This window comes from Dyella lipolytica, assembly GCF_030160075.1.
Taxonomy (GTDB): domain Bacteria; phylum Pseudomonadota; class Gammaproteobacteria; order Xanthomonadales; family Rhodanobacteraceae; genus Dyella_B; species Dyella_B lipolytica.
This window is the reverse complement of record NZ_BSNQ01000005.1, coordinates 115,168-171,416: the sequence shown is the minus strand read 5'-3', so window position 1 is coordinate 171,416 and position 56,249 is coordinate 115,168. Positions and strand designations below refer to the sequence as shown.

At 61.7% G+C, this 56,249-nt stretch carries 57 protein-coding genes and 1 tRNA gene (2 of these 58 only partly in view); 16 read left to right on the top strand and 42 right to left on the bottom strand.

Features of this window, described 5'->3' with window-relative positions; all coding sequences use genetic code 11:
• Positions 1–555, top strand: the final stretch of a protein-coding gene (locus QQL64_RS12575) for a M56 family metallopeptidase (RefSeq protein WP_284400142.1). It extends 1,326 nt beyond the left edge of the window; the window shows 555 of its 1,881 coding nt (coding positions 1,327–1,881); its start codon lies off the left edge, out of view; the stop codon is at positions 553–555.
• Between the two features lie 16 nt (positions 556–571).
• On the opposite strand, the gene QQL64_RS12570 is transcribed toward QQL64_RS12575, so the two are convergent.
• Complete coding sequence (locus QQL64_RS12570; protein ID WP_284400139.1) at positions 572–1,522, bottom strand: hypothetical protein; 951 nt, start codon at positions 1,520–1,522, stop codon at positions 572–574.
• A 25-nt stretch (positions 1,523–1,547) separates the two neighbouring features.
• On the bottom strand, positions 1,548–3,896 hold the full coding sequence (locus QQL64_RS12565; protein WP_284400136.1) for a S9 family peptidase: 2,349 nt from the start codon (positions 3,894–3,896) through the stop codon (positions 1,548–1,550).
• A gap of 167 nt (positions 3,897–4,063) precedes the next feature.
• Between QQL64_RS12565 and QQL64_RS12560 the strand changes: the two genes are divergently transcribed.
• Together QQL64_RS12560 and QQL64_RS12555 are read left to right on the top strand one after the other, a co-directional pair.
• Positions 4,064–4,450, top strand: coding sequence for an acyl-CoA thioesterase (locus QQL64_RS12560; RefSeq protein WP_284400134.1), 387 nt, complete (start codon positions 4,064–4,066; stop codon positions 4,448–4,450).
• A gap of 16 nt (positions 4,451–4,466) precedes the next feature.
• Entirely contained in the window at positions 4,467–5,216 is a 750-nt protein-coding gene (locus QQL64_RS12555; RefSeq protein ID WP_284400132.1) for a glutathione S-transferase family protein, read from the top strand.
• 106 nt (positions 5,217–5,322) lie between these two features.
• Here QQL64_RS12555 and QQL64_RS12550 read toward each other — a convergent pair whose 3' ends face one another.
• Positions 5,323–6,222, bottom strand: coding sequence for a LysR family transcriptional regulator (locus tag QQL64_RS12550; protein ID WP_284400129.1), 900 nt, complete (start codon positions 6,220–6,222; stop codon positions 5,323–5,325).
• Positions 6,223–6,322: 100 nt separating this feature from the next.
• On the opposite strand from QQL64_RS12550, the gene QQL64_RS12545 reads away from it, so the two are divergent.
• From QQL64_RS12545 to QQL64_RS12520, 6 genes are all read left to right on the top strand, one after another.
• Positions 6,323–7,315, top strand: a complete 993-nt coding sequence (locus QQL64_RS12545; protein ID WP_284400126.1) for an aldo/keto reductase — start codon at positions 6,323–6,325, stop codon at positions 7,313–7,315.
• A 72-nt stretch (positions 7,316–7,387) separates the two neighbouring features.
• Complete coding sequence (gene queF, locus QQL64_RS12540) at positions 7,388–8,212, top strand: NADPH-dependent 7-cyano-7-deazaguanine reductase QueF (RefSeq protein WP_284400124.1); 825 nt, start codon at positions 7,388–7,390, stop codon at positions 8,210–8,212.
• Between the two features lie 122 nt (positions 8,213–8,334).
• A complete protein-coding gene (locus QQL64_RS12535) occupies positions 8,335–8,943 on the top strand; it encodes a hypothetical protein (RefSeq protein WP_284400121.1) in 609 nt (202 codons plus the stop codon).
• 66 nt (positions 8,944–9,009) lie between these two features.
• The gene (mprF, locus tag QQL64_RS12530) at positions 9,010–11,706 is read left to right on the top strand and encodes a bifunctional lysylphosphatidylglycerol flippase/synthetase MprF (RefSeq protein WP_284400120.1); all 2,697 of its coding nucleotides are present in this window, start codon (positions 9,010–9,012) and stop codon (positions 11,704–11,706) included.
• The gene (locus tag QQL64_RS12525; RefSeq protein ID WP_284400118.1) at positions 11,703–12,503 is read left to right on the top strand and encodes an AcvB/VirJ family lysyl-phosphatidylglycerol hydrolase; all 801 of its coding nucleotides are present in this window, start codon (positions 11,703–11,705) and stop codon (positions 12,501–12,503) included. The genes mprF and QQL64_RS12525 overlap by 4 nt, the downstream gene beginning before the upstream one ends.
• A gap of 223 nt (positions 12,504–12,726) precedes the next feature.
• Entirely contained in the window at positions 12,727–12,948 is a 222-nt protein-coding gene (locus QQL64_RS12520; protein ID WP_284400115.1) for a CsbD family protein, read from the top strand.
• Between the two features lie 120 nt (positions 12,949–13,068).
• Here QQL64_RS12520 and QQL64_RS12515 read toward each other — a convergent pair whose 3' ends face one another.
• Positions 13,069–13,932: a class I SAM-dependent RNA methyltransferase gene (locus tag QQL64_RS12515; protein ID WP_284400113.1), complete on the bottom strand. Its 864-nt coding sequence runs from the start codon at positions 13,930–13,932 to the stop codon at positions 13,069–13,071.
• A 122-nt stretch (positions 13,933–14,054) separates the two neighbouring features.
• On the opposite strand from QQL64_RS12515, the gene QQL64_RS12510 reads away from it, so the two are divergent.
• Complete coding sequence (locus QQL64_RS12510; RefSeq protein WP_284400111.1) at positions 14,055–14,516, top strand: GNAT family N-acetyltransferase; 462 nt, start codon at positions 14,055–14,057, stop codon at positions 14,514–14,516.
• 13 nt (positions 14,517–14,529) lie between these two features.
• On the opposite strand, the gene QQL64_RS12505 is transcribed toward QQL64_RS12510, so the two are convergent.
• The 3 genes from QQL64_RS12505 to QQL64_RS12495 form a co-directional block, all read right to left on the bottom strand.
• A complete protein-coding gene (locus tag QQL64_RS12505) occupies positions 14,530–15,417 on the bottom strand; it encodes an alpha/beta hydrolase (RefSeq protein WP_284400108.1) in 888 nt (295 codons plus the stop codon).
• Between the two features lie 134 nt (positions 15,418–15,551).
• Positions 15,552–15,628: transfer RNA gene (locus QQL64_RS12500), tRNA-Arg, on the bottom strand.
• A 157-nt stretch (positions 15,629–15,785) separates the two neighbouring features.
• Positions 15,786–17,690 (bottom strand): M61 family metallopeptidase, encoded by a 1,905-nt coding sequence (locus tag QQL64_RS12495; RefSeq protein ID WP_404600986.1) that lies wholly within the window; start codon positions 17,688–17,690, stop codon positions 15,786–15,788.
• 315 nt (positions 17,691–18,005) lie between these two features.
• On the opposite strand from QQL64_RS12495, the gene QQL64_RS12490 reads away from it, so the two are divergent.
• From QQL64_RS12490 to QQL64_RS12475, 4 genes are all read left to right on the top strand, one after another.
• Positions 18,006–18,620, top strand: a complete 615-nt coding sequence (locus QQL64_RS12490; RefSeq protein WP_284400099.1) for an outer membrane protein — start codon at positions 18,006–18,008, stop codon at positions 18,618–18,620.
• Positions 18,621–18,819: 199 nt separating this feature from the next.
• Positions 18,820–19,182, top strand: coding sequence for a hypothetical protein (locus QQL64_RS12485; RefSeq protein WP_284400097.1), 363 nt, complete (start codon positions 18,820–18,822; stop codon positions 19,180–19,182).
• Positions 19,183–19,383: 201 nt separating this feature from the next.
• Complete coding sequence (locus QQL64_RS12480) at positions 19,384–21,036, top strand: MASE1 domain-containing protein (RefSeq protein WP_284400095.1); 1,653 nt, start codon at positions 19,384–19,386, stop codon at positions 21,034–21,036.
• Positions 21,037–21,311: 275 nt separating this feature from the next.
• On the top strand, positions 21,312–22,994 hold the full coding sequence (locus QQL64_RS12475) for a hypothetical protein (protein ID WP_284400092.1): 1,683 nt from the start codon (positions 21,312–21,314) through the stop codon (positions 22,992–22,994).
• A gap of 94 nt (positions 22,995–23,088) precedes the next feature.
• Here QQL64_RS12475 and QQL64_RS12470 read toward each other — a convergent pair whose 3' ends face one another.
• The 10 genes from QQL64_RS12470 to QQL64_RS12425 form a co-directional block, all read right to left on the bottom strand.
• Positions 23,089–23,394, bottom strand: coding sequence for an STAS domain-containing protein (locus tag QQL64_RS12470; protein WP_284400090.1), 306 nt, complete (start codon positions 23,392–23,394; stop codon positions 23,089–23,091).
• A 12-nt stretch (positions 23,395–23,406) separates the two neighbouring features.
• Positions 23,407–24,591, bottom strand: a complete 1,185-nt coding sequence (locus tag QQL64_RS12465) for a methyl-accepting chemotaxis protein (RefSeq protein WP_284400089.1) — start codon at positions 24,589–24,591, stop codon at positions 23,407–23,409.
• A gap of 16 nt (positions 24,592–24,607) precedes the next feature.
• Positions 24,608–25,705: a protein-glutamate methylesterase/protein-glutamine glutaminase gene (locus QQL64_RS12460; RefSeq protein WP_284400086.1), complete on the bottom strand. Its 1,098-nt coding sequence runs from the start codon at positions 25,703–25,705 to the stop codon at positions 24,608–24,610.
• Positions 25,706–25,800: 95 nt separating this feature from the next.
• Positions 25,801–26,457: a chemoreceptor glutamine deamidase CheD gene (cheD, locus tag QQL64_RS12455; RefSeq protein ID WP_284400084.1), complete on the bottom strand. Its 657-nt coding sequence runs from the start codon at positions 26,455–26,457 to the stop codon at positions 25,801–25,803.
• Positions 26,454–27,335, bottom strand: a complete 882-nt coding sequence (locus QQL64_RS12450; RefSeq protein WP_284400081.1) for a CheR family methyltransferase — start codon at positions 27,333–27,335, stop codon at positions 26,454–26,456. Before QQL64_RS12450 ends, cheD begins: the two co-directional genes overlap by 4 nt.
• Positions 27,336–27,339: 4 nt before the next feature.
• Positions 27,340–29,061, bottom strand: coding sequence for a methyl-accepting chemotaxis protein (locus QQL64_RS12445; protein ID WP_284400079.1), 1,722 nt, complete (start codon positions 29,059–29,061; stop codon positions 27,340–27,342).
• Positions 29,062–29,073: 12 nt separating this feature from the next.
• Complete coding sequence (locus QQL64_RS12440) at positions 29,074–29,580, bottom strand: chemotaxis protein CheW (RefSeq protein WP_404600985.1); 507 nt, start codon at positions 29,578–29,580, stop codon at positions 29,074–29,076.
• An 89-nt stretch (positions 29,581–29,669) separates the two neighbouring features.
• Positions 29,670–31,649, bottom strand: a complete 1,980-nt coding sequence (locus tag QQL64_RS12435) for a chemotaxis protein CheA (RefSeq protein ID WP_284400074.1) — start codon at positions 31,647–31,649, stop codon at positions 29,670–29,672.
• A gap of 23 nt (positions 31,650–31,672) precedes the next feature.
• A complete protein-coding gene (locus QQL64_RS12430; protein ID WP_284400072.1) occupies positions 31,673–32,035 on the bottom strand; it encodes a response regulator in 363 nt (120 codons plus the stop codon).
• Positions 32,036–32,049: 14 nt separating this feature from the next.
• Positions 32,050–32,316 (bottom strand): STAS domain-containing protein, encoded by a 267-nt coding sequence (locus QQL64_RS12425; RefSeq protein WP_284400069.1) that lies wholly within the window; start codon positions 32,314–32,316, stop codon positions 32,050–32,052.
• A gap of 427 nt (positions 32,317–32,743) precedes the next feature.
• Here QQL64_RS12425 and fliK point away from each other — a divergent pair, with 427 nt between their 5' ends.
• Both fliK and QQL64_RS12415 read left to right on the top strand, forming a co-directional pair.
• The gene (gene fliK / locus QQL64_RS12420) at positions 32,744–33,874 is read left to right on the top strand and encodes a flagellar hook-length control protein FliK (protein WP_284400067.1); all 1,131 of its coding nucleotides are present in this window, start codon (positions 32,744–32,746) and stop codon (positions 33,872–33,874) included.
• Positions 33,871–34,140 carry a flagellar biosynthesis protein gene (locus QQL64_RS12415; RefSeq protein ID WP_284400065.1) on the top strand — a complete coding sequence of 90 codons (270 nt, stop codon included), beginning with the start codon at positions 33,871–33,873 and terminating at the stop codon, positions 34,138–34,140. The genes fliK and QQL64_RS12415 overlap by 4 nt, the downstream gene beginning before the upstream one ends.
• A gap of 28 nt (positions 34,141–34,168) precedes the next feature.
• Here QQL64_RS12415 and QQL64_RS12410 read toward each other — a convergent pair whose 3' ends face one another.
• From QQL64_RS12410 to fliF, 25 genes are all read right to left on the bottom strand, one after another.
• Positions 34,169–34,582, bottom strand: a complete 414-nt coding sequence (locus tag QQL64_RS12410) for a DUF2802 domain-containing protein (RefSeq protein ID WP_284400063.1) — start codon at positions 34,580–34,582, stop codon at positions 34,169–34,171.
• A complete protein-coding gene (locus QQL64_RS12405) occupies positions 34,572–35,048 on the bottom strand; it encodes a chemotaxis protein CheW (protein ID WP_284400061.1) in 477 nt (158 codons plus the stop codon). Before QQL64_RS12405 ends, QQL64_RS12410 begins: the two co-directional genes overlap by 11 nt.
• A 9-nt stretch (positions 35,049–35,057) precedes the next feature.
• Positions 35,058–36,149 (bottom strand): flagellar motor protein MotD, encoded by a 1,092-nt coding sequence (motD, locus tag QQL64_RS12400; RefSeq protein ID WP_284400060.1) that lies wholly within the window; start codon positions 36,147–36,149, stop codon positions 35,058–35,060.
• Positions 36,146–36,886: a flagellar motor protein gene (locus QQL64_RS12395; protein WP_284400058.1), complete on the bottom strand. Its 741-nt coding sequence runs from the start codon at positions 36,884–36,886 to the stop codon at positions 36,146–36,148. Before QQL64_RS12395 ends, motD begins: the two co-directional genes overlap by 4 nt.
• A 1-nt stretch (position 36,887) precedes the next feature.
• Entirely contained in the window at positions 36,888–38,816 is a 1,929-nt protein-coding gene (locus tag QQL64_RS12390) for a chemotaxis protein CheA (protein WP_284400055.1), read from the bottom strand.
• A 130-nt stretch (positions 38,817–38,946) separates the two neighbouring features.
• Positions 38,947–39,588, bottom strand: a complete 642-nt coding sequence (locus tag QQL64_RS12385) for a protein phosphatase CheZ (RefSeq protein ID WP_284400053.1) — start codon at positions 39,586–39,588, stop codon at positions 38,947–38,949.
• On the bottom strand, positions 39,585–39,992 hold the full coding sequence (gene cheY, locus QQL64_RS12380; RefSeq protein ID WP_284400050.1) for a chemotaxis response regulator CheY: 408 nt from the start codon (positions 39,990–39,992) through the stop codon (positions 39,585–39,587). The genes QQL64_RS12385 and cheY overlap by 4 nt, the downstream gene beginning before the upstream one ends.
• A gap of 227 nt (positions 39,993–40,219) precedes the next feature.
• Positions 40,220–40,957, bottom strand: coding sequence for an RNA polymerase sigma factor FliA (locus QQL64_RS12375; RefSeq protein ID WP_284400047.1), 738 nt, complete (start codon positions 40,955–40,957; stop codon positions 40,220–40,222).
• A gap of 1 nt (position 40,958) precedes the next feature.
• Complete coding sequence (locus QQL64_RS12370; protein ID WP_284400044.1) at positions 40,959–41,900, bottom strand: MinD/ParA family ATP-binding protein; 942 nt, start codon at positions 41,898–41,900, stop codon at positions 40,959–40,961.
• Positions 41,897–43,198 (bottom strand): flagellar biosynthesis GTPase FlhF, encoded by a 1,302-nt coding sequence (gene flhF, locus QQL64_RS12365; RefSeq protein WP_284400040.1) that lies wholly within the window; start codon positions 43,196–43,198, stop codon positions 41,897–41,899. The genes QQL64_RS12370 and flhF overlap by 4 nt, the downstream gene beginning before the upstream one ends.
• Positions 43,199–43,314: 116 nt before the next feature.
• Positions 43,315–45,405: a flagellar biosynthesis protein FlhA gene (gene flhA, locus QQL64_RS12360; RefSeq protein WP_284400038.1), complete on the bottom strand. Its 2,091-nt coding sequence runs from the start codon at positions 45,403–45,405 to the stop codon at positions 43,315–43,317.
• 26 nt (positions 45,406–45,431) lie between these two features.
• A complete protein-coding gene (gene flhB, locus QQL64_RS12355; protein ID WP_284400036.1) occupies positions 45,432–46,571 on the bottom strand; it encodes a flagellar biosynthesis protein FlhB in 1,140 nt (379 codons plus the stop codon).
• Positions 46,572–46,580: 9 nt separating this feature from the next.
• A complete protein-coding gene (gene fliR, locus QQL64_RS12350) occupies positions 46,581–47,348 on the bottom strand; it encodes a flagellar biosynthetic protein FliR (protein WP_284400034.1) in 768 nt (255 codons plus the stop codon).
• Positions 47,345–47,614, bottom strand: coding sequence for a flagellar biosynthesis protein FliQ (fliQ, locus tag QQL64_RS12345; RefSeq protein ID WP_284400031.1), 270 nt, complete (start codon positions 47,612–47,614; stop codon positions 47,345–47,347). The genes fliR and fliQ overlap by 4 nt, the downstream gene beginning before the upstream one ends.
• Positions 47,611–48,426, bottom strand: coding sequence for a flagellar type III secretion system pore protein FliP (gene fliP, locus QQL64_RS12340; protein WP_284400029.1), 816 nt, complete (start codon positions 48,424–48,426; stop codon positions 47,611–47,613). The genes fliQ and fliP overlap by 4 nt, the downstream gene beginning before the upstream one ends.
• Positions 48,423–48,809, bottom strand: a complete 387-nt coding sequence (gene fliO / locus QQL64_RS12335) for a flagellar biosynthetic protein FliO (protein WP_284400027.1) — start codon at positions 48,807–48,809, stop codon at positions 48,423–48,425. Before fliO ends, fliP begins: the two co-directional genes overlap by 4 nt.
• Positions 48,806–49,174 carry a flagellar motor switch protein FliN gene (gene fliN / locus QQL64_RS12330; RefSeq protein ID WP_284400025.1) on the bottom strand — a complete coding sequence of 123 codons (369 nt, stop codon included), beginning with the start codon at positions 49,172–49,174 and terminating at the stop codon, positions 48,806–48,808. Before fliN ends, fliO begins: the two co-directional genes overlap by 4 nt.
• Positions 49,171–50,187: a flagellar motor switch protein FliM gene (gene fliM / locus QQL64_RS12325; protein WP_284400022.1), complete on the bottom strand. Its 1,017-nt coding sequence runs from the start codon at positions 50,185–50,187 to the stop codon at positions 49,171–49,173. Before fliM ends, fliN begins: the two co-directional genes overlap by 4 nt.
• A gap of 13 nt (positions 50,188–50,200) precedes the next feature.
• A complete protein-coding gene (locus QQL64_RS12320) occupies positions 50,201–50,698 on the bottom strand; it encodes a flagellar basal body-associated FliL family protein (RefSeq protein ID WP_284400019.1) in 498 nt (165 codons plus the stop codon).
• 354 nt (positions 50,699–51,052) lie between these two features.
• Positions 51,053–52,420, bottom strand: coding sequence for a flagellar hook-length control protein FliK (locus QQL64_RS12315; protein WP_284400016.1), 1,368 nt, complete (start codon positions 52,418–52,420; stop codon positions 51,053–51,055).
• 86 nt (positions 52,421–52,506) lie between these two features.
• Positions 52,507–52,941 (bottom strand): flagellar export protein FliJ, encoded by a 435-nt coding sequence (gene fliJ, locus QQL64_RS12310; RefSeq protein ID WP_284400014.1) that lies wholly within the window; start codon positions 52,939–52,941, stop codon positions 52,507–52,509.
• Positions 52,938–54,305: a flagellar protein export ATPase FliI gene (fliI, locus tag QQL64_RS12305; RefSeq protein ID WP_284400011.1), complete on the bottom strand. Its 1,368-nt coding sequence runs from the start codon at positions 54,303–54,305 to the stop codon at positions 52,938–52,940. The genes fliJ and fliI overlap by 4 nt, the downstream gene beginning before the upstream one ends.
• Positions 54,302–54,940 (bottom strand): FliH/SctL family protein, encoded by a 639-nt coding sequence (locus QQL64_RS12300; protein WP_284400009.1) that lies wholly within the window; start codon positions 54,938–54,940, stop codon positions 54,302–54,304. The genes fliI and QQL64_RS12300 overlap by 4 nt, the downstream gene beginning before the upstream one ends.
• Positions 54,940–55,950 (bottom strand): flagellar motor switch protein FliG, encoded by a 1,011-nt coding sequence (fliG, locus tag QQL64_RS12295; protein ID WP_284400007.1) that lies wholly within the window; start codon positions 55,948–55,950, stop codon positions 54,940–54,942. Before fliG ends, QQL64_RS12300 begins: the two co-directional genes overlap by 1 nt.
• Positions 55,940–56,249, bottom strand: the end of a protein-coding gene (gene fliF / locus QQL64_RS12290) for a flagellar basal-body MS-ring/collar protein FliF (protein WP_284400003.1). The gene runs 1,394 nt beyond the window's last position; only the last 310 of its 1,704 coding nucleotides appear in the window; its start codon lies beyond the right edge, outside the window; the stop codon is at positions 55,940–55,942. Before fliF ends, fliG begins: the two co-directional genes overlap by 11 nt.

The window sequence follows — 56,249 nt, the reverse complement described above, 5'->3', positions numbered from 1 at the left end:
TCCGACGTACAGCACATGCGTAAGAAGGACGAACCGATGCTGTGGTTCCGGCGCGGCGACAAAGCCTATGTGATTCACGATGCGAACGTCATACGGCAGGCCAAGGATGCTTATGCCCCCTTGTACCAAGTGACGGAGGCGCAAAGCAGTCTCGCTTCAAAACAGGGCGAACTAGCGGGTCAACAAGGCGGTCTGGCCGCGCGCACGGGCGCACTCGCCAGCCGTCAGGCCGAAGTGGAAAGCCGCCGCGCGAGCATCGAAGCGCAACGCGCAGCACTGCAGGCCAATTCGACAGCGCAGGAAGCCGCAACAAACGAGGCGAGCCTCAATGGTCAGCTGCTTGGCTTGAAGGCGGAAGAGGCCGAGATCAGCCGCGAAAACGTGTCGATCGATCGGCACGCTGCGGCACTGTCCAAGCAGGCGGACGAACTTGCAGAGCGTGAAGCGACCATGTCGAAACAACAAGAGATCGCCTCGCAGCAAGTCGATCAGCAGTTGGACAAGATTTTGGACGAGGCCATTGCGAAGGGTCTTGCAGAGCCGACAAGTCGTTAGATTTGCAGGCGACCTTTCACTGCTTGCGGCTGATCCGCTTCAATGCAGACATCACTTGCATGTCCGCCTGCGTCGGCGACCAGGCGGCGATCTGCGCCAAGGTGTAGGTGCGGCGCAGGTAACGAATCAGCTGCAATCCCAACCAGTAGCCGCTGCGATTGGGCAGGCCTTGCTGATAGGGCGTGGCAGCGGCATTGAACCAGCGCTTGAAGACTTCAGGATGCTCCGGATCGATAGCCCTGTGCTGGGCATCCTCGAGAAAGCGCCTGGCGATGTCGGGCAGACGACTGGCCGGGATGTTGCCGAGGTCATTCTGCAGCAGCAGTTCGCCATCCGTATGCCCAGGTGAAAGCTGTCCGCTGACGTATGTGGCCAGACCCTCTTCGAATAACGGCACAGTGAGCGCTACACCGGGCATTACACCATCGTTGCTGATACCTGCGTGCTGAGCGTGATAAAGATGGAAAAGTTCATGCGGCACCACGATGCTGAGATTGGCTTGTTCCAGCAACAGCGAATCCGCAGCAAATGCCAGCACGGGCGTGCCATCGGAAAGCGTGCCGCTTTTGGCGTCGAAATTCGGCGCCAGCAGTATCTCGACCGGCGGATGCGCGCTGGCATCGGGAAACAGCTTCCGAAAGCGAATGGATTGCGTAGCAATCGTGCTCTGCAACGCACGGACTTCATCGGGAATGGAGGCCGCGAGCTTGGGGTATGCCGCAAAGCGCGCCTGAAGCCATCGCTGCCTGCGTATCTGCCAGCGAGGATCGTTCTGCATTTCCCACACCACCGAGTTATAGAGCTCGCGACGCGGCGCCTCGATCCGGTTATCCCATTGTTGCACTTGCTGAGCGAACGGTTGCCCTTGCGCGACGTTCCAGAACGAAGTGAACGAGGCAGCTATCGATGGTTCGCTCGCAACGCAAAGCGCCGGCGCCGCCGCGAGCAGCAGTGCAAGACAAAACATCTTGCTGCTGCTCGCGCGCACTGCGTTATTTCCAGGGCCACGGCTTGAGCGCGTATTCCTTCGGCGGTGTGTCGCCGGCAAGGTTACGCACGAAGTAGTCCCAGCGCCGACGCGTGATATAGGGCGTGTCCGCGGCATAGCCGTGATGCTGGTTGGGCAGCAACAACATGTCGAAATCCTTGTTGGCTTTGATCAACGCATCGACCACCAGCAGGGTGTTATAGGGCGGAACGTTGTCGTCGATCGTGCCGTGCACCAGCATCAGTTTGCCTTTGAGATCCTTGGCAATGAGCTGATTGGCCTGACTGTCGTAGTTGGTGCTGCCATCCTTGTTGGTGACCAGCAGACCCTGCCACTTTTCCGCCCAATCGTCTTCATAGTCGCGGTTGTCGTGGTTGCCGCTTTCGGACCAGCCGACCTTGAAGAAATCGGGGTAGCGGAACATCGCGTCTGCCGTGGCATCGCCGCCGCCGGAATGACCCCAGATACCGACGCGATCGAGATCGATCCACGGATAACGCTGACCGAGCTGCTTGATACCGGCAACCTGGTCGGGCAACGTGTTGTCGCCCATGTTGCCGTACCACGCGTCATGGAAAGCCTTGGAGCGCCACGGCGTACCCATGCCATCGATGGCGACGACGACAAAGCCGAGTTCGGCCAGCGACTGATCGTCCACCTGCGCCGGCGAGAAACCGTAGGTGTAGACCGAGCCTGTCTGCGGACCGGGGTAGATGTAGTCGATCACCGGATATTTTTTAGCCGGATCGAAATGCGTAGGTTTGAACATCAAGCCATACAGATCGGTCTTGCCGTCGCGCGCCTTCACGATGATTTGTTCCGGCGGCTGCCAGCCGGTGGCGAGCAAGCGCGACATATCGGCTTTGGCCACGGTGGTTACGGTGTGGCCATCATTTGCATCGCGCAATACCGTGACCGGCGGTGCAGCGGTGGTGGAGTAGCTGTCGACGAAGTACTTGCCGTCGTCGGACATCGTGATGCTGTGGTCAGCGGGCTCCGGCGAAAGCAGTACGGGCTCACCGCCATCCAGGCTCACTTTCCAGAACTGCTGGTAGTACGGATTCACGCCCGACGTGCGGCCCACGCCGCGGAACCATACCGTGCGCGTCTTCGCATCGACCTTCAGCACTTCGGTGACGTTGCCGTCGCCGGTCGTGATGGCGCGCTTGAGCTTGCCGTCGGTGAGGTCGTACAGATACAGGTTGCCCCAGTTGTTGCGCTCGCTAAACCAGACGGCTTCATTCGTCGCGGGCAGATAGCGCCAATTCACAGCACCGTTGCCGCTTTCGTAATACGTGGGCACTTCTTCATGAAACACGGTGCGCACTTCACCGGTTTTCGTATCGGCGATGCGGAAGGTTTCGTGCTGGTGGTCGCGCGAGGTGGAGACGAAGGCGAGCGTCTTGCCGTCCGGCGCCCACTTCACATCGTCCCAACCGCCGTTTTCGCCGCAGCTGACGTCGTCGCATAGCGTGGAGCGGTGCTGATCCGGCGGCATTTTCAGGCGCAGTACTTTTTGAGCTGACACGTCGATGACGACGCGCTCGATCATGGTGATGTGCGCGTCGCCCGGCAGCGGGTATTTCCACGATTGCAATTCTGGGTGACCCACCTGCGTCGTCACCAGATACATATCGCCGTCCTGGCGCTGATCCTGCTGGAACGTCGCGATCTGCTTGGAATCGGGCGACCATTCCAGAATGGCGTCGTCGGTGTGTTTCCAGCCGGCGTTGTCGGTGGCGTAGCCGAAGTTCTCTACGCCGTCGGTGGTGAGCTGGGTTTCCTTGCCGGTGGCGACGTCGCGTACCCACAGGTTCCAGTGTCGGATGAAGGCTTCCTGCTTGCGATCGGGCGAAAGCACGCCCGGTTCCTTGCCGGTTTTCACCAGCGTGCTCTTGTCCACGCATTGACCGGCGCCCTTGAGGTCGCACAGGTAATGCTTGCCGCCGACTTCGATCTCATCGCGCCCGTCGGCAGCGACGCGGAAATCGGTGATGCCGAGCTTGTCGGCCTTCACCGGCTTGCCGCTCACCTTGCTAAGCGCTGCAGCAAGCTTGGCCTGATCGAGCAAGGGCGATGCCTTGCCGCTGCTTGCATCCATCTGGAGGTAGTGGTCGCCCGACGCGTCATGGTCGAGGTACCAGAAATGCGCGCCGTCGAGCCAATGCACCGTGCTCACCGCATGGTCGACCAGCGGCTTGGTGTTGTACGCCATGTAGCGCTCGGCCTGCGCGTAGTCCTGTGCGGTCAGCGTGCGGCCATCGGCCATCGCGTTGCCCGAAGTCGCCGCGGCCACCAGCAGCCCACACACCAGCGCGCCGTACAGACGCGACGTGCACATTGTCGAATGCATGCTTACTCCCCGATAAAAAAATGCCGCCGCAGCGGTTGCCCCAAAACTGTCATCACCCTACATCCTATCGTCCTCGACGACGGACCACCCCTGCCATAGGTACTTGACGTGGCATCCCATCGGGGAGGGCTTTATTGTGTGCAGTCCCTCCCAACTCCCTAAAACCTATGACCGCCACACCGCCCGAAGCCCGCTTGCTGGAAATGGTCTTTCCGGACCACACCAACCACCTGCGCACCCTGTTCGGCGGCCAGGCGCTGGCCTGGATGGACAAGGCCGCCTTTATCGTCGCCTCGCGCCACGCACGGCGAACCGTAGTCACCGCGCGCTCGGAGGAGGTCAACTTCCGCGTGCCGGTGCGCGAGGGGCAATTGGTCGAATTGGTGGCTCGTCTGGTCGGCACCGGACGAAGTTCGATGCAAGTGGAAGTGGAGATGACCGCAGAGGATCCGCTCACCGGCGACCGCCGCGTGTGCACGACCGGCCGCTTTGTGATGATCGCGCTCGACTCCAACGGCTCGCCGACGCCGATACCGCCGCTGCCTGAGGCCTGACACTCGGAGCACGCATATGTCGCATCCATTGACCATTATTGGCAACTACGTCTCGCCGTACGTCCGCAAGGTGCTGGTGTGCCTGGATCTGAAAGGCATCGACTATGTGATCGATCCCATCGCACCTTTCATCGGCAATGACGACTTCACCCGGTTGAGCCCGCTGCGACGCGTACCGGTACTGATCGACGGGGCGCTTGTGCTCAATGATTCGTCGGTGATCTGCCAGTACCTGGAAGACAAACACCCGACACCGTCGCTCTATCCGGCCGATATCGGTGACCGCGCGAAAGCGCGCTGGCTGGAAGAGTATGCCGATACGCATCTTGCCGATGTGCTGGTATGGCGGCTGTTCTATCAACTGGCGATTCGCCGCCATGTGTTTGGCGAGACGACGGATGAACGTGTGGTGCAGCGGGCGCGCGAGGTGGAGATTCCTGCCGCGCTCGATTATCTGGAGACACAGTTGCCCGCCGACGGTTTTATTTTTGGCGACTTGTCGATTGCCGATATCAGCATCGCTTGCTATTTCCGCACGGCGTCTTTTGTGCGCTATGCGGTGGATGCCGAGCGATGGCCGCGGGTGGCTGCTTTGGTGCAACGTGTGCAAGGTTTGCCTTCGTTTCAGAAGCTGGCGCGGCTGGAGGACAGCATGTTGCGGATTCCGCTTGCGCAGCAGCGCGATGCATTGGCTGCGGCCGGTGCGCCGCTTACGCGTGAGACGATGGGGTGCGATACGCCGCAGCATGGGCTTCCGCGAGGCTGAAACATCGGCTTCGTCGATATGTTGTCGCGATCGAGCTCGCTTGCATGGCGGGCGTTTAGTACGCCTCACCTCGGCCCACTTCCCGAAAGGAAGATGAAGCAAAACCTCAAAGCTGCTTCGCCATCAACTCCACCAGCCAATCCACAAACACCCTCAACCGCGCCGGCATCTGCCGATGCGGCGGATAGAGCACCGTCACCGGTAACGACGGCGGCGGCATCGTCGGCAAAATCTCCCGCAGCCGCCCATTTGCCAGCCCATCCGCCACGCGATAACGCGGAAATTGCGCGATACCCAAACCGGCTTCGCAGCAGCCCATGTACGCTTCGACACCGCTGACGGTGACGTGTCCCGGCAAGATCACTTCGCGCCGCTTGCGGCCCACCATGAACTCCAACGATTCGCTGCGGTGTGTGGTGGGCGATGCCCAGTTCACGGCGTGATGGCCGCCCTGCAGATCCGCCAGCGTCTGCGGCATGCCTTGTTTGCGCACGTAGGTCGCACTGGCCACCGTCACTTGTTCCAACGTGCCGACGCGCCGGCTGACCAATCCGGAATCGGGCAACTCGCCGACGCGCAGCACGCAATCCACACCTTCGCGCAACAGATCGACGAAACGATCGCCGGTGCCTATATCCAGCTCAAGCAAGGGATAGCGCGCGAAAAACGCGGGCAACGTCGGGATCAGCCATAGCCGTGCCATCTGCGCCGGGAGGTCGACGCGCAAGCGGCCGCGCGGCTGCACGGTCGCCTCGCGAAAATCCGCCTCCACCGCATCCATGTCGGCCAGCAATCGCAGGCAATGGTTGTAATACACCTCGCCGTCGCGACTGGTGCGCACGCGCCGCGTGGTCCGCTGCAGAAGCTGCGCGCCCAGCGTTGATTCCAGCCGCTTGATTGCATGCGTGACCGTGGCGCGCGGCAGATTCAGATCGTCCGCCGCCGCAGTGAAGCTGCCCAGTTCGACAATCCGCGTGAATAGGCGCATAGCATCGAGGCGGTCCATGGATTGTTTATCTTAATGGAATAGTGATGCTAATTATTGAGTATTTATCGACTCTCTGCATCGGCGGAAGATGCCCCATCCCCACACCACGAGATGGACCATGCAGACACGCACACTCGGCAAGAACGGCCCCATCGTTTCCGCCCTCGGCCTCGGCTGTATGGGTATGAGCGAGTTCTACGGCCAGGGCGACGAGGCCGAATCGATCGCCACCATCCATCATGCGTTGGATCGAGGCGTCACCCTGCTCGACACCGCCGACGTGTACGGCCCTTTCACCAACGAACAGCTGGTCGGCAAAGCGATCAAAAGTCGTCGCGACCAGGTTTTCCTGGCGACCAAGTTCGGCATCGTGCGCGATGCGGCCGATCCGGCGAAGCGCTCCATCAGCGGGCGCCCGGAATACGTGCGCGCCAGTTGCGAGGACAGCCTGAAGCGACTGGGTGTGGATCACATCGATCTGTATTACCAGCACCGCGTGGATCCGAATGTGCCGATCGAGGAAACGGTGGGCGCGATGGCCGAGCTGGTGAAGGCGGGCAAGGTGCGCTATCTCGGCTTGTCCGAAGCGTCGGCGCAGAGTATCGAGCGCGCCAGCCAGGTGCACACGATCACTGCGTTGCAAAGCGAGCTGTCGCTGTGGACGCGCGATCCGGAAGAAAACGGCGCGCTCGAGACCTGCCGCAAACTGGGCATTGCGTTGGTGGCGTATTCACCGCTGGGCCGCGGTTTTCTGACCGGCGCGATCACCAAGCCGGAAGATTTCGAAGCCGACGATTTCCGCCGGACCAACCCGCGTTTCCAGGGTGAAAACTTCGCACGCAATCTGCAGCTGGTGCAGCAGGTGCAAGCGCTGGCCGAGGAGAAAGGCTGCACGCCAGCGCAGCTTGCGCTCGCCTGGGTGATGGCGCAGGGCCAGGATATCGTGCCGATTCCCGGCACCAAGCGCCGTTCGCGACTGGACGAGAACCTGGGCGCGCTCGATGTGCGCCTGAGCAATAACGAACTCGCGACGATCGAACGGATCTTTCCGGTCTCGGCCGTAGCAGGCGCCCGTTATGCGACGGCCGGCATGGTGCATATCAACAAATGATCCCAACGGTCCGTTTTCGGGGCTGCACTAAGGTAAGCGCCAGGGAAGGCGCTTACCCACTAAAATGGTCGGATGAGCACCCCCGATCACTCCCCGCTCGGCAAGCACACTCTCTACGCCGACCGTTACGACCCCAGCCTGCTGTTTCCGATTCCGCGCCAAGCGAAGCGCGACGAAATCGGCGTGCGCGAGCCGCTGCCGTTCCAGGGCGTAGATATCTGGAACGCCTACGAACTGTCCTGGCTGGATATGCAAGGCAAGCCAGTGGCGGCGCTCGCGGAATTCCACGTGCCGGCCGGCTCGCCGAACATCATCGAATCGAAGTCGTTCAAGCTGTATCTCAACGGCTTCGCGCAGGAGCCGCTGGCCAACGCAGCCGCCTTGCGCGCATTGCTGCAGCAAGACCTGTCCCGTGCGGCGGGTGCGCCGGTGATGGTGCATATTCATGCGCCACGTGCGGCACAGCACACTTTCGCCGATCTGGCCGGCGAACTGATCGACGCACTGCCCGTGAAAATCGACGATTACGGGCCGCCCAAGGCCGACTACCTGCGCACGCACGCCGACCGTGACGTAGTCGAGGAAACGCTGGTTTCGGACCTGTTGCGTTCGAATTGCCCGGTCACCGGCCAGCCGGATTGGGGCAGCGTGCAGATCGCTTATCGCGGTGCACCGATCGATCGCGAAGGCTTGTTGCGCTACCTGGTGTCGTTCCGCACGCACAACGAGTTCCATGAACAATGCGTGGAACGGATCTTCATAGATGTGATGAAGCGCTGCACACCGCGGTCACTTAGCATTTACGCTCGCTACACGCGTCGCGGGGGGCTGGATATCAACCCCTTCCGCAGCACGGACAAGGACCTTCCGGACAATGCTCGCGGAGCAAGGCAATAGCGTAAACTCCGCGCCCCTGGTCATCGGCACTTCAGACCGACGGCGCTAACCTTAATAAATGGTCCGAACCGCCTGCCGACGGTCCGTCTCATGTCTCTACTCTTTAATCTGGAAGCCCGCACATGAAACTCTCTGCACGTTCCGCCGTCCTTTACAGCGTCACGTTTGCCGGCCTGCTGGCGCTCAGCGCCTGCGGCAAGAACGAACAGTCGGCGAACCCACCGGCCGCCTCCAGCACCGCCGCTGCACCTGCGACACCGAGCACTGCTGCCGCGCCGGCGCCGGCCAGCACCGCTGCCGCACCGGCGCATACCGCTACCGCCGCGGCTCCGGCACCAGCCAGTACCGCCGCCCCGGCAGCCGCCGCCGCGACCCCGGCTGCCACCGAGGGTTTCCAGGTCAGCACCATCACGCTGGGTGATACTGTCGGCACCGACCACAAGGTACGCAAGGACATCGCCACCTTCACGCCGAACCAGAAAACCATCTATGTGAGTGTCGATACCAGCGGCAGCACGCCGGGCGCCACGCTCAATGCGAAGTGGAGCTATCTGGAAGGCAACGGACAGCTGGTCACCAGCACCAGCCAGTCGGTGATTGCCGACGGTCCGGCCACCACCACGTTCCGCGTGGTGAATCCGAATCTCTGGCCGGAAGGCAAGTACAAAGTGGATATCTCGCTCGACGGCAAGCAGGTCGCCAGCAAGACCTTCCAGGTGAAGAAGAGCTAAGTCGCACCGACATCGTGTGCAACGGGGCGCCCCGCCAAGGGCGCCTTTTTGTTATGGATCGATAGCTTGCGAATAAGCCATGGCGGCCTCGCAGGTTATTACCTGCAATGCCCGGTGTGGCACCATCGCGGTCCCGGGGAATCAAGAGGCAGTCGCAGCGTGGAGCAACAAGGCGGGGCCGAAGTCCTTAGCCAGGAAGACGCATTGAGCCGGCCAGGCCCGGTCTGGTTGCGTCGATTCGGCGGTCCGGCATTGTCGGTATTGATGTTGTGCCTGGCTTTGTGGGCGCTCTATCGCCTCGCCGGCGAGGTGAGCTATCACCAGGTCGGCGAATACATGCACAGTCTGCGGCGCGGACGTATCGGCCAGGCCATCGTGCTAACTGCGCTCGGTTATGCGGTGATGCCTTTGTACGATCTGTTTGCGCTAAGCGCGATCGGACGCAAGCTGCCGCGACCGCGCGTGGCGCTGATCTCCTTCATCAGTTACGCCTTCAGCAACACGCTGGGCATGGCGATGCTGGTATCGGGATCGATCCGGTACCGCTTCTATATACAAGCCGGTTTGTCGACGATGGAAGTGGCCAAAGTCGTGCTGTTCTGCACGATCAGCTTCTGGCTGGGTTTGTTTACGATTACCGGCGTCACGCTGTTGCTGGTGCCGATACCGCCGGGCTTGCCGTTGGCTCCTGCGCGTGTGCTGCTTGGTGTCATTCTCTGCGCGATTCCATTGCTGTGGTTGCTCGGCGGCGTGCTGTTGCGGCGCCCGATCAAACTGTGGCGCTGGGATGTGCGGCTGCCGCCGATCGCTATCGGCTTGCGCCAGATTTTCGTGGGCGCGCTGGACTGGGGTTTGGCCGCGGCCGTGCTGTATGCGTTGATGCCCAGTGCGATGGCATTGCACTTCGGCTCCTTCCTCGCCATCTTCGCGCTGGCGCAGATCGCGGGATTGATCAGTCATGTGCCGGGCGGTCTGGGCGTGTTCGAGGCGGTGATGCTGGCCGGCTTCGGTGCCACCGGTAATCACGCGCTGTCGGCGCCGATCCTCGGCGCATTGGCGGCTTATCGCGGCGTTTATTACCTTCTGCCGCTTTGTGCGGCCACTGTCGCGGTGGTAGTGCGCGAGGCGCGCGGACTGCGCCAGGCAGCCTTGCTTTCGCCGTGGTTCAACGGGTTGCTGCCGCCGTTCTTTGCCGGTCTCACGTTGGTCTCCGGCGCCGTGCTGCTGTTTTCCGGTGCAACCGCCGCGCTACCCGGGCGCATGGAATTGCTCAGCGATCTGCTGCCGCTGCCGGTGCTGGAGGTATCGCATTTCCTGAGTAGCGTGATCGGCATGTCGCTGCTGATTCTTGCGCGCGGTCTGCAGCGCCGACTCGACGCGGCCTACTGGCTCACACTCGTCTTGCTGATTGCCGGTGCGGTAGCTCAGCTACTCAAAGGTATCGATTACGAGGAAGCGGGCCTGCTGGTCCTGCTCGCCGTGGCCTTGGCGCCGGCGCATCGCTTGTTCTATCGACGCGCCTCGATGTTCGAAGTGACCTTTTCGTTCGGTTGGCTGCTGGCGCTGGCGACGGTGCTGGGTTGCACGGTGTGGCTGGTGTTCTTCAGCTATCAGCACGTGGAATACAGCCGCGACCTGTGGTGGCAATTCAGCTTCTATCACGGCAATGCTCCACGCTCGCTACGCGCCCTGGTCGGCGCAACCGGCGTCGCCTTGCTGTTCGCGCTGACGACGCTGATCCGCTCGGCACGTCTACGCCCGACCTTGCCCGACGAAGCCGAGCTGGCTCGCGCGCTTCCGTTGATCAAGCAGTTTCCTTCCGCACAGGCGCACCTTGCCTTGATGGGTGACAAGAGCCTGCTGTTCGACGCCGATAACAAAGCCTTCATCATGTACGGCATCGAGGGGCGCAGCTGGGTGGCGATGGGCGATCCAGTCGGCCGCGACGATCGCGCGCGACAGGAACTGGTGTGGACGTTCCGCGAACGCTGCGAGCGCGGCGGCGGCTGGCCGGTGTTCTACCAGGTCAATCCTGCCGACCTCGATCTGTATCTCGAAGTGGGTATGAGCTTGCTGAAGGTCGGCGAGGAAGCGCGCGTACAGCTGGAGCATTTCAATCTCGACGGCAAATCGAAGAAGACGCTGCGTGGCACCGTCAACAAACTGACCCGTGAAGGTCTGCGCCTGGAGATCGTGCCGACGGAACAGGTACCTGCGCTGCTGCCGCAACTGAAGCCGGTGTCCGATGCCTGGCTGCGCGACAAACGCGTACGTGAAAAAGGTTTCTCGCTCGGCTCCTTCGAGGAACGTTATCTATCGCGCACGCCGATGGCGGTGGTGTGGCACAACGACAAGCCAGTCGCGTTCGCCAACATGTTTCTCAGCGAAAGCATGGAAGAAGCCTCGGTGGACCTGATGCGCCAGTTGCCGGACGGCCCCGCAGGCCTGATGGACTATCTGTTCGTGGAATTGATGGTGTGGGCGAAGGCGCAAGGCTACCGCTGGTTCAATCTCGGCATGGCACCGCTGTCCGGCTTGCAGAGCCGGCGTCAGGCGCCGCTGTGGAACCGGTTCGGCGCGCTGATCTTCGGCCGTGGCGAACGCTTCTATAATTTCCAGGGCCTGCACCGCTACAAGGACAAGTTCGATCCCGAATGGGAACCGCGCTATCTGGCGGTGCCAGGCGGCATCGCTTTGCCGGTGGTGCTTACCAATGTCGCCAGCCTGATCTCGGGCGGCCTTAGCGGAGTCGTGCGTCGATGAAATTCCGAGCCATCGCTGTCGTGGTTTGCGTGGCGATCGTCGCCGCCCTGATTATCTGGAAACCGCTTCCGCGACCCAGCTTGGAAGATGCCACCGTCAAGCTGGTGTCCGACGTGCAAGCACCCGCTGGGCACGACGATGTATTGGCGATTTTCTATTCCGGCGACGGCGGTTGGCGCGATCTGGACAAAGAGCTCGGCTCTCGGCTCGTCAAGCGCGGCGTTCCGGTGCTTGGCGTCAGTTGCCTGGACTATTACTGGCGCAATCGTTCGCCCGACGAATCGGCACAGGATCTGGATGCGCTGATCAGCAAGTACACCGCGCAATGGCACAAGCAGAAGGTATGGCTGATCGGCTTCTCGTTCGGCGCCGATGTGCTGCCCACCATCGTCGACAAGCTCAGCCCCGCCAACCGCGCACGTATCACGCAAATGGTGCTGCTCTCCCCCAGCCAGGATGTGAACTTCGAGGTGGAGCTGGAGGGTTACATCGTGGTGCGCGAGAACTGGCTCAAGACGCACATCAAGCAAGTCATGCAATCGATTAACCCGGTGCCGCACTATCCCGCTCTGCCGCCGATCGAGGCGCTGCAGAACAAGCCGCCGATGGTCTGCTACTACGGCAAGGATGACAGTGACGACACCGTATGCAACAACCCGCAGCTGCCCAAATGGGTGAAAGTCTATGAAATGCCGGGCGACCATCATTTCGATTACAACTACGATGGCCTCGCCACACGCATGATCGGTGATTTGCCGATCGATCAGCCTGCACAGACTCCAACGAGCACGCCATAGCGACCCATCGCACGGGTTTGCTAATAGAAATACCACGCAAATATCACGCAACCGTCGTTGCGCGCTTGGTGCGCAACGATAGTGCAGATCTTCATTTACATGAACCTCTGCAACTTACGCGCACAAACCATCAACGAATGATTTACGTCGCAGGTGATCGAATCTGCAACTGCACTCAGCGCATAACGCTCAGTGCATACGCCGATCCCAACGAGGTACTGTCATGAACCAAGACATGATACGAGGCCAGTGGAAACAGCTTTCCGGCAACATCAAGCAACACTGGGGAAAACTGACTGACGATGACTTGAAAGTCAGCGAAGGCAGCGTGGAATACCTAACCGGCAAACTGGAACAGCGTTACGGCATGGCCCATGCCGAAGCCGAAAAACAGGTCCGCGAATTCGAGCGCGAGTTAAGCAAACACAGCACCACTCGCCACTGACACATTAACCGCGGCCCCGCACCAGCACGCGCCGCAGCATGTTGACGCGTTCGGGCTGGTGCGGGGGCGACAAGAACCCCCGCACCCGTACCGCGGTTATTGCGCAACGCGAACTCAAATCTACACGCTGTGGAAGATGGCGACCCGATCGATATCCGGGGTATCGACCGCTTTGAGCCATCCTTCCTGGGCGATGACCGGCGTGCAAGGACCCAGCGTGCAAAGGCGGATCTCGCGGTTCGCCGCTTCCAGCTTCAGCATGTCCAGAACGTGACGCAAGATCGCGCCACTAAAAGGCGTGTACAAATAGAACACAGTGCCGCTGGAAAAATCGGCGGACCGCACATCCTGTGCGATAAAGGTCGCGTTGTGCAGATTCAATGATTGCGCACTCTTGTTGGCGCAGTCGGCGTATGCAGCTTCCAGCTCGATGCCGATGCAGCGGGTCCGCGTACAAATGGCGGTCAGCAACGACACGTGACCCAATCCGGACCCAAGGTCGATCACCACATCTTTTTCGCCAAGTTTGGCGCGGCTGATGAAATCGAAAATATCGCGCGCTGGCGTCGGCTGATAGAACAACATGTCCGGGGTCAACTCGGTGACTCGGTCGCCGGGCTCTTCGAACTGCAGAACGCCGCTGACCAGCACATCGAGGAAGTCGTAGCCTATGCCGTTCAGCTGATCGAGCGGACGCGCCGCGTCGCTCCATGCATTCACCCATTCAAACAGCGTGCCCGCTCCGGAACCTTGCTGAATCTTGCGACGAATGGACTGGTAGAGCTCGCGGTTGGTTGCCTCGAGATCGGCGCACATCGCTTGTGCGCGGCGATGGAGCGCGCTGTCCTCGCCTTCCTGATGCTGCCCGTGGATCAGGTACGTTTCAATGCGATCTAACACTTCGATGCGCTGGCGCAATTGTTCCGGTCGGCGCAGCGAATCGTCCTGCTCCAACGTTTCGAGCAGGGTCTGCAACGTACTCATGGTCATCAATGTGGGGATCTCTTTATCCAGTATCGCGCGTGCATTATGGTCGAATACCGGTAGAAAGGTTACCCGCACGATGTGCACACAACCTTGCCTTTACCAGGGAGTGAAGAACGCGCATGACCCATCCAGCCACGATCAGGCCCGTTGAAAAGGCGGATTTTGCCGCCTGGAAACCTCTTTGGGATGGCTACAACGCCTTTTACGGGAGAAAAGGCCCGGCCGCATTGCCTGCAGATGTCACGCAAATGACCTGGTCGCGCTTTTTCGACACCTACGAGCCGGTGTACGCCTTGGTCGCCGAACGCAACGGAAAATTGCTCGGACTTGCGCACTATCTTTTCCACCGAAGCACCATACAGATCCAACCCACGTGCTATCTGCAGGATCTGTTTACCGACGAAACGGCCCGCGGCATGGGGATAGGGAACGCACTTATCGAGGCTGTCTATCGGCGCGCGACGGAGGTGGGCTGCTCTCGAGTCTATTGGCACACCCACGAAACGAATGCGACCGCGATGCGGCTGTACGACAAAGTCGCCGAGAAATCGGGATTCGTTGTCTATCGCAAAGCGCTGTAAAACGCGCGCGATGTCAGGCAGATCCCTGGCGCCGCATCCACTCCGCCAACTGCGCGAGTACCTGATGGCGACCCGTTTCCGTCTCGTTGAACAGCTCGTGGAAGAGCGTGTCGAAAAAGCGGCTGGTGAGTTGCTTCGTGGCCCAGGCGCCAGCGGAGAAATCACGACTGCCGGAAGGATCGACCAGGCGATCGCTACCTGCGACCAACAACAACGTCGGCACACGCAGACGCCAGGCATCGGTGATGCTGGATGCGCCGGCGCGAAAAATGAAATCGGCCATGCGTGGCGTGACGCGGTTGCTGCACAGCGGATCGTTGCGGTAATCCTCGATCACCTTGGTATCGTGGGACAAACCATCCAGCGGCAAGCCGTTGCGCAAGGGTAGGTTCGGCACGACATGCGTGAGCACCCGAGCCAACTGACGCAGCCAGGGCGCCTCATAGCTACGCAAGGCCGGTGATGAAAGCACGAGCGCAGGCGGTTCGATACGGCCGTCGAGCACGGTGCGCAGCGCCACCGTGCCGCCCATGCTATGACCGAGTAGCAACGGAGCACGTCCGAGACTCGCGGCATAGTCCTTGTAAACATGAGCGAGGTCTTGCAGCAAATCGTCGCCATGCCGCAACGCCGCGCGTTGCCCCAGAGTACGGCCGTGACCACGCTGGTCGTAACTGCGCACTGCGTAACCGCGCGCGTGAAACCATTGCGCCAGCTGCTCGTAACGTCCGCTATGTTCGCCCAGCCCGTGCACGATCAGCACCGCATCGTGCGCCGAACGGTTCGGCCAATCGCGCAGGAACAGCGACTGGCCGTCCGGCATGGTCAGCCATCGCTCACCGGCTTGATCGGTTGCGCGACCGTTTCCGGCCGTCGTCTGTGCTCGCCCTTGTCTTTCCATAGGTGCCCCCGCCCCTCAGCTCGCCTACATTAACTCCGCTGCCGTCCGTCTGGAAACGGAATAATCGCGCGCAAGATAGTGCGCCGCGCGATGTGTGCGCAGCCTCTCGTTCGAGCAGTGAAGACGGTGGGGATTGGCGCGCCCGGAGGGATTCGAACCCCCGACCAATGGCTTCGGAAGCCACTACTCTATCCGGCTGAGCTACGGGCGCGTAGATATCTGCGCTGGCAGGGGCGACTCGAGAAGTGCGCGCCAGAGCGAACGGGAAGTATAGCGAAGTTGGAGGAGTCCGCCCACGGAGGCGGTTTGAGGCGAGTGCGTCCCTCGCCCCAACCCTCTCCCCCAACGGGGAGAGGGAGGGTGTCGTATCAGCGAGCCTTGATCAGCTGGCTCAGGGTGTCCGGCTTGCTCGTATCGCGCTCGAGGTGCGGATACTTCAGGCCGCCGTGATAGTCGATGCGCACGGTCTTGTACTCATCGAAGTTCTTCAGCAGCAGTTCGATCGGCTGGCTGGTGTCCTTCGCCGCCGCCGTCACGGCGTCCTTCATGGCGTCGGGGTCGTAGCTGCGGCCGTTGACGGCGACGATCGTCATACCCGGCGACAGACCGGCATTGAAAGCCGGGCCGTCCCACAGCACGTCGCTGATGGCACCCTCTTTACCGACGGACACGCCCAGCGAGTAAGTGAAGTCTGCGGTGTGACGGAAAGCCTCAGCGGCCTTGATCGCGGCAGACGGCTTGTCGTTGTAGACGAGTTTCCAGCCGTGCGATGCCAGACCGCCGATCAACGGGCCATGACCGTCGAGGCGCGTACGCAGATAGCTCTTCCAGTCGTACGGCGCGATGTCATTGAGCGTCTTGACCACGTCTTCGAAGGTGTAGGTGTCGACATCCCATGCACCCGGATTCACACCGAAGAAGGCCTTGCCGAAATCGTCGATGCTCTTCTTGTTGCCGGTGAGTTCGCGCAGCTTGCCGTCCACATCGAGCCAGATCATCTGGCCGGCCGAGTAGTAATCCTCGCTAGCCTGATAGTTGCGATACGGCAGCGGACGACGCTGAGCGATGGTGGGATCGTTGGTGGTGTCCTGCACGTTGCGCCACGTCGCCAGACCCGGACGGCCCTTGTCGTAGTTGGCGGCGACGGCGGCGATCATTTCGTGGAACTGGTCGTTGCTCCACAGGCCAGAGCGTGCGGCCATCACCTGGCCCCAGAACTGCGTCTGGCCTTCGTACACCCACAACAGGGAGTCGCCCATCGGTACGTTGAAGTTGGGTGTGGCGAGATCCGCGCCGCGGCGATATTTACCGTCCCACGAGTGATTGAATTCATGCGACAGCAGGTCGCGCATCACCCAGCTCTTGTCCCACTCGGTGAAATAACCCGTCGGCGTGCCGTCTTCGCTGGAGCGGTGATGCTCCAGACCGTTGCCGCTCATCTTGTCGCTGAGCGAGAACAGGAAGTCGTAATGGTTGTAATGGTGCGCGCCGTAAAGCTTGTACATCTGCTCGATCAGCGCCTTGTGGATTTTCACCTGCTCGGGCGTGATCGCGAGGAACTTCGGATCGTCCGCCACGATGTCCATATGCACCGGTGTGCTGGCGCCCGGATCAAGATCAACGCGCTTGAAGTACTTGCCGGCGTAGATCGGCGAATCGACCAGGTCGTCGTAGTTGATCGACTTGAAGTGCACGGTGTCGCCATCCTGCGAGGCGACATCGAGCGCGGAGCCGAACTGCCAGCCCGCCGGCAGCTTCACGCTAGGATCGGTCTGGATTTGCCGCGCATAGTAACCGGCCGGATACAGCGACACGGTGTTCCACTGCAGGTTGAGCATTTCCGGCGTCATCACCACGCGGCCCTGACGCATGTCCTGCGGCGACAGGTATTGGAATTCCACCTCCACCGCACTGGCGCCCTGCGGCACGTCGACATGGAAGGCATACACGTTGTACTGGTCGCGCGTCCACGGCAGCGTCTGGCCATTGGCCTTCACCACCAGACCCGCGAACTTGTCGATCGGACCGGTCGGCGAATGGTTGCCCGGAATCCACTGCGGATAGAGCAAGGTAAGCGGACCCGGCGCCGCCGGCACGACTTCGTGCACGCGGAACACGCGATGGGCGATATCGGTGGCGTCGACATCGATCTTCAGCGTCCCTGCGCTGTAAGGCACGTTCTGCGGAGCGGGGGTGTCGTCGGCATAAACGGCAAAAGCGGTGCATCCCAGCGCGGTGGCAAGGATGGCGGCGGCAAGCGGGTTGCGATTCAAGGGGATCTCCTGGTGCGTCACATACCGCCAACATGAATGTGAAGACGGCGTAAGACGACGATGCTAGCGACCCGCATGCGTCGCGCTCCCCTGCCAGAGGTCACACGCTGAGCCTTGTTTCGTCCCGCTATCAAACCTGGGCGAGACAGCCGGGCTTCCTCACGAAGCTGAACAACGAACCCCCACGTGAAGGCCTCGGAAAAGCTCTGTTCAGCTCGGTTGTTACAATGTTGTTACGCCGCGTATCCCCGCGCGGCCCCTCGCCGTGACTTCCCCATCACTGCGAGGGTCGATAACAAAGAGATGGAGCCCTCCATGAATAAGCTAGCCCTTTCGGCCGCTGTGGCCGCCCTTGCCTTGTCCCCGGTACTGAGCCAAGCCGCCCACGCGGATGACACCACCGCTCCTACCAGCACTAGCAACAACTGGCAGGACAATTTCTTCGTCGCCGGCCAGCTGGGCCAGACCCAGTACCGCACCGACTCGCTGAGCCACGACAACGGCGTGTTCCAGAACGTGCGTTTCGGCTGGCGTTGGAACGGTCTGGTCGGTCCTGAAATCGGTTACGTGTACCTCGGCCGTCCCAAGGACGCCGCCAACGATGCGCAGCTGTCGGTGAAGCCGCGCGCTGCCACCGTCGGTGTCAACGCGAAGTACAACTTCTATCAAAACTGGTTCGTCACCGGCCACGCGGGTTACATGCGCTCGCAGACCTACCTCACCGCGATCTCCGGTGATACCAGCAGCCGCGCGAAGACCACGAACAACGGCTTGTATGCCGGCCTGGGCGTCGGTTACGACGTGACCAACAACTTCAGCGTGGGCGTCAACTACGACAACTACCGCGTGCAGGTTGGCAACAACACCAGCGTGGCGCACGACCGCACCAACGTCGCTGCGTACTCCGCTTCGGCGGAATACCGCTTCTAAGCAAGTCCCGGATCGTTGTGCTCTTCGGCACAACCGTCAGCGGTACAAAATCCCCCGGGGCAACTCGGGGGATTTTTTATGCGCGGTCCAAAATCCGCCCATCTCCCGTTCCCGCAAGCCTAAAGTTAGTCCCGTCCTCGGCCGATACGTAACCCAAGCCGCTCTCGCGTGGCGCCCCCGGCCTTAAGGACTGATATTCATGAAAACGCTACTCGCCGCGACCGTGCTGATGGTCGCCCCCATCGCCGCCCATGCCGCCTGCGCGGCCACCGACTTCGCAATACAGGACGTCAAGGTAAGCGCCGTCGGCACCGGCATCGCCACCCGCCTGAGCGTGAAAGGCAAACTGATCAACAACTGCGCCTCCGCCGCCGCCGCACAGGTCCGGATCGACGCGAAGGACGGTACCGGCAACGTGCTGGCCTCCAAAGAAGGCTGGCCCGCCGGCACCACCAACCTCGGCCCTGGCCAGTCGGTCGATTTCGACCTTGGGCGCCTGCTGCACTATCAGTCGGACATGCAGAGCTACTCCGTCAGCGTGGTCGATGTGCGCGCCTGGTAAGACTTCACTGCGTTTATAAATGTGCGTGTGAACCTGCCGACGGCCTTACTGCCGTCGGCTTTTTTTCCTCAGCGCAGCCATTCCTGAACCACTGGCGCCTGCTTTTCCGGCCATACTTGGTCGGTCGCGGATTCATTGGATTACCGCATCGCTGAGCCCCGACACTCCAAACAAGTAGAGCATCTTCAGGGGTTCGGGGACATGTGGACGAAACTGTGGGAGAAGGGCTGGGTAAGACAGCTCGTCGTCTTCGTGGGCTATTTGCTCATGTACGCTGCAGCGCGTCCCTTTTCGAGCACACGCTGGGCGCTCATCGCTCCGTTGCGCCTCACCTGTCTGCTGTTTATCCCTTATCGATACTGGTTGGTGCTAGCGATTGCGGACGTCTTCGGACAATCGTATATCGTTCTCTCTCACGCGAGTCAGTTCGGCATTGTCTGGGCGGTTGCTTCTCTGATACCCAACATTGCCGTTGCCATGCCTATTGTGTGGTGGTGTCGCAGCAAGCTAATGATTTTTCCAACAAAGCAGCTGATCAACTTTCAGATATTGCTGCTGTGTTCGGTACTCGTGTCTTTGGCGTGGGCGCTGCTCACCATGCTGGCCGCCCTATATTCCTTTCAATCGCCCGGTCATCGCTTTACGGTGACACCCATCATGCTGCCCGCAGGGTTTATTGGAAAGTACATAACGATCGTAGCCATGATGCCTTGGGTGCTAATGGCCAGAGCCGAATACTTGTCGATCGAGCCGTGGCGCAAGCGGTTGCACAACATAACAAAGCAAGTCTTCGCAGCCGACACCTTGGTCCTCTTACTGTCAGTCGTCATATTCCTGCTTTGGCTCAACCATCTTAGCCTTGAAGACGCAAAGCGCCTCTCCTATCTGGCCGTCTTTATGCCCATTGCATGGTTGACACTGAAACCCGGCTGGCGCGCCGCCGCCCTGGGCGGGACGCCAGCTATCTTCTGCATCGTTTCGCTACTGGAAATCAAACCTTACGAGGCATCGGTAAAGTCGGAAACATTCATAGCTTTTGTCGTCACCTGCATGTTTATGCTTGGCGCACGGATCACCGCACAACGTCAACAGGAAGAACAGGAACGGCTCGATGCGAATCAGGCGATCCTTCTCGCCCGCCAAAACATCCATCTCAGTGAATTACGTCTAAGCAAAACAGCCCAGGCGCTGGAATTAGCCGGCAGCGCCATCTATCTGTCCCATCAGCAACTGCTGGCTCGATTTCGCCATATGCTTCCGGTCAACGAAGCGCAACGCTACTACCGCCAAGCTGCAGCAACTCAGAGCCAAGTCAGCCAGCTGGCCGATAGTATGCATCCTTCCGCCTGGCGCGACCGCGGCCTTCCTGCCGCGTTGCACGAGACCATTGCAAGCGCTCTGCACGGAGCAGGTATTGCCTACCACTGCCAGATCGATGGCCGCAAGCTCAGTGAACTGACACCTGGCTTGCATGGAGCGATTTATCGACTAGCCTGCGAATCGATTGTGCATATCAACGCGCAGATGATTTGCTCGCGCATCAGCTTACGGTTGCGTGATGGCGTAACAAATGGTGTGCATTGGGTTGTGCTTCGCGTGGAAGGCGCCATAGAGCATTCCCGCATCAACGATGCCATCTACGACCTCGGCGAGCGTGACTTTTTGGCATCGAAGCTCGGCGCCCAGGGATTCGGACTGGAATCACTGCAGAATCATGTCCGTCTCTTTGACGGTAAATTACATGTGCGCACGACACATAAAGGCATGCGACTTACATACTTACTCATCGACGAACTCATCCAAAGCCAGCAGCGTCGCTCCACCCTCGCGACTGTCCAACCATGGATTTCTTGATAGGCTTTGCTGTCAGATCACGTCGATGAACATGTTGTCTTCAGTGAAGGGTGAACAGCTTGTCGAAGCCAGCCACCCGTAAAGCTCCACGCAATGTACTACTCGCATTGACCATGCGAATCTCGGCGCGATTTTGATGTTTGCACTAGCGAAGGAGCGTGCTTTTGAACCTCCCCACTAGTGCCCAGGCAACGAATCGCGCATGATCAAAGTCTGCGGATGCGGCGCATTGCCTGTGTTACACCAGGTTTGACGCCGCCGGCCTGGTAACGCGCTTGGCTCACCGCACACGGCAGTTAGGGGTTTGGAACATGGGGAAGGCAATATTGCAACGCGAGTGGTTTAGACAACTCGCCGTTCTCGCTGGCTATTTATCTGTCTATGCCGCGCTACATCCCTTTTCGGACGCACAATGGTCATTGATCGCTCCAGTGCGGCTCGCTTGCCTGCTATTTCTTCCCTATCGCTACTGGCTATCGCTGGCCATCGGCGACTCCATTGCACAAGGGTGCGTCAGCCTTCCCCATGGGAAGGATTTTGGTTGGCTCTGGGCCTATTCCAGCCTGGTTCCCGACGTGCTGTTCGCCATGCCAATCGTGTGGTGGTGCCGCAGGCAATGGGGGCTGTTCCCGGCCAAGCGTCTGGTCAACTTCCAAGTGCTGTGGTTGTGTTCGCTGATGGCATCCGCAGTGTGGGCGTTGGCCAATTTCGGTGAGATCGCACTGGCAAAGCGTGACCCCACCCTTCCGGTCGGATCTTCAATGCTCGCCCTCCTCTTCATCGGGAAGTACATCACCATACTGGCGATATTGCCCTGGGTGCTGATGGCGCGAATGGAATACTTATCTGAGACGCCTTGGAAGCAACGGCTAGGCGAACTGGCAAGAAATATTTTCGCAGCAGACACGCTCGCACTCTCATTGTCAGCTTTGCTATTTCTGTTGTGGGTGAGTCACCACAGCCATGAAGACGCTCGGCAGCTTTCACTACTGGCCATTTCACTACCCGCCGCCTGGCTGACATTTAAGCCGGGCTGGCGTGCAGCTACCCTGGGAGCGACACCCGCCATCCTGTGTGTCGTTTCACTGCTCAGAGACTGGCCCGACCCCAGTGTCTTCCAGTCAGAAACATTTATCGCCGTAACCGTGACATTTCTGTTGGCGTCAGGTGCGCGCATCACGGCACAACGGCACCGAGATGAAAAGGAACGATTCGATGCGGAACAGATCATCCATCTCGCCCGACAAAACATCCATCTAAACGAAACGCGCCTGCGGAAAAGCGCCCAGGCGCTGAAACTGGCCGGTAGTACGCTGCATTTGACACAACACCAGTTGCTGGCTCGTTTCCACAGCCTGCTCCCGGCAAACGAAGCACGGCGCTACTACCGGCAAGCCACCACCGCGCAGGACCAGGTCAATCAACTCGCCGACAGCATGCATCCGTCCGCGTGGCGCGAGCGTGGCTTGCCCGCGGCGCTGCACGAAACCATCAAAGGTTTTCTGAGCGACTTAGGCGTTGCTTACGGCTGCGAAATCAAAGATCGAAGGCTGAGCAGCCTGCCGCCTGTTGTGCATATGGCGATTTATCGACTGGCGTGTGAATCGATCGCACACATCAATACACAGATGACCTGCTCGCGCGTCCAACTATATTTGCGTGATGGGGTGACAAACGACGTGCATTGGGTGGTGCTTCGTGTGGAAGGCATCATGGAAAAAGCACAGATCAACGATGCCGTCTACGACACTAGCGAGCGCCAACTGCTTGCATCGAAACTGGGCTCACACGGCTTCGGGTTGGATACACTGCGGAATCACGCTCGTCTCTTTGACGGCGAATTGCACGAGCGCATTACCCTGAAGGGCATAAGGCATACGTATCTGCTTATCGGCGAATCGAATCGCAGCCTGCAGCGTTCCACCATTTCTGCAACTACACATCCGTGGGTTACTTGAATCTTCCTGGGTTGCCGTATCCCGGTTTTCGCCAGGATGACTGAAAGATGAGGCTTGGCTCGATCTCGACGCTAAATCGGCCGAAACACATGGCTCAGTGCAGCGTAAAGAGCTTATCGAAACCAGCTACCCGCAACGTCCCGCGTAATGCGCTGCTGGCATTGACGATACGTATCTCGGCACGGTCGCCGCCCGCATGCTCGCGTAACAACAGCAGCATGCCCAACGCCGAGCTGTCCATGCTATCGACATTACCAAGATCGATCACATAACTGCGCGATGGTTTGCGTTCGCCCAAGCAGGCTTCGTGAAACTGGCGGTGCACGCTGAAGTCGAACTGGTTGCCGAACTGCAGGGTCAGGCAATCCTGCTCGGTGTCGTGCTGGACATTGAGATTCATGGCAATCACTCCTTAGAACAGTTCAATCTCGCCCGCATCCATCGTGTTCTGCAGGGCCGGCCCGCGCGAACGGATGCGTGCTTTCTCGCGTTGCAAGGCGAGCCGCTCGCGTACGCGGTCGGAATGTTGCCGCAACATCTGCGCGTCGACCGATTCACAAGCGAGTGTCTGGATATCGCGCGTGGTTTCGGCGGCAACGCCCTGGAGCTCGACCAGGCGCGTGCGCGTTTGGTTGAGTAGCTGACTAAGAATGTCTTCGAATTGCAGTGAGCGGATCGTAGTGGATACGTCGGTACCAAGACCGCGATTGATCTCCACTACCTGATCGGCCACGGCGCTGGTACGCGCATCGCTTTCGGTGACATGCGCCATCATCGCGTCGATGCCGCCCTTGGCCGAGAGCGCCACGTTGAGATCCTGCGCGGCCAGTTCGCCGACCAGGCCGCGCACCTGTTCCATCGCGATACGCGCGCGCTCGACGTGGCTGCCGATCTGTTCGTTGAACTGGTTGGAATGACTGGCGAGGTTGCGGATCTCGCCCGCCACCACCGCAAAGCCGCGCCCCGCCTCGCCGGCACGCGCCGCCTCGATCGCCGCGTTGAGCGCCAGAAGGTTGGTTTCCTCAGCGATCGTGTTGACGTTCTTGAGCAATGCGAACACCGCGTCCATTTCCTTGGACATGCCGTCGATGCGATAAACGATGCGCAAACTTTCGCGCGACAGTTGCACGATCAGGCCCACGAAGTGTTCCAGCAGGTCTCCGGTGCGCGCAGCGAAATCCTGCACCGAAACGCCACCGTTCTGTACATCGATGATCTGTTTGAGCAGCGACTGCTGCATGCCGGTCTTGTGCGACAAGCCGTCGAAACCACCGCCCAACTCCGAGACCGCATCACGCAGCAGATCAAGCGCCTGGTGCAGTTCGCGCGAAGCGTGTCCAAGCTCGTCGACCAAGGCGCCTCGCACGTCCTCCAGCGCTTCACGCACCGGCGCGTTATCGGGGTCGGCCGATGTCTCCACCACGATGGCGGGTGTCGCCAGACGGCGGCATTCGAATATCCACACGGCGCAAAGCGCCGTGACCAGTACCGGCGCCATCCAGATCGGATTCCAGGCAAGGCACACCAGCAGGGCCACGAGGCTGGCGCCGATGCCTACGACGGGGCGCGGGGCGGAAGGGAAAGTGAAGGCGGACATAGGATATTCCGGTGCGTCAGGAAGCGGCGCGACGCGCGCCGGCGATAGGTTGTTGCGCCAGCACCAGCAGGCGCGCGGCGATCTGTTCCAGCGGGATCTTTTCGTCGGCGGCACCCAGCTTCCAGGCGGCGCCCGGCATGCCCCACACCACCGAGCTCGCCTCGTCCTGCACCAGCGTGGGCGCGCCGCTCTCGCGCAACTCGAGCAGGCCGCGCGCGCCGTCGTCGCCCATGCCGGTCAGCAGCACGCCGATCGCGGAGGCGCCGACGCTGGCGGCCATCGAACGGAACAGCACATCGACGCTGGGCTTGTGACGATTGACCTGTGGGCCGTCGTGCAAACGGCAAACATGTTTGGCGCCGTCCCACATCACCAACAGATGTTCGCCACCAGGCGCGATGTAAGCGTGACCGGGCTGGATCGGCTGGCCGTCGCGGGCTTCGCACACGCGCATCGCCGAACAGTTGTTCATGCGCGTGGCGAACGGGCCGCTAAACGCCGCGGGGATGTGCTGGGTGATCACCATCGGCGGCGCGTCCGGCGGCATCGCTTCGAGCAGCACGCGAATCGCTTCGGTGCCGCCGGTGGACGCACCGACCGTAATGATGCGGCTGCTGCCGCGCGTACCCGGTGATTGCGAACGAGGCAACACCGCATCGGCGGAAAGCCGCGGCGGCACGTCGAGTTTCTGCACCGTCGTGTAGGCGCGCGGCCGGGTGAGTGCGGCCAGTTTCACCTTGGCGCAGATTTCCTGCGCAGCATCCGCAAAACTGTTCGCCAGATCGCTGGACGGTTTAGTGAAGAAATCCACCGCGCCGATTTCCAGTGCGCGCAAGGTCACCTCGGCACCGCGCTCGGTCAGCGAGGAGACCATCACGACCGGCATCGGTCGCAGGCGCATCAGGTTTTCCAGAAAGGTCAGCCCATCCATGCGCGGCATTTCCACGTCGAGCGTGAGCACGTCGGGATTGAGCTGCTTGATCTTGTCGCGCGCGATCAGCGGATCGGCGGCCACGCCGACGACCTCGATGCCCGGATCGGAATCGAGCATGGCCGACAACAATTTCCGCACCAATGCGGAGTCGTCGACTACCAGGACGCGAACTTTTTCCATTGCCGCTTTCTCGCTTAATGCATGAATCGTTGTGTTTAACCCTCCCCTGCAAGCAGCGGAGGGGGCAGATCCCGCGCAGTCCTGAAGCTGCGCCATCAGAAAAGCTCTACCTCTCCCTTTATCGGATCATTCGCCAAACGCTTGAGGTAGCTGCGCTCGTTAGCGGCCAGCTCGTTATCGCGCGACGTGCGCAACTGCCGCACCCGCACCCGCCCGCTAGCGGGAAAGAACTGCAGCTGCCGCGGATAGATGTCACCGACATCGGACGCAAGGAGCGGCAACTTTTCCGTTTCGAGGTAGCGCTTTACGAACGCGATGTTGCGTTGCCCGACGTCGGTCATCTGCGCCAGCACACGGCCGCCACCGAAGATCTTCACGGTCAGCGCTTCGCGCCTGCCGCCCGCCTTCAGAATCGCATTGATCAGTTGCTCCATCGCATCACTGCCGTACCGCGCCGCGCGCCCTACGGCCGCGGACCAATCGTTGCGCTCCGCGCCCATCGGCTCGGGCAGCATGAAATGATTCATACCTCCGATCCGCCGTTCGCTGTCGCGAATGCAGGCCGACACGCAAGAGCCCAGCACGGTGGAGACCAGTTCCTCCTGCGCGCTGACGTAGAACTCGCCGGGCAGCACCTTGACCGTCATGCACGCATGAGTGGAGTCCCAGAACCGGCGCATATGCTCGAAACCAGGCAATACTGCGGCCGCGGCGGCAGGCGCGATGGCAACGCCGGGCATTGGCGCCGTCATGACACGCACTTCCGATAGACGGTGCGGCCCACCAGTTCGAACGAATCGCTAAGGCCGTACATCGATTCGGAATGGCCCAGAAACAGATAGCCTCCCTGCTCCAGCAAACCGGCATAGCGCTGAAACAAACGCTGCTTGGTCGGCTTGTCGAAATAGATCACCACGTTGCGGCAAAAGATGGCATCGAACGGCCCGCGCATCGGCCAGTCGTGCAACAAATTGAGCGGTTGGATCGTGACCAGTTCGCGCAGCCGCGGATGCACGCATGCGAGCCCCTCATAAGCGCCTTCGCCGCGTAGAAACCAGCGATTGCGACGCTCTTCGCTGATGCCGCCCATGCGCTCCAGCGGATAAGTGCCGGCACGCGCGGCCGCCAGGGCCTGCGGCGACAGGTCGGTCGCCAGAATGCGCGCATCGACTTTGCTTCCGGTGCGCTCAAGCGCTTCGGCCAGCACCATCGCAAGAGCATAAGGTTCCTCGCCAGTAGAACAACCGGCCGACCAGATGCGCAGGCGGCCGGTGTTGCCTTTGGCCTCCAGCCAACGCGGCAGCAACTCGTCGACGAGCAGGTCGTAGTGATGCATCTCGCGAAAGAAGGCCGTGACATTGGTGCTGATCGCACTGGCCAGCTCGCCCAGTTCGCTGTCCGGATCGGTACGCAGCAGATCGACATACGCGTCGAAGCCATCCAGATCCAGCGCGCGCAGGCGACGCAACAACCGCCCTTGCACCAGTTGACGCTTATGTTCGCCAAGCACGATGCCGCAATGCTTGTAGACAAAATCGCTCAGGAATGCGAAATCGGTATCGCCAAGCGACCACCCACCTGCGCTGGCCACCGCGCCGCGCGAATCGTCGAGCATGATGCGCGCGGCCATGCGATCAGAACTCCTTCCAGGCGCCAGCGTCCGCTGTCTCTACCGCACGCGGCGCCACCTTTGGCACACTGCGCTTGCGTACCGCCGCGAATACCGCTTCCGCTTCGGCCACGACTGTATCGCCGGCTTTTGCCTTGGAAGCAGGCCTTTCTTTCGCCATACCATTGATCTGGAAAAACCCGACCTGACTGGTGAGCTCGTTGGCCTGCTCGTGCATCGCACGCGCCGCCGCCGAGGCTTCTTCCACCAGCGCCGCATTCTGCTGCGTCATTTCATCCATTTGCGACACGGCGTTGTTGACCTGATCGATGCCGGCCGACTGTTCCTGACTGGCGGCAGCGATTTCAGCGACGATGTCGGTGACCTTCTTCACGCTGTCGACAATGTCCGCCAACGCCTTGCCGGACTGATCGACCAGCTCCGAACCGGCACGCACCTTGTCCGCGCTGTCGTTGATCAGCAGCTTGATCTCTTTCGCCGCGCCAGCGCTGCGCTGTGCCAGGTTGCGCACCTCGGTAGCGACCACCGCGAAACCGCGGCCTTGTTCGCCGGCGCGTGCCGCTTCCACCGCCGCATTCAAGGCAAGCAGGTTGGTCTGGAACGCGATCTCGTCGATCAGGCTGACGATGTCGGAAATCTTGCGACTGGAGCTGTTGATTTCGCGCATGGCGGTCACGGCCTGCGCCGCCACTTCGCCGCCGCGCTCGGCCTGTTCGCGCGCACCGCGGGCCAGTTGGTTAGCGTGGCTGGCGTTTTCCGCGTTCTGCTTTACGGTGGAGGTCATTTCCTCCATCGAGGATGCGGTTTCCTCCAGGCTCGACGCCTGTTCCTGCGTACGCTGGCTCAAGTCGTCATTGCCGCGCGCAATCTGCTGCGCGGCCGTGCTCACCGCATCGGAACCCTGGCGAACTTCGGCGACGATTTCCACCAGGCGCTGATCCATCGTGCGCAAGGCGGCGAGCAGTTGCGCCAACTCGTCATCGCCCTTCACTTCGATATCGTGCCCGAGCTTGCCGCCGGCAATTTCGTTGGCGACCTTCATCGCATAGCTCAGCGCATGCGAGATCGAACGAATCAACATGATGGAGCGGAGCAGCGCGAACAGCAGGCCGGCGATCAGCGCGATGAAAGTGATCATGCGCACGCGCTGGTAGCTTTTCACCTGATCCTGGAAGATCTGCCCGGCTTCGGCGCTCTGCACCTGCACGAGTTTGGAGAGGGCGTCCTGACGCTGCATCAGCAACGGACGCAGCTCCATTTCAACTAGATCGGAAGCGCCCGTATCGGCTTGCTTGATAGCGTCGAGCACATCCTGCTTGGCCTGCTGGTAGTCCTTGTCGGTGACGTGCCATTCCTTGTTGGCCGCCGCCACTGCCGGACTTAGCGGCAGCTTGGCGAAGCGATCCTTGTAGTCGTTCATTTCCGTCTGATAGCGATCGAACTCCGCCAGCTTCTGTTTCACCTGGTCGGCCTTGCCGACCAGGGCCGCCGCTTCGTTGAGCGTGAGGAATGATTTGAGCGAATCGGCTCGCACCACGTCCAGCAACTGGGTGGGCACCAGCTCCGATTCGTAAATTCGCTGGGTGCCTGCGTTCTGCTGGGCCATCGACATCAGGCCGATGGCGGCACCGGCCAGCAGCATCACGCCCAGCAAACCGACCAGCATGATCAGGCGAGCGCGGATGGAGAACGATTTGAACTTGAATTTCGGGAAGCGCAATTTCATTGTCTTATTCCTTCAGGCCACAGCTTTCACATCGCCAGCCGCGTTCAGCGCGGCCTCGAGCATCTGCGCGTCCTGCGGTTGCAGCAATTTGTCTGCATCGAGCAGCAGCACCATGCGGTCGCCGATCGAGGTCAGTCCCTTCAAATATTCGGTATCCACCGTCGTACCCATGTCAGGCACCGGACGCATGGCATCGTCCGCGACATCCAATACGTCGGAGACGGCATCCACCACCACGCCGAACTGGCGACCCGCCACGGTGATGATCACGGTGACGGTGGTGGCGTTGTATTCCTCGCGGCTCAAGCCGAAGCGCAGGCGAAGATCGATCACCGGCACGATGGCACCGCGCAGATTCAGCACACCCAATACGTAGTGCGGCGATTGCGGAATGCGCGTCACCGGCGTCCAGCCGCGGATTTCGCGCACGGCCAGAATGTCGATGCCGTACTCCTCGTGCGCGAGGTTCACGGTAAGGTATTGCGTTTCGGCGCTGCCGTTTATGGATGGTTGACTCATGTGCATTCCGGATGGCTGGTTTGCTGCCCTTTGAAACGTATCGGCGGGGAACGGGTGGGCTTTAGCTGGGAAACGGGAGATGCGTTCGCTTACGCCGCCTTGCGACGCGACTGCATTCTTATCAAGCCCGCGACATCGACGATCAGCGCCACCGAGCCATCCGCCAGAATCGTGGCGCCGGAGATGCCGTCGACACGGCGGTAATTGGCTTCCAGCGACTTGACCACCGCCTGCTGCTGGCCGATCAGTCCGTCGACGAACAGACCGACCTGACCGCCGTCCGCCTCGACCACGATGAGCAGACCGTCTTCGATGTTCTGGCGCGCACTTGCGCAACCGAATTGCTGATGCAGGCGGACGATCGGCAGGTATTCGCCGCGGAAACGGAACAGCTCGCCACCGCCGGTCACGCTGCGCACCGCGTCGGCGGGCAGCTGGATGGATTCCACGATCGACACCAGCGGCACGATGTAGCACTCGTCGCCTACTGCTGCGCTCAGGCCATCGATGATCGCCAACGTCAGCGGCAAGGTGATGGTGAACGTGGTGCCGGCACCCGCGCGGCTCTTGATGGCGACGTTGCCACCGAGATCCACCACGTTGCGGCGAACCACATCCATGCCCACGCCACGGCCGGATAGATCGGTCGTGACTGCCGCGGTGGAAAAGCCCGGCTGGAAGATCAGATCGCCCACGGCTTCGTCGGTGATCCCCTCGCCGCTCTTGATCAAGCCCTTCTGCAACGCCTTGGCGATGATCGCTTCGCGATTGAGGCCAGCGCCGTCGTCGACGATCTCCACCACAATGGAGCCGCCGCGATGGAAGGCTTCCAGGCGCAGCGTACCCACTTCGTTCTTGCCGGCGGCGCGGCGTTTTTCCGGCGTTTCCAGACCATGATCGATCGCATTGCGCACCAGGTGCACCAGCGGATCGCCGATCTTCTCCAGCACCGTCTTGTCCAGCTCGGTGTGCTCGCCGACCATGTCCAGTTTCACGTGCTTGCCGAGCTTTTGGCTCAGATCGCGCACCAACCGCGGGAAACGGTTGAACACCGATCCGATCGGCAGCATGCGGATACCCATCACGCTTTCCTGCAGCGTTCGGGTATGCCGCGCCAACTGTGCAAGACCTTCCTGCAACAGGCTCAGCCGCGAAGGATCGAATGCTTCGCGGAACTGATCGAGCATGGCCTGCGTAATCACCAGCTCGCCGACCAGGTCGATCAAGCTGTCGATCTTGTCGATACCGACACGCACCGAACCCGCATCGTTACTGCTCGCAGCGTGACGTGATGCCCCTGCCGCTCCGCCTGCACCGGTCGGTGCAGCAACGGCCTCGACGACCGGTGCAGGCGGCGGCGCGGCGGCAACGCGTGGCTCGATGCTCAGATCGCACTCGTCCTCGACCCACTCGAACACTGCCGCGATAGCCTCGCGACTGACCGCGCCGGTCAGTTCGATACGCCAGCCTAGATGGCATTCGGAAGGGTCGAGCGCGTCCAGCGCGGGCACACGATCCAACTGTGCCTCGACGACCAGCTGCCCGAGCGCAGCCAGTTCACGCATCAGACGCAACGGGTCGTTGCCGCCGGCCAACATGCCAGCGTGGGGACGGAACTGAATGATCCAGCCGCCGGGTGCCGCGGACTTGGTAGCGGCTTTCGTTGCAGCTGCCGGTATCTCGCGGCCGACTGCAGCGGCCAATTGCAGTTTCAGACTTTCACTGCCGGCATCGGCCAAGGGCTGGCCGGCCTCGGCACGATCGAACATGCCGCGCAGGCAGTCGACGGTACGCAACATCAATTCGACGATCGGCTTGTCGATCGCGCGTCGACCATCACGCACCTGATCGAGCAGCGATTCTGCCTCATGCGTAAACGCTGCCATCTCCGGAAACCCGAACGTCGCCGCGCCACCCTTGATCGAATGCGCCGCGCGGAAAATGCTGTGCACCAATTCCGCGTCGCCACCCTCATCGAGCGCCAGCAACGCCGCTTCCATGGCATCCAGCCCTTCCAGGCTTTCCTCGAAGAAGACTTTGTGGAATTGCGCGACGTTGATCGTGCTCATAGATAACTCTTGATGATCGATGCTTAGCCGAGAACGCGGCGGACCGTAGCCAGCAGCTGTTCCGGATCGAACGGCTTCACCAACCAGCCGGTTGCACCTGCCGCTTTGCCTTCCATCTTTTTGTCCGTATTGGACTCGGTGGTCAGCATCAGAATCGGCACGCCCTTGTATTCCGGACGCGTGCGCAATTCGCGCACCATGCTGATGCCATCCATCACCGGCATGTTGACGTCGGCCAGCACCAGGTCGAAGCGCGACGCTGCCGCCGAATCCAGCGCCAGCTGACCGTTCTCCGCCTCGCTGACGTCATAGCCGGCGCTGCGCAACGTCAACGCCACCATGCCGCGCATCGAAGCCGAATCGTCTACCGCAAGAATCTTTGCCATCTTCCACCTCAAGTTCAGGCCGACGTTTTCGCCGGCAATGCCAATGTCTGTGCCAGGCCCAGCTGGCTCGCCGCGTCGTACAACGGTGCACTTGCACCGGCCCAAGTCACCGCATGCCCGCGCTTTTGCGCGTCGCGTTGGAAAGCGACCAACAGCTGCAGGGCCGCCGTATCGACACGATCCACCGTGCTTCCATCCAGCACGATCGGCGACACATTCAGCGCGTCGCGCAGCTGCCGATGCATATCCATTACGTCGGCGATCCGAAAGTCGGCAGGCATACCTACACGCCCCGCAACGCTCGTCCCCGCAACACCTTTGCTCTTGCCGCCCATAGCCCTGCCCTCGACGGTGTCTGTTGAAGTTTTATCGGCCAGCACAGAGCCAGCTTTAGAGCCTTTTCACAGGATTTAGACCCGCCCACGGGCGAGCCCAGCTTTTCAGCTCTGGCTCTTCGAAAAGTGCGCGCATGGATGCGCGCGGCTCTACCCGGGGCTCCTTAGGGCGCGGCGGGCGGGTGAAGGAAAGTCCGGAGGATGGCTCGCTGGGAGGAATGAAACGATGTCGCGAGAGTGGCCCCTCACCTCAATCCTCTCCCCAAAGGGGAGAGGAAGAAAGCCGCTAAAGTTCGAACCAACCCCGCCGATACCCTCCCCAAGGTTCGCGAAAACGTGCGAAACAGCGCCATCGCCAACCGGGGAGCGCAGCGTGATCATCCAGCCAACCAGCGTTGCCGCACTGACCTGGCTCGGTGCCGCCGCCGGCGCCAGCTCAGAAGGTTGGCGCATCGGCAGCGTGCTGTCCGCTCGACCGCTCGGCATCACCGAACAAGGCCTGATGGTGTTGCAAGTCGGCGCGCTCACCGTCGAAGCGGAAGCTCCCGGCACCAAGCTCCCCCCACAATTTCAGGTCCGCGTTCTCAGCCTGGGCGCACAGCCGCAACTCGAAATTCTCGGTGCGGCGTCTCCGCTCGACAGCAACGTCAATCAGGCACTGCGCGAACGCTTGCCGCAACAGAATGGCTACGCGCCGCTGTTGGCTACCGTGGGCGCTTTGTCGCAATGGTCCATCGTGCGCCAGTTGCCGCCGTATCTGCGCTCGGCGTTGGCGCTGCTCGAACACAGCATGAGCACGCCGCAAGAGCTGTCCACCGGCGATGGCTTGCGTCAGGCCATCAACCGCAGCGGCCTTTTTCTCGAAGCGCAACTTGCGCAGGCGCCGGCGAGCGACGCAACCACCGCGCACGACGATATGAAGGGCGCCATGCTGCGCCTGCTGGCCATACTGAAAGGCCAGCCTGCCCTCAACGAAAGCAATGACGTCGAAGTGGATCCGCCCCTGTTTTATCGCGGTGTCGTGCCGCAAGGCCGGCTGGCGCTTCCACCCGAATTGGTCCACACCAGCGAAGCCACCGACTTTCTGCCGCGTCTCAACGCGGATGTGCAGGCCGCACTGGCACGGCTCGAGGTGGCGCAGCTACAAGCGGGAGCAGCCCACTGGATGGTGGAGATTCCGGTCCAGGACATGGAAGGCGCCGATGTGCTTCAACTGATGCTGAAACAGCAGCAGGATGCGGAACAAGGCTGGACGATGGGCTTTTCGCTGGATTTGCCATCGCTCGGGCCGATCGTCGGCGAGCTGCATCTGCGCGGTATGCGTCTATCGGTGCGCTTGTGGGCACAGCGCCGGCGAACGGTGGATCAGCTGGAAGAACAGTTCGACGATTTACGCTCACGCCTCGACGCCAGCGGTCTGTTTCTCGATCAGCTGAGCTGCCAGCTCGGCCTTCCGCAAGCAGGCAGCAGTGTCAGCGCGGTATTTCTGAAGGCCACCGTATGACTGCGCCGCTGCTGCCCGCACCGCAACGCAAGGTCGTGCTCCGCCTGTCGGGCGGCGACAGCTCGACCAGGCCGTCGAGTCTCAACGCCAGCGACGTCGACAATCTGTTCAAGCATGCTCACGCCCTGGGGCTGCCCTTGCATCACGATGCGCAGGTCGCCGCCTTGCTGGTGTCGCTGCGCATGAACGCGGACGTGCCGCCGCTTTTGTATGCAGCGGCGGCAGCGGTGCTTGTCAGCATCTACGAGGCGTCGCGCAAGCCTTAGCTCTTCGCCTCTCCGCTGTCAGCAATGATCAGGCGCGCTTGGCATACAAGCGCAATACCAATTCTGCTTCGTTACGCGAAAGACCGCAGCGTGCGATCAGCTGCTCCAGGTCGCTGCCTTCGCGCGCCAATTGCTGCGCCAGCTCGTAGTTGCTTGCGGACGAGTGATGACTTGCCGAGCGCAGCGCCTTCATCTGCGTGGCGGGCACTTCGACCGGGCGTTGCGGCGCACTCGTCTCCGTTCGCTGCCCAAGCGCCTCCAGCATGCTCAAACGATGATCGATCTTGTTGAGCGCATTGATCAGCAATAGCGCGGGCACGCCGCCGGCATCATTCTCTTTGACCGCAAGACTCCGTTGCAGGCGACGCCCCTGGCGCCAAAGCAACGCCAGCATAGTCACTTGCAGCACCACCAGCACAACAACCACCGCTTCAAGCCACATCTTGCAAGGTCCGGTTGAGGCGGCATAGCCGCGCGACATCGAGCAAGGCGACAAAACCGCCCTGCCAGCCCATCACCACTTGCACGGGGTCGTCCACACGTCCCGAACGCGCAGGCGGCAATTCGATCGCTTCCGCTTTCGGCTGCAGCAAATCGCCCACTGCATCCACGCGCAGGCCGATGCGATGTGTGTCATGCGCGAACACCACGATGCGCACCGACGCTGGATCGCTCGTCGTGCCATGGTTCAACTCAAGACGACGACGACCGTCCATCACCGGCACGATATTTCCACGCAGATGGCAGATACCAAGCAGATCCGTCGCTGCGCCGGGCACCGGCGTGGGCTCGCAGTCACGGATGACTTCGCTGACCTGGTTGAGCAGCACCGCGTAGTGCTGGCCATCCAGTTGAAATGACAACCAGGGCTCGCGCGCGATCGATTCGAGGTTAGGAACAAGGCTCATGCGCTGGCGTTATCCCTTGCCGTCGGGCGTGGTCAGATGAGGCGGCGACACGACCTCAGGCGTGGTGATGATGGTCGCCACCGGCACGATGACTTGCGTAGCGGGAAGCATGGCGGGAGCCGGAGTCGTGGGTGCTGCACTCGTGGGTATGGGAGAGGTTACGGTCGCAGGCGACTGCGTCGCGACCGCGGACGTCGCCGTTTGCCCATCGGCCGCATCCGTATCGGCATCGGCGGTCTGATTGACCTGATCGCTATTGGTATAGAAGCGCCGCGGTGCAGCTTTGTCGCTCAACACCACCACCAACACGCGCCGGTTTCTATTGCGGCCATCCACGCTGGTGTTCTCGGCAGCAGGGTGATACTGGCCCCAGCCGACGATGCCCAGACGTTCCGGGTCGACACCGTGTTCGGCAAACAGCCGCGCCACGCTGGCCGCGCGCGCGGCCGAAAGCTCCCAGTTCGAGGGATACACCGTGGTATCGATCGGCACGTCGTCGGTATAGCCTTCCACGCGCAGCGGATTGGCGAAGGGGGCGAGGATCTTGCCGAGGCTGGTCAGCACGTCGTTGGCCGAAGGCGACAACGTGGCCACGCCGCTAGGAAACAGGATATCCGTGCGGATCTCGATTTCCAGCCAATTGGGCGTGGGCCGCACGATCACCAGCTTCTTGTCGATCAGCGGCTGCAACGCACGCTCGACTTCGCGGCGGATACGTTCGAGATTCTGCCGCTCGTCGCCGAGTTTTTCTTTGTTCTGATCGGACGGTGTGCCCGGTGTCGTCGCGGGTGTGCTGATGTGCTGCGTCAATACCGGCAACAGGATCTGCGCCAGCGGCGTACGCGGTATAGGTGCAGGCTTGCTGGTGGGCACTGGGATGCTCGACTGCGGTGCACTGGGTGTCACCGGCTGGATCACCGAGCGCGAACCGTTGAAGGCTGCCGAGATGGCCTGCGCCAACGCCCGATACTTGGTGGTGTTGACGCTGGACATGGCATACAGCACCACGAACAAGGCCAGCAGCAGGGTCAACAAATCCGCATACGGAATCACCCACGCTTCGTGGTTCGGATGGTCCTCGTGTTTGTGCCGCCGCCTCATATGAGATAACCCTGCAGCTTGCTTTCGATCTGTCGCGGGTTATCGCCCTGCGCGATCGAGATCAGCCCTTCGATCAGGATTTCCCGCACCTGGGTTTGCTTGTGGATCAGTGCCTTCAGCCGCGCGCCAATCGGCAGCAACAGCAAGTTGGCGAGGCTGATGCCATAGATCGTGGCAACGAACGCAGCCGCGATACCGTGACCGAGTTTGGCCGGATCGGTAAGGTCGCGCATCACGGCCATCAGGCCGAGCACCGCGCCAATGATGCCCATGGTCGGCGAATACACGCCGCCGTTCTCGAATACTTTCGCGGCATGCAGGTCGGCCTGCTCGCGCGTTTCCACTTCCAGTTCCAGCACGCCGCGGATCGCTTCCGGCTCGCTGCCGTCGACCAGCAGTTGCAAACCTTTTTTCACCAAGGGATCTTGTTCCGCGTCGATATGCGGCTCGAGGCCGAGCAAACCCTGGCGGCGCGAAATCTCGCTCCAGCCGATCACTCGGCTGATCAGGTCGGATGGATGCAATTGCGGCGGTTTGTAAACCATCTTCAGCATGCCCGCCGCTCGCTTCAGCACCTTGCCCTGCGTATGCAGCATCAAGGCGGAGATGGTCCCGATAAACACGATCACGAAGGCCGCCGGATTCCACAGTGCCGAGACATCGGTACCCTTCAGGATGGCGCCGACGATCAGCACCACGAAGGCTAGGATCGTGCCGATGATGCTTATGACGTCCATATCAGGCCGACACCTTCAATGAGGGAAGCAAACGCCCGCCGTCTTGCGACAGCGCCGCCAGATCCAGCACGAGTGCAAGCCGTCCATCGCCCGTGACGGTCGCGCCGGCGACACCCGGCACGCCTTCGAACAACGGCCCGAGCGGCTTGACCATCACGTCCTCGCGCCCGATCACTTCATGAACCAGGCAACCCAGATGCATGTGGCCCACATGCAGCACCACCACATGACGACCCCCTGGACCGCCGATGCAAGCCCACTCGCCCAGATCGCCAAGCACCAACGCTCGACCGCGATGGGCCGCGACACGCCGTCCGTCGAGCATGTGATCGTGCTGAGGATTCAATTCGAACACTTCGCTGACATTGCTGAGCGGCAGCGCGAACAAGCGATCGCCCACGCGCACCATCAACACGCGCAGGATGGCGAGCGTCAACGGCACCGTGAGTTCCAGCGTGCTGCCGTGACCCAGCCGCGAATGCACCTGCAAGGTGCCGCCAAGTTCGGCGACGCGCGTTTTCACCACGTCCATGCCGACGCCGCGGCCGGAAATGTCGGAGATGGTCGCGGCGGTGCTGAAGCCGGGACGGAAAATCAGTTCGTAGCATTCCACCTCGGACAGCCGTGCGGCTTGCGCGGCGTCGATCACGCCTTTTTCCACCGCTTTGCGGCGCAAGACTTCCGGATCCATGCCGCGACCGTCGTCGCTGACCGAGATCACAATACGTTCGCCACGCTGGCTGGCCGAGAGTTTGACCTTGCCTTTGCGCGGTTTGCCGGCGCGTTCGCGTCCGGCCGGATCTTCCAGCCCGTGATCGACGGCGTTGCGCAGCAGATGGATCAGCGGATCGGCCAAGGCTTCGACCAGGCTGCGGTCGAGATCCGTATCTTCGCCTTCCTGAATCAGTTCGATGTCTTTGCCGAGTTGGCGCGCGAGATCGCGCACGATGCGCGGAAAACGCTGAAACAGGCGGCCGACCGGCTGCATGCGCATGCCCAGCACCGCGGTCTGCAGATCGTCGGAGACGCGATCGAGATCGCCGGCCATGGTCGACAGCGTTTCGTTCTCGCTACGTGTGGCGAGACTCAATAAACGATTGCGTAGCAGCACCAGTTCGCCGGCGCGGTTGACCAATGTATCCAGCCGCGCCGTGTCCACGCGCACGGTGTTTTCAGCTTGCGAAGGCTTGGCCGATCGGGCCGCCTCGACCGGTGCGGGTTCCGGCGCAGGTGCCGGCGACGAGACGGCAACGCCGCCTGGCGCGGCGCCCTTGCCGTGCAAGTTATCCAGCAAAGCCTCGAATTCGTCCTCGCTGATGTCGGTTCTTTCCGCAACGCTCGATGAGGGAGCCGCACCGGGCGCCGCTCCCTTGCCATGCAGTGTGTCCAGCAGGCTTTCGAATTCGTCGTCGCCGATTTCTTTTGAAGCATGCGCCGGCACGCCCGGTGAACCGCCTTGCCCGTACAGCGTATTGAGCAAGGCTTCGAATTCCGCCTCGATGGGATCGGCGGCGCGCGCCGGCACCGGCTGTGCCGCAGGCGAATGCTCTACCACAGGCTGCAGGCGTTGCAGCAAGGTGGGCGGTGGCGGCGACATCGGCTCACCGTTGGCCAACGCCGCCATCATGACGTTGAGCAGATCCAGCGCTTCCAGCAGCGCATCCATATGCGCCGCGCCAAGCACCAGCCTGGCATTGCGCGCGTCATTGAGCAGTTCTTCGGCGCAATGGCACAGCTGCACCATCGGCTCGATGGACAGGAATCCCGCGCCGCCTTTCACCGTATGAAAGACGCGGAACACCGCATTGAGCAACTCGCGGTCATGCGGCGAGGCTTCCAGCTCGATCAGCTGTTCGCCCAGCCGCTGCACCAACTCCCCGGCCTCGACCAGGAAATCGTCACGCAACTCGCTGTCCAGGTTCGCATCCATCAATGTGCGTCCTGACTCGCGATCGATGGATGCCCGAACGTTTCGCGTTGCAGCGATAGGCTCCTTCCCCTGCGAGTAGGGGAAAGGGCCTTCATTCGCACGACTCGGTGGTAGGCGATTTGTTGCATCGTTAGAACCCGAATTCGCTCAACAAGCGATCGACTTCGTCCTGGCTGGAAACCTTGGCGACTTCCACCGGCGCTTCGCGACCGGCGAGCGCACCGGTTAGGCGCACCAGTTCCATCAAGGACGATTCCACGCTTTCGATAAAGCCGACCACTTTCTTCACGCGCTGGCCGGCCAGGTCCTGCCAGGACTGCACCAGCACCATGTCGTTGAGACCCTCGCCGCACGCCGCGGCGAACACCTGCGCCTGTCGTGCCAGCACGGCGGCCGGATCGGTTTCGCTGCTGTTGAAATCCAGCACGGCGGCGGCGTTGGCGGAGAGTGCCTCGGCTTCCGGACGCATGCGGTCGACGAAATCCAGGCTGCGATGCGCGGCCTTGGAACTCATTTCAAGCACTTCGGCCAGGTGGTTGCGCGCGTCGGCCATGCTGTCGGGCATGCCTTCGTTGGCCAGGTCGCTGCCGAGGCGGCTCACCGCACCGTGCAGATCGCGGGCGAGTACGCCGAGCGCCCGGAATAGATGTTGTTCGCGCTGCCGCACCATCGTGTCCAGCGCTTGTTCGAAAGCGGTGCCATCGGCGCTGTTGAGCAGCGCGAGCACTTCGGGCGGCATGCTTTCATCCATGAGTGGCATCGTTGCGTTCATGCGGAAGCTCCACTGGCGGCCAGGCGCTCGAAGATTTTGTCCAGCTTTTCCTTGAGCGTGACCGCCGTGAAAGGCTTGACGATGTAACCGTTCACGCCAGCCTGGGCGGCAGCGATGATCTGTTCGCGGTTGTTCTCGGCAGTCACCATCAGCACCGGCAGGCCTTTCAGCTTGGGTTCGGCGCGGATCGCCTGCAGCAGTTCGATGCCGGTCATGTTCGGCATGTTCCAGTCGGTCACGACCATGTCGAAGGCGCTGGCGCGCAGCATGGTTAGCGCGTTATTGCCATCGTCGGCTTCCTGGATCAGTGGGTTGCTGAAACCCAGCTCGACGAGCAGGTTGCGAACGATTCGCCGCATGGTGGAGAAGTCGTCCACCACTAGGATTTTCATGTTCTTGTCCAAACGCTTTTCTCCGAAAGCACAAACGAGTGGGGAAATGGTTTTGCTTCCTCTCCCCTCCGGGGAGAGGATCGAGGTGAGGGGCCACTCTTGCAAAAACAGCTATTCGAAACCCAGATCAAACTATCTATCTCCTCGCAAGAATGGCCCCTCATCCCAACCTTCTCCCCATAGGGGAGAAGGAGTGAACGCGCGGCATCCCTTTCGTTCTCGCTCTTCCACGCAGCCTTCTATTCATCACGCCAGTCGCCCATGCGGGCGCGTAGCCTTATCAATGCCTGGCCGTGGATCTGGCAGACGCGCGATTCCGTCACGCCAAGCACCAGGCCGATTTCCTTGAGGTTCAATTCCTGCTCGTAGTACAGCGACATCACCAGTTGTTCGCGCTTGGGCAGCGTGCTGATCGCTTCGGCCAGCGCTTCGCGCAAACCGCTCTGCTCGATGTTGTCCTGCGGACCCAAGCTGTCGTTGTCGGCCACGTCCAATGCGCTGCCGTCGCCACCCTCACCGTCATCCGGCGCGGTCAGGCTGAGTAGCCGCGCGCCGGTCGCATCGGCCAGCACCTGGTGATACTCCTCGGCGCTGATACCGAGTCGCTTCATCACTTCGGCGCTTTCGGCATCCGCACCGGTCTCGTTCTCGATCTGCCGCACCACCTCCGCAACTTCACGGACCTTGCGATGCACCGAACGGGGGGTCCAGTCGGTACGCCGCAGTTCGTCCAGCATGGCGCCACGAATGCGGATGCCCGCATACGTTTCGAAGCTGGCCGCGCGGTCGGTCGTAAAATTCCGCGCCGCTTCCAGCAAGCCGATCATGCCTGCCTGCACCAAATCTCCTACGTCCACGCTCGGCGGAAGCCGCCCCATCAGGTGGTAGGCGATGCGCCGCACGAGCGGCGCGTGCCTGCGCACCAATTGGTCCGCGTCTTCGCGCTGCAGCTGCAGATATTCCGAAGCCACATTCATGTCACCACCCCGCAGCCGGCGCACTCTGGCCGCTGAAAAACGCAATACGTCCGAGATCCGGGTACGCGGGTTCTCCCCATGTATCGACCGCACCCGCCAATTGCTTGAATCCGATCGCTGCGCGACTGGATGGCCACAGATCGACCACCGCGCCCTGGCGACGGATCGCCTGCCGCAACCACTCGTCGTGCGGCACCATGCCCATGTAGTCGAGCGCCACATTGAGGAAGCGACCGCATACACGCGCCAGTTTTTCGTAAAGTTTTTTTGCGTCGCTGGCCTGGCGCACCATGTTGGCGACGATGTGGAAGCGCCGTACGCCGAAGTCATGGGCCAGGATCTTGATCAATGCGTAGGCATCGGTAAGCGATGCCAGTTCGTCGCACACCACGATCAGTACATCGTCGGCCGCGGCAGCGAACATCGCTACGTTGTCGGCCACGCCCGCGGCGGTATCCACCACCAGGAATTCCGGCGGCTGGATCAATTCATCGAAAGCGCGGATCACCGCCGCGTGTTCGCCGTTACCCATCTTGGCCAGCCGGCGCACGCCCGATCCGCCTGGAATCACCTTCAGTCCATTCTGTGCCGGCATGATCAGGTCCCGCAGCGTGCAGAGCCCTTCGAGCATGTGCCCGACGTGCCGCGTCGGCGCCAAGCCGAGTTGCACGTCGATATTGGCGACGCCCATGTCGGCATCGAGCAGCATCACATCGCGACCCGCCATGGCCATGGCCATCGCAAGATTTACCGCGACGGTGGTTTTGCCGACGCCGCCTTTACCGCCGGCAACGGCGATCGTACGTGTGGTGCGCGGCTTGGGCGCAGACCGGTTGAGGCTCGCCGCCTGATGAAACACGGGTAGTTCGTCCCGGTGCGCACGAGTCTGGGAAAACAGATTGTGCAAGCCAGCTGCCTGATTCACGTGCAATGCCTCGCTCATAGACTGGCCACTGCCAGGCCGAAACGTTCGGCCATGTCCAAATCATCGGCGCCAGGACCCAGCCGCCGTTGTGTTTGCGCTGCGCGGCATACCAGGACGCGCGCATCGGCAGCGCTGATGTCCTCGGGTACGCGTTGTCCGTCGGTGGTGCAGTCCAGCGCCAACCGATGGCGGATCAATACCGACAGCACGCCGCCCAGGCTTGGCGCTTCATCCAGCTTGGTGGCGATGCAAGCACTCGGTTGCAGCGGCAGGTAGGCGCGCACCGACTCGTCCAGCGCAGACGCCTGCGCATTGGCGGCCAGCACCAGGCATGCGCGCAGCTTTGCAGAACCCTGCGTGCTGGCGCCGCGCAGTACATCCATCTGCTGCTGCAGACGCGGATCGTTGCCGGATACGCCGGCGGTATCGACCAAGACCGTGTGGTGATCGCGCAGCAGGTTCAGCGTCTGCTCGAGACCCGCTGCGTCGTAGGCGGGATACACCCGCACGCCCAGCAGGCGACCGTAGTGTTCGAGTTGCGCGGCGGCGCCGATACGGTAGTGATCGGTGCTGACCAGCGCGACCTTGCCTGGGCCATGGTTCATCACCGCGTTGGCGGCGAGCTTTGCAATGGTGGTGGTTTTTCCTACGCCGGTCGGGCCGACCAGTGCGGTGACGCCTTGACTATCGGTCAGGCGACGACCGCTTACTTTCAAACTGCGGCTGAGCAAACCCAGTGGCAGGTAGCGAGCCTGATCCGCGTTGAGATGTTCGGGCAACTCATCGATCAGCTGGCGCGCCACGTCGGTGTCGATGCCGAGGCGGCTCATGTCGCGCAGAACGCGGGCGCGCATCGGGCTGCGGCGCTCCATGTCGTTCCAGGCAAGGCTGGACAGTTGTTGTTCGAGCAGTTGACGCAAGCCACCCAGCTCGGTGCGCATGCGAGCCGTTTCCAACACGCTCTGCTCCACGATCGGCTGCAACGTGGCAATCTCGCTTTGCGGTACGGGAATCGGCGGCGGCGGCGGCGTGGTCGCGCGTGCCTCCTTTGCCGGTTCTTTCACGATGTCTTTTACGCGTTCCTTGGGCGCTTCTTTGGCGGTTTCCGTCACCGGCGGCTTTGCCGCTGGCGTCGCGGGGGAGCCATGACGCGCGGCTTCGCGCATCAGCGATTCGTCGTAGTCGACGGCGGCGATGATCTCGATGCCTTCTTCGAGTCGACGCGTCGAGAGGATCACCGCATCGGCGCCCTGCTCCGCGCGTACGTCGCGCATGGCCTGGCGCATGTCGGCGGCCAGGAATCGTTTGATCTTCATGCTCTACTCCGTGAACGCTCTTTTGCGTTCGCCTCCTCTCCCCGAAGGGGAGAGGGAGCAAGCCTTCTATGCTCGATCTCATCGCTTGCCTCACCGTCTCATCTGTTCCGGATCGTTTACCGACCGATTGCCTGCACCAACCTCACTCGCCGGTTATCAGGCACTTCGTTGTAAGCCAGCACGTGCAGGTTCTGCGCCACATGGCGAGTGAATCGCGCGAGCCATGGACGCAGTTGCGGCTGCACTAACATCACCGCGGGTTCGCCGCTCGCCTCCTGCCGCCGCGTCGCCTCGGCCACGCTTTGCTGCAAGCGATCGGCGAGCCCCGGCTCTACCGCCGCACCTGCTGCACCACTGCTTGATAGGGATCCGAGCAAGATCTGTTCCAACTCCGGTGCGAGCGTCAGCACGGGGATTTCAGTGCCCAAACCCGCGATTTCCTGGACGATTTGGCGGCCCAGCGCGACACGCACATAGGCCGTCAGAGCGCCGGGATCCTGACTCTGCCCCGCGTGCTCCGCCAAAGACTCGACGATGCTGCGCATGTTGCGGATCGGCACACGCTCGGCGAGCAGGTTTTGCAGCACCTTCACCACCACGCCCAGCGACAGGCGCTTGGGCACGAGGTCTTCCACCAGCTTCGGCGCGCTCTGGGACAGACGATCCAGCAACTGCTGCACGTCCTGGTGGCCGAGCAATTCATGTGCGTGGTTTTGCAGGATGTGCGAGAGATGCGTGGCAATCACCGTGGCGGGATCGACCACCGTGTAACCCAGTGCTTGCGCGTGATCGCGTTGGTTGTTCTCGATCCACACCGCTTCCAACCCGAACGCTGGATCGCGCGTGGCGACGCCTTGCAAGGTGCCGTGCACGCGGCCGGGATTGATCGCCATGTGCCGCTCGGTATAAACCTCCGCCTCGCCCATCGGCACGCCCATCAGCGAGATGCGATAGGTGTTCGGGCCGAGATCGAGGTTGTCGCGGATGTGCACCGCTGCCACCAGGAAACCCAGCTCTTGCGATAGCTTGCGGCGCACCGACTTGATGCGCGCCATCAATTCACCGCCCTGATTCTTGTCGACCAGCGGAATCAGCCGATAACCGACTTCAAGACCGACCGGGTCGACGCTGGCGACGTCTTCCCAGCCCAGCTCGAGACGTTCTGTCGTTGCGGGTGCGGGCAAGGCTTCCGCCGATGCTTTCGCCAAACGTTCCTTCGCTTCGTGCTCGCGGCGGATCATCAGCCACGCCGAGCCGCCGCACGCCGAGGCGAGCATCAGGAACGCGATATTGGGCATGCCGGGAATCAGACCCATCACCGCCAGCACCACGCCGGCAACAGCCAGCGCGCGCGGTTGGGCGAACACCTGCCCCACCATCTGCTTGCCCATGTCCTGCGACTTGGACACACGCGTGACAATCACTGCGGTGGCGATCGACAGCATCAGCGACGGCACTTGCGCGACCAGGCCGTCGCCGATGGTCAGCAGCGTGTACGTGCGTGCCGCTTCCGCGGCGGTAAGACCGTGCTGCAGGATGCCGACGAAGAAACCGCCGACGATATTGATCACCAGGATCAGGATGCCGGCGGTAGCGTCGCCGCGCACGAATTTCGACGCGCCATCCATCGAACCGTAGAAGTCCGCTTCCTCGCGCACTTCCTGGCGGCGCTCGCGCGCCTGTTCTTGCGTCAGCAGGCCGGCGTTGAGGTCGGCGTCGATGGCCATCTGCTTACCGGGCATCGAATCGAGGGTGAAGCGCGCGGTCACTTCCGACACGCGCGTGGCACCTTTGGTGATCACCACGAAGTTGATGATGGTGAGGATCGCGAACACCACCAGGCCGACGGCGAAGTTGCCGCCGATGACGAATTCGCCGAAGGCCTCGATCACCTTGCCGGCGGCGCCGGGGCCGTCGTGACCATGCAGCAGCACCACGCGGGTGGACGCGATGTTCAGCGCCAGCCGCAGCAAGGTGCCCATCAGCACCACGGTGGGAAACGCGGCGAATTCCAGCGGCCGCATCACATACACCACCGCCAACAGGATCACCAGCGACAGCGCGATGTTGAAGCTGAAGAGAATATCCAGCACGAACGGCGGCAGCGGCAACATCAGCATCGCCAGCATGGCAAGCATCACGATCGGCGCACCCGCGCCGCGTCGCGTGACTTGCTTGAAGGTGTCGAAAGCGGTTGCTGTGGCCATGCGTATCGCCTTGGTGGGTTACTGCATTACGTTTCGCGGTAGCGGCCCTGCAGCTCGGGATCGACATCCGGCTTCGGTACCGAGGGAGCAGGCACGCCGCGTTCGACGGCCTGTTTCAACTGATAGACGTAGGCGAGGATCTGCGCGACCGCCACATAGAGCGCGGCTGGAATTTCGTGGCCGAGATCGGTGGTGGCGTACAGCGCGCGCGCCAATGGCGGCGCCTCGACCAAGGGAATGTTGTGGGCGGACGCCACCAGGCGAATCTGCTGGGCCAGCACGTCGGCACCTTTGGCGACGACGCGCGGTGCGCGCATCCGTGCATCGTCGTAGCGCAGCGCAACGGCGAAGTGCGTGGGGTTGACCACGATCACATCCGCCTTGGGCACTTCCTGGATCATGCGTCGCCGTGCCAGCTGCTGCTGCATCTGCCGAATGCGGCCTTTCAGCTGCGGATTGCCTTCGGTTTCCTTGTGCTCGTCCTTGACTTCCTGCTTGGACATGCGATGGCGGCGCCCGTAGTCGAAGCGCTGCCATACCGCGTCGAAGCCACCGATCACGCCAAGAATCACCGCGAACAACAGGGCCGCATGCGCCACTAGAGAAAGCGATTCGCCAACGCCGCTGCTCACCGTGCCGCTGCCGGTGGCCATCACGGCGGATTCGTCATGGCGCAACAGCAAAACCAGCGCGATACCGAGGAAAACCACCTTCACCAACGACTTGGCGAGCTCGACCAGTCCGTTGAGCGAGAACAAGCGACCCAAGCCCGCGATCGGATCGAGCCGTTCGAATTTCGGCACCAGTGCTTCCGAGCTGAAACTCAAGCCACCGAGCGCCACCGTGGATCCCACCGCGGCCATCAGCGTCGCGGTGAATATCGGCGTCAACAACGCCACTACTTCACGCACTGCGATGCTCAGCACGCGTGTGGTGAGATGATCGCTAAACAAAGCCTCGCGCGAATAACCCAGGCCGAGCGCATAGATGTGTTGCATGTGCGCATACATGGCCGAGCTGCCCCACAACATGATGGCCGCTCCCGCCAGCACGACCGTGGCACCCGACAGATCGCGCGAGCGCGGGACATCGCCTTTATCGCGCGCTTCCTGCAGGCGTTTTTCCGACGCTCGTTCGGTGCGATCTTCATTTTCCGTATCGGCCATGGCTGTTCCTCAGAACCCAGCCAAGTGCTGCATCAAGCTCCAGCCTGCGGTCTGCAGCGTGCTGTAAGCGCTCGCCAGTCCACGCATGGCCAGCCACAGTGCGATGAAGCCCATGCAGATGCTGATCGGAAAACCGACGGCGAACAGGTTCATCGATGGCGACGCGCGACTGGTCGCGGCGAAGCCGATGTTCACCAGCAATAGCGCCGTCATCGCTGGCAACGCCACGCGCAAGGCACCGGAGAACACATCGCCTCCCGCAAGCACGATGGCGAAGAGCGATTTTTCATCGATGCCATTCGCGCCGGGCGGGAGTCCGCGAAAACTCTCGGCCAGCAGCGAGATCACCCGGAGATGGCCATCCATCGCCAGAAACAGCATGGTCACCATCACCAGATAGAACTGCCCCAGCACCGGTACGCTGGTGTTGGTCATCGGGTTGACCAATTCGGCGAACCCCAGCCCCATGCTCTGGCCGATCAGAATGCCGCCATAAGAAACCGCCTGGAAAATCAGCTGCAAAACAAAGCCGATGCTGCCGCCGATCAGTATCTGCGACACCATCGTCGCGGCGCCGGTCGCACTGAACAGGTCCAGCTGCGTGGGCGCCAACGGCGACAACACCATGGTGAGCACGACGACAATCGCGACGCGGAGCCGCGCCGGCATCACCGCGGCACTAAAAATCGGCGCCACCATGCAGAAGCCGCCGACGCGGCCTAGCGCCCAGAGCATGCCGGACAGCCAATAAATCAGCGCCGACATCTCCACATTCATTTGATCGCCCCGGGCAAACCGACAATGACGTCGTGCGTGAACTGCATCAGCGTACGCAGCATCCACGGCCCCACCAACAAGCCCACGAGCGCCATCGCCAGCAGCTTCGGGATGAAGCTCAGCGTCATCTCATGAATCTGCGTGGCTGCCTGAATGATGCCGACCAACAGGCCCACCAGCAGCGCCGTCAGCAACAGCGGCGCGGCCACCATCATCGCCACATACATGGCGTGCTGGCCGAAGTTGATCACCCATTCCGGCGTCATGTGTAGAAACTCCCCGCCAGCGTGCCGATCAGCAACGACCAACCGTCGACCATCACGAACAACATGATCTTGAAGGGCAGCGAGATGATCGACGGCGATACCATCGCCATGCCCATCGACATGAGGACGCTGGCCACTACCAGGTCGATCACCAGGAACGGAATGAAAAGCAGAAAGCCCATCTGGAAGGCCGTCTTCAATTCACTGGTGACGAAGGCTGGCATCGCCACTCGGAACGGCACGTCTTCCTTACTGGCATACGGCTGCTCCTTCGCCAAATGCGTAAAGAGCTGCAGATCCGCATCGCGCGTCTGATCGAGCATGAAGTGCTTGAACGGCGCGGTGGCCGCAGGAAGCGCGTCCTCCGCGCTCATGTGGTGATCCATGTACGGTTTGACGCCGTCCTGGTAGGCGCGACTGAGCACCGGCGACATCACGAACATAGTCAGGAACAAGGCCAACCCCAACAGCACTTGGTTGGGCGGTGTGGACTGCGTCGCGAGTGCCTGGCGCAAAAAACTCAGCACGATGATGATGCGCGTGAACGAAGTCATCATCAGCAACACGGCCGGCAGCATGGTGAGCACCGTCATCAGTGCCACGACCTGCAACGACAGGCTCCAGTTCTGGCCCGCACCTGCGTTCTGCACGGTTAGAACGGGAATGCCCGCGGACTGGGAGATCGGCGCGATAGGTGCAATCGGCGTCATCGCCGTGGAGGCGGAAGTGCTGGTTGTTGTCGCCGCCTGTGCGCCCATGGAAGCCAGTGCGAGCAGGAAAACGATCAACAGTCGACCCAGCAACGTCTTCATGACTTTCGCCCCAGGCGTCCAAGCAATTCCGCGAATGGAGTGACCACGACAGGGCTCTGCGTCTCTGCGACCGGCGATGCGCCTTCGTAGACATGCAGTGCGCGCACACCGCCCGCACCCACACCCACCAGCAAACGTTTGCCGTCTGCTTCGATCAACAGCACACGCTCGCGCGCACTGATCGGCATCGACTCGATACAGCGCAGGCGGCGTCCACCGATGAACTGGCGCGACTGCAGGCGACGGGTCAACCAACCGGCGGCGAAGATCAGCACCACGATGCCACCCAGGCTCAGCACCACCCGAATCAGTTCGCCGGTGACGTTGATATCGGGCACGCTCGCCATCGGCGCGCGCGCCAGTGTGGTCCATACATGGCTCATCGCAGCTTGCGCACCCGTTCGGCGGGGCTGATCACGTCGGTCAGCCGAATACCGAACTTCTCGTTGATGACGACCACTTCGCCATGCGCCACCAGTGTGCCGTTGACGAACACGTCCAGCGGTTCGCCTGCCGCGCGATCCAGTTCCACCACCGAGCCCTGATTGAGCTGCAGCAGATTGCGGATGCTGATGCGGGTGCGGCCGACTTCCATCGCCAGCGTCACCGGCACATCGAGGATCATGTCCAGGCTGACGTCGGCGGCGGCTTCACCGGCGCCTTCGTTCAAGGTGTCGAACTCAAGAGGACGCTCGCCGTTTTTCACTAAGGCGTTGCTGCCGGGTGCGGTATCGATGCTCTGATTCATGAGATTTTTTCTTGAGTGAAATCGAAAGAAGGAAGTGGCGCGCGGCGACCGGCCGGAACCTTGTAGCGCACGGCATAGCGGCCGTTGGTCTGGCCGTAGTGACCGCGGAATATGGGCACGTCTTCCGCGAAGATCGTGGTGACATCGGGCAAGCTGATCGGAAGCACGTCGCCGACGCGCAGACCCAGGAATTCGCCGATGTTGATCTGTGTTTCCAGCAACAGCGAACTGAGCTCGACTTCGGCGTCCATCACTTCATCGTGCAGGCAATGAATCCAGCGCTCGTCACGCTCGCCCATGCGATCGCTTTGCACACCGGCATCGAGCATGGTGCGGATCGGTTCGACCATCGAATACGGCAGCGTCAGGTGCACTTCGCCGCCACCGCCATCCAGCTCGACGTGGAACCGCGATACCACCACGGTTTCCGTCGGACTGACGATATTCGCGAATTGCGGATTGATCTCGGAGTTCAGGAATTCAAAATGCACCGGCATCACCGGCGCCCAGGCCTCGGTCATCGAAGCGAATACTTCTTTGAGCAGAATCTGGATCACCCGGTTTTCGGTGGGGGTGAAGTCGCGACCTTCGATGCGCGCGTGATAGCGCCCGTCGCCGCCGAAGAAATTGTCGATCACGGTGAACACCAGCCGCGGTTCCATCACCGCCAGCGCGGTGCCGCGCAAAGGCTTCAAGCGGATCAGATTGAGATTGCTGGGCACGGCGAGGCCATGCACATATTCGCTGAACTTCAGCATCTTCACGCCGAGCACGGATACTTCGCAGGTCTTGCGCAGCACGCCGAACAGCGCGGTGCGGAAGAACCGCGCGAAACGGTCGTTGATCATTTCGAGGGTGGGCAGGCGACCGCGCACGATGCGGTCCTGCTGGGTGAAGTCGAAATCGAGCACCGTGCCCGGCGGCGGCGGCACGTCGTTTTCGGTTTCGATCTTACCGTCGTCCACCCCGTTGAGCAGGGCGTCGATCTCTTCCTGGGAAAGCAGGTCGCTCATCGCGAAATCCCCGTTACTGCATCACGAAGCTGGTGAAATACAAGGCATCGACATCCGGCTTGCCGGTCTTGTCGGCCACGATCTTGCGCACGGCGTCGAGCGCCTTCGCCTGCAGCTTCACCTTGCCGGCGGTGTCGCTCAGGCCGGCATAGGTCTGACCGCTGAACAGCATCACCAGCGCGTTGCGGATCACCGGATCGCTATCCTTCATGGCCTGTACCGCGGCCGGGTCGTGCGTCATCACCGTCACGCCGACCTGCAGGTAGCGGGTGGAATCCTGGTCCTGGAAATTCACCACGAAAGCCGGATCGAGTGGCAAGAACAATTCGGGCGCCTTCGGTGCATTCACCGTTTCCGCACCGGCTTTCGTCGCATGCGAACGAGCCGTCAGCGCGTAGGCACCCCCACCGAGCAGCAACAATACGAGCACTCCGATCACCATCATCGTGCGACCGCCGCCCTTCTTGGCGACGACCGGCACCTCTTCCTGAACATTGTCGGCGCTAGCCATGAACGACCTCGATTCCTGTGAAAATATGGCGCCTCGTTCAAACCGAACGGGCTTATCTAAAGGAGTTTTAGCAAGCGCCGTGCCATCACCGCGGATCGCATAACAGCGCGCTTTTCCCGGCTCGACGAGAACGCGATGGCGTTTTATTGACGCGTGACGGGATGCAGACGCGTGATGGGCGTGGCGAATCCGACGGCATCGATGCGCGGTGAACGAAAAGAGGCAAGCACAAGGTTCGGACCAGGATGGAGCGCAACGCTCGCGAGATCCCGATCAGAGTTCACCGTCATTGATCAGCGTTGCTGTTGCAATGCGATTCGGCGAAAGGCTGGAGTGACGAGCAAAAGAGCGAAGCTATGCAAAAGCGTCGACGAGACCGACCGCTACTCGCTCCGATAGTGTCGCAGCAGCATTCCCAGCAGTTTCATCGGCATCGCCCGGCGCCTGCGCATCGCCATGTTGCTCTTGCTGGCCGCCAAACTGCTGCTGCGCATGCTGCCCCACCGTAGCGTGACCCAGCGACAAGCCCTGCCCGCCCAACATCTGATTGAGCTGATCCAAGCCCTGCTGCACGGCAGCGGTGGCGGCAGGATGCTGGGTCATAAACGCGACGTCGACGCGGCCATGATCCACGCTGACTTTCACATCCAGTGGGCCAAGATCCTGCGGATTGAGGCGAATCTGCGCCTGTTTCACTTCCTGTCCGCTGAGCCAGGAAATGTGCTGACCCAGTTCTCTGGCGAAACCGGACGAACCGACCGGCGAGTTCACGGCAAGGCTGTGCCCTCCGGTACCCGACGTGCCCGATGAAACCGCGACCGCGGTCGTGTCGAGCACGCCACGCAACGCGGCGAGATCGGGTGTGTTCTGGTTTTGACCGGTCGTCGTCGAGGTATTCGTCGCGGTCGACGCCGCGTGATTGCCTGTGTAGAACATGCTCGCCAACGCTTGCGTACTATCGACGGCGGCCGGCAACGTTGCACTGCTATCGACTGTCGCGCTCGCTGCGCCGCCGTCATCACTGGTCGCACCACCACCGTCTGAGCTTGTGTCGGTATTGGATGATTCTTGTATGGCCAGGGGGGACAGTGCAGTAGCTGGACCGGCGTTGGCCGTTGCGTTGCTGTTCGCGGCAAACATACCGACGCTTGCGTTGGCGTTGCTCGCGCTGTCGCTGTTGCCTTTGGTCGCCGGCGATGCCGGCGGGACGACGGGCGACGGCAGCACGATCGGTGTGATCGGCAACGCAGGCGACGATGCTTGCCCGGCCGGCGAATGGCCGCCATTCTGTGCCGTCTGTTTATCGGATGTGGATTTGGTTCCCGTCGTACCGCCGCTGCTGGCATCGCCAGCAGACTGATCGATCAGACTGAGTACCGCGCCCGCCAACGATGCAATGACGGACGAGCCCTCACTATCCGCGGTCATCGCGTCGGCCTGCGATGCATCGGATGTCGACGCGTCGCCAGGCTTCGCGTTGCCGGTCTGGTTGCTGCTGACTTGAGTACCGGGCGTCTGGTTCTTGCCGTTCTGATCCGCGACGTTCGGATCGGATGATGCCCGGGTGTCGCCGGGCGATGCCGTCTGATCATGCTGCGCATTTTGCAGATGCGTATCGAATGCCGTCTGGCTGCCACGCTGGCTGCCTTGTGCGGTCGCCGGCTTGGCGGTGCCGCTTTGCGGGCTAGGCGTTTGGATGGCGGGTAGCGGGCCGGCGCTCATAAGCATCTCGAATAATGTGGTTCGGATCCGCGCAAACGGAACTCACCCGATATGCAGCAAGAAGCAAGCCAGGACCCAAGTGCCCTTCATGGCGTGCCGGCACGGTGGCGGCGGTACTGCATGCGCTCGTCGACGTCGGCCTGTTCCAGCCGCTGCTCGTGTTGCTGCTCCTGCTTGCGAAAGCGTTCCACCACGGTGTCCAGCGCGTTTTCGCGCGCATGGGCCTGCAGCCAGCGCTCGCGCGCAGCGTCGACCTGACGTTGCAAGCGTTCGATCAGTCGCCCCTGCTGGAGGATCGCCTGGTCGATGCGTTCGACAAATTGTTGACGGTTGAGCAGCGCGCTCACCGTCAGGCCGCCGTCACCGAGACTGTAGTCCTGTCGATAACGCTTGAGTTCTTCCCACTGCTGTTCGGCATTCGCCAACTTCTGCTGGTGCTCGGCCATGCGCTGGAGCGCGTCTTTCTGACGGCGCTGCGCTTGATCGACGGCGGGCTGCAAACGATCCGAACGCGATGTCATACGCTGATCTCCGCGACGAGGGCGCCCAAGCCTTCCTGCGCGTCGCGCAGTTCGACGGGCTCGTCGACTTCCTGCTGCAGGAAACGGACCAGCCGCGGCCACATGGCGATGGCCTGGTCGACCTGCACATCCGAACCTTTCTGATACGCGCCCACCGCGATCAGGTCCTGCCGCTGGCGATAGGCGGAATAGACCTGGCGAAAACGCTGTGCGGCGCGCATCTGTTCCTTCGTCACCACTGCCGGCATGACGCGGCTGATCGAGGCTTCGATGTCGATAGACGGATAATGACCGGCTTCGGCAAGGTCGCGCGACAGCACGATGTGTCCGTCCAAGATCGCGCGGGCCGCGTCGGCGATGGGATCGTGGCGATGATCGTCGCCTTCGGTCAGCACCGTATAGAAAGCGGTGATCGAACCGCGTCCTTCCGCATCGTTGCCGGCACGCTCGACCAGCGCAGGCAGCAGCGCGAAGACTGACGGCGGATAACCTTTCGTGGCGGGCGGCTCGCCGATCGCCAGCGCGATTTCGCGTTGCGCCTGCGCGTAGCGGGTGAGCGAATCCATCAGCAACAAGACGCGCTGGCCGCGATCGCGGAACCACTCGGCGATGGCGGTGGCGTATTGCGCGCCGCGCAAGCGTTTGAGCGGCGGCGCATCGGCCGGCGCGGCCACGATCACCGCGCGTTCGCGCCCTTCGTGACCTAGCGTCTGTTCGACGAATTCCTTCACTTCGCGGCCGCGCTCGCCGATCAGTCCTACGACTACGACATCGGCATCGGTGTAGCGCGTCATCATGCCCAGCAACGTCGACTTGCCGACGCCGGAGCCGGCGAACAAACCCAGTCGCTGACCGCGGCCCACGGTGAGTAATGCATTGATCGCACGCACGCCGGTATCGAGCGGCGCATCGATGGGTTTGCGTGCCATGGGGTTGATCGGTTCGCGCTTGAGCGGGGCGTGCGCATCGGCGTGTAGCGGACCTTCGCCATCCAGCGGCACACCATCGGCGCCTACGACGCGGCCCAGCAAAGCTTCGCCTACCGGCAGGCCGCCGACGCGCGGGCACGGCCGCACGCGTGCATTGGGCAAGACACCATGCATTTCGGTAACCGGCATCAGCAGCAAGCGTTCGTCGGCGAAACCGACCACTTCCGTATCGAGTTCGGTACCGTCGGCGGCATCCACCCAACAGCGCGAGCCCAGCGAGGCGACGCAGCCTTCCGCTTCCAGCGTCAATCCCACGACGCGGCGAAGGCGCCCTTCCGCGGTCAGCAGTTGGGCGGCATGGACACGTTGCGCGCGACGCGCCAATTGCTGCCGCCAGCGCTGTTGCCGTGCCGACACGGCGCTTTCGGCATTCATACGGTGATCTCGTCCTCGCCGTCGTCGAGATCGTCGCCGAGTACGGCATCGACCACGGCGGCAAGACGCGTGCTCACGCGCGCGTCGAGACGCGAGTGCTCGCTTTCGAGCACGCAATCGCCACGGCTGAGTGCGGGGTTGGCGCCGAAACGCCAATGCGGCTCAGCGGCGCCCAGCTCGCGCAGTAGATCCATGTCGCTGGGATGCACCCAAATACGCAATTCCCGCGTTGCCGACGGCAACGCGCCGGCGGCTTCGCGCACCGCGGACTCGATCAGCGAGGGATCGAGCAGCAGTTCGCGTCCCACGACGCGCTGTGCGATGACGGTCGCGAGCAAGGCGAGTTCGCGCTCGGTCGCGTCGTCGAAACTGTTTAGCGGACGTGCGGCGGCGCTACAGATCGTCTCGAGACGCACCAACCGCTCGTCCAGTTGTTGCTTGGCCGCGGCGCGCCCTTCGGCCACGCCCGCGGCGTACCCTTCTTCGCGTGCTTGCCGCTGGATTTCTTCCAGTTCGAAAACGGTGGGGCCGGGTGCAGGTTCGGGCGACGACTTCACGCTGGACGAGTCGCCGACAGATGGCGGCTCCCATCGATCGAACACCGCAATCTTGTCGCGACTTAGCACGCTGACCATCACACGAACTCATCGCCGTTGGCGGTGAGGCTGATCTGGCCGTCGTCGGCGAGCTTGCGTGCGATGCCCAGCACTTCTTTCTGCGCCGCATCGACTTCGCTGAGCTTGACGGGGCCTTTGACTTCCAAGTCGTCGCGCAGCATGTCGGCGGCGCGCTTGGACATGTTGGCGAAAATCTTTTCCCGAACCGCCGGCTCGGAACCCTTGAGCGCCACGATCAGGCGCGCGGACGGGACTTCGCGCAGCAGGGTCTGCATGCTGCGATCGTCCAGTTCGGCGAGGTCTTCGAACACGAACATCAGGTCTTCGATCTTCCCGCCGAGGGTCGCGTCCTGGCTGCGGATCGCGCTCATCAGCTCGGCTTCGCGCGTGGTTTCCATCGCGTTGAGGATGTCGGCGGCCGCCTTGAGGCCGCCCACGGTGGCCGACTTCAACTTGGTCGAGGTGCCGGAGAACTGCCGCTCCATGATCTCGTCCAGTTCGTTGAGCGCCTGCGGCTGCACGCCATCGAGATTGGCGATACGCATCACCGCATCGCTGCGCACGCGCGGCGACAGGTATCCGATCACTTCGGCGGCCTGATCGGGTTCGAGATGCGCCAGCACCAGCGCGATGATTTGCGGATGTTCCATGCCGATCATCTCGGCGATGGCGCGGCTTTCCATCCACTTCAGCGATTCCAACCCCTTGGTGGAGCGGCCGAGCAGGATGCGGTCGATCAGGCTGCCGGCCTTGGTTTCGCCAAGCGCGCTGACCAGCATTTTGCGGATGTATTCCTCGGTGCCGACGCCGATCGCGGTCTGCCGGCTGAGATCGTCGTTGAGGCAATTGAGCACCCAATCGACCTGTTCGCGCGAGACATTGGTCAACGTCGCCATCGCCGTGCCCACGGCCTGCACATCGCGCGCGCTGAGATGCTTGAGCACCTCGGCCGCGTCCTGTTCGCCCAGGGTCAGCAGCAGGACGGCGGCGCGCTGCGCGCCGTTGAGAGTGTGTTGCTCAGCTGCCATCGTCGCCCACCCAATTCATCACGACCTGCGCGACCTGCTTGGGATTTTCCTGCACCAACTTGCGTGCAAGACCGATCTTCTGCTCGTACGCCATGCTCTGGATCTGCGGCGAGGTGATGCGCACCTGATCGTCGCGATCGTTGTCGCGCATGTCGTCATTGATGCGCACCGAAACGCTGGGAATCGGTCCGGCCAGTGCCGCCAACGGCTCCGGCCCGCGCAGCAGGCCTTTGAGCATCGGCTTCAGCAGGCCGAACGCGATCAGCAGGGCGATCAGAATGCCGACACCTTGCTTGATC

Excerpts from the sequence above, each read along its gene's own strand:
- QQL64_RS12370 (WP_284400044.1), bottom strand. The coding sequence starts at position 41,900 with ATGAGCGAGGCATTGCACGTGAATCAGGCAGCTGGCTTGCACAATCTG.
- QQL64_RS12555 (WP_284400132.1), top strand. The coding sequence starts at position 4,467 with ATGTCGCATCCATTGACCATTATTGGCAACTACGTCTCGCCGTACGTC.
- fliJ (WP_284400014.1), bottom strand. The coding sequence starts at position 52,941 with ATGACATCGCGTTCGGATCGTTTGCAGCCCGCCGTCGATCAAGCGCAG.
- QQL64_RS12565 (WP_284400136.1), bottom strand. The coding sequence starts at position 3,896 with ATGCATTCGACAATGTGCACGTCGCGTCTGTACGGCGCGCTGGTGTGT.
- flhF (WP_284400040.1), bottom strand. The coding sequence starts at position 43,198 with ATGAAGATCAAACGATTCCTGGCCGCCGACATGCGCCAGGCCATGCGC.
- QQL64_RS12450 (WP_284400081.1), bottom strand. The coding sequence starts at position 27,335 with ATGGCCGCGCGCATCATGCTCGACGATTCGCGCGGCGCGGTGGCCAGC.
- fliN (WP_284400025.1), bottom strand. The coding sequence starts at position 49,174 with ATGAATCAGAGCATCGATACCGCACCCGGCAGCAACGCCTTAGTGAAA.
- QQL64_RS12385 (WP_284400053.1), bottom strand. The coding sequence starts at position 39,588 with ATGAACGCAACGATGCCACTCATGGATGAAAGCATGCCGCCCGAAGTG.
- QQL64_RS12465 (WP_284400089.1), bottom strand. The coding sequence starts at position 24,591 with ATGTCCGCCTTCACTTTCCCTTCCGCCCCGCGCCCCGTCGTAGGCATC.
- QQL64_RS12460 (WP_284400086.1), bottom strand. The coding sequence starts at position 25,705 with ATGGAAAAAGTTCGCGTCCTGGTAGTCGACGACTCCGCATTGGTGCGG.
- fliM (WP_284400022.1), bottom strand. The coding sequence starts at position 50,187 with ATGAGCGACCTGCTTTCCCAGGAAGAGATCGACGCCCTGCTCAACGGG.
- QQL64_RS12470 (WP_284400090.1), bottom strand. The coding sequence starts at position 23,394 with ATGAATCTCAATGTCCAGCACGACACCGAGCAGGATTGCCTGACCCTG.
- fliG (WP_284400007.1), bottom strand. The coding sequence starts at position 55,950 with ATGGCAGCTGAGCAACACACTCTCAACGGCGCGCAGCGCGCCGCCGTC.
- cheD (WP_284400084.1), bottom strand. The coding sequence starts at position 26,457 with ATGACGGCGCCAATGCCCGGCGTTGCCATCGCGCCTGCCGCCGCGGCC.
- QQL64_RS12315 (WP_284400016.1), bottom strand. The coding sequence starts at position 52,420 with ATGAGCGCCGGCCCGCTACCCGCCATCCAAACGCCTAGCCCGCAAAGC.
- QQL64_RS12490 (WP_284400099.1), top strand. The coding sequence starts at position 18,006 with ATGAATAAGCTAGCCCTTTCGGCCGCTGTGGCCGCCCTTGCCTTGTCC.
- QQL64_RS12525 (WP_284400118.1), top strand. The coding sequence starts at position 11,703 with ATGAAATTCCGAGCCATCGCTGTCGTGGTTTGCGTGGCGATCGTCGCC.
- flhA (WP_284400038.1), bottom strand. The coding sequence starts at position 45,405 with ATGGCCACAGCAACCGCTTTCGACACCTTCAAGCAAGTCACGCGACGC.
- QQL64_RS12410 (WP_284400063.1), bottom strand. The coding sequence starts at position 34,582 with ATGTGGCTTGAAGCGGTGGTTGTTGTGCTGGTGGTGCTGCAAGTGACT.
- QQL64_RS12405 (WP_284400061.1), bottom strand. The coding sequence starts at position 35,048 with ATGAGCCTTGTTCCTAACCTCGAATCGATCGCGCGCGAGCCCTGGTTG.
- QQL64_RS12300 (WP_284400009.1), bottom strand. The coding sequence starts at position 54,940 with ATGGTCAGCGTGCTAAGTCGCGACAAGATTGCGGTGTTCGATCGATGG.
- fliR (WP_284400034.1), bottom strand. The coding sequence starts at position 47,348 with ATGAATGTGGAGATGTCGGCGCTGATTTATTGGCTGTCCGGCATGCTC.
- QQL64_RS12440 (WP_404600985.1), bottom strand. The coding sequence starts at position 29,580 with ATGAGTCAACCATCCATAAACGGCAGCGCCGAAACGCAATACCTTACC.
- QQL64_RS12415 (WP_284400065.1), top strand. The coding sequence starts at position 33,871 with ATGACTGCGCCGCTGCTGCCCGCACCGCAACGCAAGGTCGTGCTCCGC.
- QQL64_RS12320 (WP_284400019.1), bottom strand. The coding sequence starts at position 50,698 with ATGGCTAGCGCCGACAATGTTCAGGAAGAGGTGCCGGTCGTCGCCAAG.
- QQL64_RS12535 (WP_284400121.1), top strand. The coding sequence starts at position 8,335 with ATGAAACTCTCTGCACGTTCCGCCGTCCTTTACAGCGTCACGTTTGCC.
- QQL64_RS12520 (WP_284400115.1), top strand. The coding sequence starts at position 12,727 with ATGAACCAAGACATGATACGAGGCCAGTGGAAACAGCTTTCCGGCAAC.
- QQL64_RS12390 (WP_284400055.1), bottom strand. The coding sequence starts at position 38,816 with ATGGATGCGAACCTGGACAGCGAGTTGCGTGACGATTTCCTGGTCGAG.
- QQL64_RS12510 (WP_284400111.1), top strand. The coding sequence starts at position 14,055 with ATGACCCATCCAGCCACGATCAGGCCCGTTGAAAAGGCGGATTTTGCC.
- QQL64_RS12435 (WP_284400074.1), bottom strand. The coding sequence starts at position 31,649 with ATGAGCACGATCAACGTCGCGCAATTCCACAAAGTCTTCTTCGAGGAA.
- QQL64_RS12570 (WP_284400139.1), bottom strand. The coding sequence starts at position 1,522 with ATGTTTTGTCTTGCACTGCTGCTCGCGGCGGCGCCGGCGCTTTGCGTT.
- QQL64_RS12515 (WP_284400113.1), bottom strand. The coding sequence starts at position 13,932 with ATGAGTACGTTGCAGACCCTGCTCGAAACGTTGGAGCAGGACGATTCG.
- queF (WP_284400124.1), top strand. The coding sequence starts at position 7,388 with ATGAGCACCCCCGATCACTCCCCGCTCGGCAAGCACACTCTCTACGCC.
- motD (WP_284400060.1), bottom strand. The coding sequence starts at position 36,149 with ATGAGGCGGCGGCACAAACACGAGGACCATCCGAACCACGAAGCGTGG.
- QQL64_RS12445 (WP_284400079.1), bottom strand. The coding sequence starts at position 29,061 with ATGAAATTGCGCTTCCCGAAATTCAAGTTCAAATCGTTCTCCATCCGC.
- fliQ (WP_284400031.1), bottom strand. The coding sequence starts at position 47,614 with ATGACGCCGGAATGGGTGATCAACTTCGGCCAGCACGCCATGTATGTG.
- fliP (WP_284400029.1), bottom strand. The coding sequence starts at position 48,426 with ATGAAGACGTTGCTGGGTCGACTGTTGATCGTTTTCCTGCTCGCACTG.
- QQL64_RS12480 (WP_284400095.1), top strand. The coding sequence starts at position 19,384 with ATGTGGACGAAACTGTGGGAGAAGGGCTGGGTAAGACAGCTCGTCGTC.
- QQL64_RS12505 (WP_284400108.1), bottom strand. The coding sequence starts at position 15,417 with ATGGAAAGACAAGGGCGAGCACAGACGACGGCCGGAAACGGTCGCGCA.
- QQL64_RS12485 (WP_284400097.1), top strand. The coding sequence starts at position 18,820 with ATGAAAACGCTACTCGCCGCGACCGTGCTGATGGTCGCCCCCATCGCC.
- QQL64_RS12395 (WP_284400058.1), bottom strand. The coding sequence starts at position 36,886 with ATGGACGTCATAAGCATCATCGGCACGATCCTAGCCTTCGTGGTGCTG.
- flhB (WP_284400036.1), bottom strand. The coding sequence starts at position 46,571 with ATGGCCGATACGGAAAATGAAGATCGCACCGAACGAGCGTCGGAAAAA.
- QQL64_RS12545 (WP_284400126.1), top strand. The coding sequence starts at position 6,323 with ATGCAGACACGCACACTCGGCAAGAACGGCCCCATCGTTTCCGCCCTC.
- QQL64_RS12550 (WP_284400129.1), bottom strand. The coding sequence starts at position 6,222 with ATGGACCGCCTCGATGCTATGCGCCTATTCACGCGGATTGTCGAACTG.
- QQL64_RS12430 (WP_284400072.1), bottom strand. The coding sequence starts at position 32,035 with ATGGCAAAGATTCTTGCGGTAGACGATTCGGCTTCGATGCGCGGCATG.
- QQL64_RS12560 (WP_284400134.1), top strand. The coding sequence starts at position 4,064 with ATGACCGCCACACCGCCCGAAGCCCGCTTGCTGGAAATGGTCTTTCCG.
- QQL64_RS12375 (WP_284400047.1), bottom strand. The coding sequence starts at position 40,957 with ATGAATGTGGCTTCGGAATATCTGCAGCTGCAGCGCGAAGACGCGGAC.
- QQL64_RS12425 (WP_284400069.1), bottom strand. The coding sequence starts at position 32,316 with ATGCCTGCCGACTTTCGGATCGCCGACGTAATGGATATGCATCGGCAG.
- fliO (WP_284400027.1), bottom strand. The coding sequence starts at position 48,809 with ATGAGCCATGTATGGACCACACTGGCGCGCGCGCCGATGGCGAGCGTG.
- fliI (WP_284400011.1), bottom strand. The coding sequence starts at position 54,305 with ATGAATGCCGAAAGCGCCGTGTCGGCACGGCAACAGCGCTGGCGGCAG.